The following is a 57,671-nucleotide window of genomic DNA, read 5'->3' on the forward strand; positions in this document are numbered from 1 at the left end:
CAAGTTAACAATAACTGCCTCAAGTCGGGACAACGACGGCAGTTCAATAGGCTGCGTTTCTTTTAAAATTTCAGTCTCTGTAAGTGGTGGCAATATCATGGGCTGGTATGTGCCCCATTGGCTTGCAACAAATGCTCGAGCTAGCATTTCATCTTGCCATTTGCTCTCATTAGAATCAGTACGTAGTTTTAACTGGCGTGCAAGTCCTGCAGTTACACCGCACCATTTAGCAACCTTCGCCATTTTTATTTCTGGCAGTGGTAATTGCCGCATGACTTCGTCGAATATCAAATCAGTTGAGTGCATGTAACTCACAACTGTAGTGTCAACCCGCGAGTGCCCAAGGTGCATAGAGATGGCAAACAAAATTCGTCGTGTAGAGTGCTCGATCCCCAGCCAATTCTTACGCAGAATTTTTGCGTCAGATCCAAACCATTCATTAACGCTTGGTACTTTGGTGAGGGGGATACCAACTGCAGTGGCAATCGCTGTGCTGGCAAAAGTATGGCGAGCATCGTGGATGCGAACCGTGTCATTGCCTGTAACTAATTTGAGGATTTCCAGCAATCGCTTAGTTATTTGAGCTCGATTGACCAAAATATTTGGATTATCACTCTGACAAAACAGTGGAATGCTCTGTCCCGTGAACCGATGCTGCAGACTGCTGATACGGCTGAATAATAAATGCTGCTCTTGTTCCGTCATGTTCCAACAAGGAACTTGCCGAACTCCTGAGCTTGATTTTGGACTGCCGAGTTGATTGGTATGAACATATAAAACAATATTGTCACCTACTTGGACAGCATCACAAGTCATCAAGCGCAGCACTTCGCCGACACGCAAACCAAATCGAAAGACAATCATCAGCATTAAAGCTTGAAGTTGCTGCTGCTCCTGATTTTCATGTGGGTCATTCCAGAGCAAATTCAGTGCTTTTTCGTATTCACTCTGGAGAATAATTTGTGTTTGTGTGACTTGGGCAATGCCAAGGTATGCTGGATCAAGTGAATGCAAATCAAGTTCATCATGCCCGATCGCTTGCACGCAGAAATCGTGAAAATACCGAAGCCGTTTCGCTCTTCGTGCTCGCAATTCAGGCGTCGAGTGATCGAGAGCTTCGATATAAATACTTTCCAAGGCTTCAAGATCAAGTTCGACCCAGTTCTGATCCCATACCAACTCAAGTAGAGGCTCGGCAGCGCTATGTACATAGTCAATCGCAGTAGCAATCGTAATGGGCTTACTGTTACTTCTTCTATGCAGCTGGAATTTAGTATATTCAGCGATAACAAACATTAAACTTGCGATTTCTGTTGGCGACCATCCTTTGCTTAGCTCATCAATTTGGCGTGCTATCTTGGCGCGAGACTCAGGAACCTTGCCATCGTCTTGGTTTTTAGTGCTGGCTTTTTGAGCCCTTTTTAAGATGTCTTTCAAATCAGTTAACGCATTTTTTGATGTGGCAAGTGAGCCTTTACCTCCGGCTTGAACATGGATCGGGTCAATCTCCGTTACTTGTTCATAATTCTGTTCACCCATCACTCTTTGACCAGTCATCAACCGAACCAGATTACTTCTCTCAATTGCCCAAGGTTTGTGTGTTCCCGTTGCATAGGCACTTAAAAAGCCAGGTATATGAAGCTGCAGCCAGCTCGTCAGGGCCTTGATTGCATAATCAACGGGACGATTCGTCTTTTTTCTAAAGTCTATTTCTGGGCATTGCTCATCGAACTCCAGAGTTTTCCGCAAAAGTCGATTCATTTCTTTTTGCAATGCAGCCCAGGTAGGAGGTTCTTCTGTTGGCGCTAACTGAGAAATGAAGATCGTGCTGTAAAAATCAGGCCAATACCGAACCAGTCGTGCACCGTCTTTCCATTCCAGCCAAATATGCTGCTGATAGCGTGTAACTGCATCACTGAAGTTTGAATACAGTAATTCTTGCTGCTGCTGATCTACGAGCCCGCTGTAGGTGGCAAGTGAGAGCATGATCCAAGCGTATTGGCTTACTTCAGGCAGTTGCACAAAATCGGTAGGTATTTTTGAAAGTAAAATCCCGCGCAACCACTCGCCTCGAGCAACCCAAACCAAGGTGTCCGGCTGAAATGGGCTAGACTCAGCTGTGCAATCCAACACAAAGCCAATTGCTTGTAATCCTTTTAGATTGCGCCCAGCCAGTTTTAAATATCTAACGAAATAATTCGTAGCCTCGGTTTGTTTTTCTTGTTGGTGTGCATATTGAAGCCTGATTTTTGTACGAACAGCCTCCTGTAAGTGCATGTCGATGAATAATTCCTGCCGGTCTTTACCGGCCAAAACTTCAGAAATCCATTCTCGCAACAGCTGCTTGATCACTGCACGTTTTAGCTGTGATTCAGTCGTTGCTTTCGCAGGTAAATACGTTTGATTTACGAGTGAGCAGCTTGGCACCTTGGTTTTGTTGAACGGTTTGAGCCCCTGCATCGGCTCAAGGCCCAGCTTCTTGAGCCACAGATCAGCGCAATCATCCCACTGCGCTTCAATTGAAGTTGGAGCAGACAGCATCGTATCCGACCACGCCTGCTGGCCAATTTGCACGTGACCTGCAGCGCTGCTAGCCCACTCACTAGGCAGACCCGTTTCACGTAGTCCGCTGACAAACCAGTGTCTAGATAAGTTTCGAGGTAGATCATTTGGCAAATTTAGGAGTTGCCAAATTGCGTTACTACCAAGCGGCTCAATAGGCTCCCCCAAAGAAGTGGGTAGTGTGAAAAACAGTGGTAGCTCGATATTCGGTTGAGCCAACTGAGCACATGTGCCAATTTTCGACGCCAACTGAGGGTCAAACTTATTTATGCGCTGTGCTAGGCCTTGCAAATGCATTTGATACAGTTGAAGTTGTTGCTGTGCGATTTTGCTTAATCGCACAAGCCGTGCTTGGTGCGCTTCGTCGACTACTTTGTCACTTAGAATCGCCCAGCCAGCATTCAAAGTCGCCCGATTGAAACTGAATCGCATCGCCTGTCGATGCCCTGTTGCGCACTGTAAAATCCACAATGAATAAGCCGCAAATTGGTTGTGAATTGCGCTGAGAGCAGCAAACTCAGCGTTTTGTTCTAGATTCAGCGAGTGAAACTCGGTTCTCCATTGTTGGATGTGCAGAGCATGCCGCGCCGGTTCCCAATACAGCCGAGAGCCAAAGCGAGACTCGGGAACGTCTATTTCTTTGGTGGGCAGCCCGATTTGTTCCAACGTTTTTTGATACTGGCCCACCAAAGTTTTTTTGGGGGAGGAATAATAATAAAGCGCAGCTGTGGGTGATTGTTCGTCTTGATTAATGACCACACTACTATTTAGCTCGTCTCCACCTGCGATCATCAACTGATCGAACAAAATTGGACGAAGTCGTGCTGGGCGAACCCTTACTCGTCGATCAGATGTGCGAATTTCTGAAAGGTATGCCCGCATTACTTGTTCTATTTCATCAATGCTCTTGAGGCCTAAAATCTGGGCTAATACGCCATTGTTTCCTTTACATAGCTCCGCCAGTAACTGGATGGCCAATTTGGGCAGTGGCAAAACCTGCAAGTCATCAAATGGAGCCAACAGTGGGATTTGTTCTTTGTTTGGATTAAATCGCCCAGGCAAAGCAGGAAATGGTCTCGCCCAAGCGCCATCTGCAATACAAACCTGCAGCCGCTCGCTTTTGGGGTTGAATGAATTGACGATGCGTATGTCACCCAGTTCTTGAAAATTTACTCCACAAGCAATCGACAATACGCAGAGCACCGCCGGCACTTTGGCATCATCACCGAGGTTATGTAGTGCTCCAACAATGACCTTGATTTCATATTCATTTAAATGCCCCCAAGCCCAAGGTAGGAATTGGTTGTCAAATGCACTCCGATATCGTGCACTTCTCAGGCGAGCAAATCGTCCATCACGGCTAACATAATTTGAATTTGCATCATTATCGACGGCTAACTCGATGAATGCCTCAATCTCTGGCTCTTCATCCCCCCCCTTCAGCCCAGGCGGAAGGTAAGTAATGTCGACCGTTGGTGGTCGTAGGGGCAAGTTAATGCTGCCATTTTCCCCGTCGAGATTCCCTGTTTGTGTCTGGATACGTGGTCGTGGAGGGCGGGGCCCATTGGAAGGAGGGGGGTTGACTGGTGTGATTGAGTTCGGCTGAGTCGATTGGATTCGTGGCAAACGCGTATTGCTCAATGACCCCAGCAGTATTTGAAGACCATTTACGACAGAATTCAACGTTCGATTTTTTGACTGAGAAAATGCTTGAATCAGGGTTTTTAGTGATTCAAGAGGACTGTCATTTAGCGTAGGCCAGATGAGAGTATCATCCCTTGCGGAGAGCAACTGACGTATTTTTCCGCATAGCTTTTCAAGTTCTGTGGGGACCGTCAGGTGATGTGCTGCGTCTACACGCGGATTTCGACATTGCCAAACAAAAAGACAGCCCAACAGAAAATACATGCAGTCTCGCTGCGCCGAGACTGGAAGTAGCACAGTTTCTGTCCAGCATGCGAATACCATGTGCTGCGAGATTTTGCCGTGTAATGGGTTGTTTTTATTTCGCGCAGACAGCGTTTCAATAATGAAACGGCTTCGATCACGTTCGAGCTGCCGACCAAGGCCTTGCAATGTCAATAAGGGATCGTACTGTTGATCGCTTGGAATATACCCACGGATCCATGCCTGAGAGTCGAAAACTTTATTAAGGCATTTGATGGCTTGAGCCAAGCCGTCATCTGAGCTACTTAAACCCAAAATTGAGGTGATCAGATACCTTGCCTGCTCTACCTCAACAAGGGTCGGATCAACTTTGGAAAGAACCGCCGAGTAAATTTGGTCAGCAGTGGTCGAGGAAGTCATCAAGAAGTAGATGGTGTTAAGGTCACTTCCTGATGATAGTTCAAAACGTTACAAATACACCCCATGGAATGCAAAACGAAAAACAACAGGCAGCATTTTAGTAACATCGATAAGAACAAAAATCATGTATAAATAAGGCTTAGAACAGTTCTATGCTGCTTAAGCCTGTTGATTACGTGCATCAATGACGCTTAAAATTTTTGGGCTCATAACCCGATTCCCGCAACCAAAAATGAAAAAACCTAGGTATCAAGCCTAGGTTTTTTTTCGTCCAGAATTTGCCAAAAACGTCACAAACTCGATTTGTGACGTTTTCTGTGCCAAATCTGTGACAAGCACCATGACGAAATAGGTCTTGACCTTAGCTCACCTGTTGTTACGGAGCTTTGTTTGCATAAATACTGCCTGTTTTGCGATGCAAGCACCCCATTTCCATCGCTTCGACTTTATATGGATGGGTCGCCATTCAGTTTACAATGGTGCGATCAATCGATAGAGCGCACGCATGATTTACTTCTTTACTGGCGCAGGCATGGCTGCTGATTCGGGTTTGCCAACATTTCGTGCGAGTGATGGCCTGTGGGAAAAGCACGATATCAATCTGATCTGCAATTTCGATCGCTATCGCCTCGACGCGAATGTCCGTGAGCTAACGCGTGAATTCTACAATGCTCGGAAACTTCAATACGGCGATGCACAACCGCACGCTGGTTACGTGGCTATTGCACAATTGCAGCGGAAAACACCCGTCACGGTCATCACCACCAATATTGATTTACTGCATGAAAAAGCGGGAACTCAAGACGTCATCCACCTGCATGGGCAGGTGGATCAAATGTCCTGTGCCGCCTGTTTGCATTACTGGCACATTGGCGATGAGGCATTCCAACAAGATGATTGCCCCGCCTGCGGTAGTGGCATCACTAAACCGGGCATTGTCTTTTTTGGTGAGCCAGCCCCTCAATACGAAACCCTCTATCAAATTGCTAACGATTTAGCTGAGGATGATATTTTTGTCGTCGTTGGCACTAGCCTGAATGTTGTCGACCCGATTCATCTAATCCGCTCGATGCAACGACTGCCGCACATCGTGATGATCGACCCCAATATTCCCGATTCTGCACGTCAATATGGTGCGGAGTGTATTGCTGCACCAGCGCTACAGGGTGTTTGTGATTGGATAGCCTCTTTGGATGCCAATAAAGATTGGTGGAGCCTCACAGGTTAGTGCATATACTGATCTAGGCTGATGGTCCGTTCGACCTAAGTTGCAGAGCAGGGCTGAACTCAAAAACGAAAGGCAGCAGACTGATGGTTTGCTGCCTTTCGTTTGTGTATGCGGAACTTCAGCTCCTCGGTCTTAGTGGACTGTCAAAATCTTTGCCGATGACCAAATTCAGCGCGCTACTACAGTGTGCCACAACAGCACCCCAGCAGCACATCCGCGAGCAGGTCCTTGAGCTGTTGGCCATTTAGCCGATCGAGTAATCGACCATCCATGCCCATCGCCTTGGCGCCATCCCGATCTGCATACGCCGAGTCTCCGATAAAAATGCAATCGCTAGCCGCAAGGTTCAGCTTGTCCAATACGTATTGGTAAATTTGAGCCTCAGGTTTAATGTGGCCGAGCTGATAACTCATTGCATATACGTCCGCATCGGGCAGTAAATCCATCACTTTCGCCCCATAGGCTTGAGCTAGATTTGAGCAAATCGCGATGCGACATCCACGTTGGTGAAGCGCTGCGAATGTATCTGCCACGTCGTTAAAACAGGCGATACAGTTTAAATCGGACTGCAAAGCGGCTTCACAGGTCGCCAATTGATCAGCGGACACCGTTGTGCCCAAGTGAGCGGCTAACTCGGCCTGACTCCCGTCAAACGTCAAGATGGTGCGTGAATCATCAGCTTGAGGCTGTCGCCCTTGTACGCGCAAATGGCGCATCAGCAATAGATACGGATGATGTTGCTTACCGATTTCCAGTAAGGTGCCAAAGACATCGAAAATGACAACTTTGGGCTGATTAGATATAGCAATCATTGTAGTGCATCTCGTTTTGCCGTCAGAGCAAGGCCTTTAGATGGCGTGATGATGTGCGCCAGCTCAGCTGGGGTATACCGTATTTTGGGTGGGCGTGCCGAGATATGCATAATGGCCGCTGAGAATTGAAATCTGTTGATGGCTTTATGAATTGGGTTGCTGACAGCCGATGTTGACTCCGCAATTAGGGCTTTTCTTGCCATAGTGGATGACCAATCCCAGTGCGAGCAAGGCAAAGATCAGTAACAAGCCCAATGCAGGAAATAGATCGCTGATCGCCATATTTAGCTCCTTGTTGAGTACGGTGAGAACACTCAGGATAGATGATAGGCTGATAAAAGTTTACTAGCCGTTGTATTGCAATAAGCTGCAAACACCTTAACGGGCAACGGGCCCTAATGGTTGCCCATTGGCGCCAAACCATTGCCAATTGAGTGCATTGGCGCTGATCTTGATTCGCAGATAATTGTTTTCGCTAAAAAACTGCCGCAATTGCACCTTGGTATAACCCGTTTGCGCGGGTTCGGGTGCGGATGTCAGTGCGGAAGTGGTGAGCTCGTGCACGATTTGGCTGCCGATTTGCCTGGTGAACTCGGCGCTATGATGCCGATCGCCGCTGATATATAGCAAGCGACTGGGGGGTGCTGGTGTGAGCAATTCTTGCCACGCGTATTGCTCTTGGCTTGCGTGTGGCCAGCCTTCCTCGCCGCGTGCGCCAACCCACCATTGGCTGCCACCGATTAGCAAGGTATGACCTACGTCGCGTGCTTGGGCTTGCTGCGCCATCCAGCGCAATTGCTCGGTGCCAAATATTTGGCGTTGATAGGCCGGTACATTTTGAGTGCGCCTTGCGCTGCGATTGTCGGTAAAAATCAGTCGAGTATTGCCAAGTTTGAGCGCAAAGTACGACTTCTCGCTGGGGGGATTAGCCCACATCAGCGGGAAAACCTGCTGCGCGAGTGCCGCACTCGGTGCACGGCTATCGGCGTCGTTTAAGCCAAAATCATGGTCGTCCCACAAGGCATAATGAGGCATGGCGGTCAGCAACTGCTGCAGTGTCGCATGCTGACGATGGCGTTGATAAGCGCTACATATCGCGCCCGCATTACTTAAGTCGTTTTCATTTAAATACAGATGATCGCCCAGCCAAACCATCGCGGGGTTGGGTTGCTGGCGCGCATCCGCGATGATGCTCGATAAAATCGGCTCGCGACCCAACCAGCTCAGCTTTTGCAAGCAAGAGCCAAGGTAGAGCGTGTGTTCGCTGCTGGGCGCTGTTACGGGTAGTGGCAAGGTGAGTGGTTCGCCCAGTGGCGAGTCAGCCGCCAGCAGATGGATTGCAAGTGTTTGCCCCGCTAGCGTAGCGGGCAACACAAACAGCGCACTCTGCCAGCCACTTAGATCGTGTTGGCTGATTGGTGCAAGCTGCTGTTTATCCAGTTGTAATGTTAGCTTGGGGTATACACCCTGAATGTATACGCGTAGCAGCCAGCTATTGTGTTGGCTCCTACCTAATACCCATTGTGCTTGTTGCTTGCTGCTACAAGAAAAAAGGCTGAATGCCGCAGCTGCACCTAATAGGGCACGCCGCTGGCGGCCAAGTGGATTAAGCGCTTGATTATGCTTCAGCGGGTCTGGTGACGACATATCTTTGCTATGGGGGTTGAGTGGGGCTACTGGTGATCAAACCAAACCGGTGTCCGTATTACTTCAAATCTTTCAGCTCCGCAAATTTGCTCGCCATCGTTGGGTTATTACGCGTGAGTTTTTTGATCGTCACGTCTTGGGCCTTATCATTGGCGAGGCGCAGATTACGATCGGTGCCGAGCAGGGCTTCTTTGGTTTTTTGCAGATGATCGATTGATTTATCGATTTCATCAATCGCAGTCTGAAAGCGTCTTGAGGCCAGCTCATAGTTCTTACCAAACGCCGATTTGAAGTTATCTAGCTCCAGCTCGAAATTGGTAATGTCGATGTTCTGCGCTTTGACCAGGGCCAGCTCTGATTTGTACTGCAGCGAGTTCATCGCCGCATTGCGTAGCAGCGTGATGATCGGGATAAAAAACTGCGGCCGCACCACATACATTTTGGGGTAACGATGAAACACGTCGACAATCCCGGTGTTATAGAGCTCGCTTTCTGGTTCGAGTAGCGAAACCAAAACCGCATATTCGCAGCCTTTCTCGATACGGTCTTTGTCGAGCTCTTTCAAAAAGTCTTCGTTTTTCTTTTTGGTGGCGGTGGTGTCGCTCTCGTTTTTCATCTCGAACATGATCGATACGATCTCATTCCCAGCCTCATCGCTATCGCGGAAAATATAGTCGCCTTTACTACCGCTGCGCGCGTCATTGTCTTTTTCAAAGTAGGCACGTGGGAAAGCCGTCGCGCGAATGCGGTTAAATTCAACCTCGCAGTGCTGTTCCAGTGTTTCGCCGATCATTTTGGTCGATAGCTTGGCCTTCATGTCGCGCAGACGTTCAATCGCATCGTCGCGATCTTTGATCTGAGTTTCATAGCGCTCTTTTAGCGATTGCTCGGCCAGCGTTTTTTCTAGTTCAACGTGTTGCAAGCGGTTGCGCAGCGCTTCGCGCTCTTTTTCAACGGCGCTGACAGCTTGCGTGACCGCTAATTGTTGCGATACCTGACCGGCTTGCAATTGCGCTTTCAGTGCTTGGATTTCAGCGTCTTTGGTCGCGGCGGCTTTTTGCAAAGCATTGTCGCGCTGCGCTTCAGCCAGTCTGGCTGCTGCTTCCATGTCTTGCTTGGCCTTGGCCAACTCGCTGGCCACCGCGTCACGCTGCTTTTCAACTTCTTTCAGTGCTTCGCTCACCGCCAGTTGCTGCGCCACAGCAGTGGCCTCGAGCTTGGCTTTTAATTCCTGAATTTCGGCTTCTTTAATCGCAGCATCGCGTTGCAATTCGTTGGCAATTTGCGCTTGTGCTAGCGCGACGGCGTTTTTCTTATCCTGCTCGGCCAGCGCAAGGCGTTCGTGGATTTGTTTTTCAAAATCCGCATCGCGCACCTGCTTCAAAATATCGGCATAGCCTGCTTCGTCAATGGTGAAGGCGGTATTGCAATGAGGGCAGATGATGTCGTGCATAAATTAATTGGCCTAGTTAGAGAAAGAGGCGTCTTCCCAGTTGGTTCAGTGCGAAGTGTCAATCTGTATGGTATTGAAGCTGTAGCAATGTTTGCGCTCGTGAGCATTTAAAAATGCAGAAAGCAAGCTGCATAAAAAAGGCGCCAAAGGCGCCTTTTTTGAAGGTGGTCCAGACTTATTTTTTAGCTGGCGCTTTTTGCTTGAGCAACTCGTTGATGACGTTGGTGATTGTGCCATCTTCACGGCCTACCATTGATGGGCTGGTGACCCATTTGCCATTCACCACAAACATCGGTACGCCATCGACTGCGTAAGTTTTGGTCATTTCGCTGAGTTTGTTGAGCTGATTTTTGGTTGAGAAGCCGTTGTAGTTGGCTTTGAATTTGTTAACGTCGATACCTTGTTTTTTCACCCAGTCAAACAAAACATCTTCTTTACGTAGTTCAACACGGTCTTGTTGAATTGCTTTAAACACAGCCATCTGATGTTTTTTTGTTAAACCCATGGCTTCAAGCGCCAAAAAGATTTTGGCGTGACCTTCCATGTCATTGCGACCATCCCACATCACGTGAACGCGGCGGAAGTTCACATTTTTAGGCAGTTTTGCTTCCCACGCTTCTACTGCGGGCTCAATGGCAAAGCAGTGCGGGCAGCCATACCAGAAAAACTCGATTACTTCTTGTTTACCGGCTACTGCCACGGGTTGTGGTTTGGCTAGGGCTTTGTATTCTTTACCTTCGGTAAACGCATTTGCGCCTGCGGCAGCGAGCAAACTTGCAGTGATGACAAAAGTTTTAATCCATTGTTTTAACATCTTCAGCTCCAATAAAGCGTAGGCAGTCTGCTGCCGACGGTAACAAAGAAATAAGTTGAATTAGTTGGCTTTGACAACGGTGCTGTCAATGCCATTGTTTTTTAATAAATTGCGGGTGCGATCTAGCTCTGCCTGATCGTTAAACGGGCCGACGCGTACGCGATGCCAAACACCTTTTTCGGGCAGTTCAGTCGTTTGTATACGAGACTCGATCCCTAATAGCGCCAATTTAGCCTTCAGATTATCGGCATCATTTTCATTTTGAAAGGCGCCAACCTGCAGTAAGCCAGGTTTTGGAGCTGTCGCTGTGGCTATCGTTGGGGCAGGGCTTGCACTCGCTTTGGGTTTGCTGGTCGCCGTGGCTTCTTTTGGAGCATCGCTCACTTCTGGCAGCATTTTATAAAAATCAAATCGATCTTCGCTGGCGTTGGCGGCTTCCGGTTTGCTGGCAACTGGGGGCGCCGTCATGACCGGTACAACCTCTTTACCATTGCCAGGTTGCAAGATCTCGGGCGGCGTCGTAGCCGTTTCTGGACCTGAGGCTAGCATGTCATTTGGTGTGGTTTGTTCTTTATTAAATGGATTGCCGCTGTAATTGAGGTAAACCGCAACAGCAACCGCAATGCCGATCCCGACAAAAAGGCCAACTAAGAGTCCGGTGAGCAAAGAGCTTCCGCCTGCTTTAGTTTGGTTGTTTGAATTAGATCGTCCGCTGTTACGGCTAGACTTCATGTCGCGGCTCATACGTTCTCCGGTGCCCGAACTTTAAAAACTGACTGAGTCGTGATTCTACCCCGCTCAATGGGCTTGTCTAGTTGAAGACCCCTCAGATGGCAATCATTTACATATCCATGCAATATTTTGTCATTAGCCGAGCAAATTGATGCGAAAGAATCGGTGATGTGTCACACAGTCAGATTGCTTTGACGAAAAAACCGCAAAAAGTTGCATCAAGGGGCTTGCGGAAAATATTAGCTCGTGTAGAATGCGCAGCTCTTAGCCGATGTAGCTCAGTTGGTAGAGCACCTGACTTGTAATCAGGGGGTCGCGAGTTCGATTCCTGCCGTCGGCACCAAGAATATCAAAGGGTTAGCAAGCAATTGCTAACCCTTTGTCGTTTCTACCTCCTCAATTGCTGCACTTTTGCGGTGATCATGCAAAATTCCGCCAGCCGCGCTGTTCATTTGTCTTTTCAAGTTGCAACTCTTCATTGCGAAGATTTTTCCTGAGTCTTTTGGTGTGGTTTCTACTGGCTTCGTTTGATGCTTGGCAAGCTGTGCGGGAGCGAACTGGCATACAATCGGTGCATTCTGGCGTTTTGGATGTGTATTGATGCGAACCATTACCAGCACTGCGGTCTTGTCTTTGGACGAAATCCTTGCTTTAACTTTGGATGCCGGTTTGCTCATGCATCAATCGGGCGCAGGCACGCACCGCACTTCGAGCGCGATGCAGCGCATTGCTAAATCGCTGGGGGCGGCGCGGGTGGAGACGATGATTTCGTCGACCAATATCGGCGCCACCGTCGAGCGCGCGGGCGAGGTGGGCAATGAGACGCAAACTGCGTTTCGCAAAGCGCCGCATATGGGCGCGAATTTTTCCACGCTTTCTTCCGTACGCCGCTGGCTGCATCAGCTTGAGCAAGGCGAGCTGGATTTGCATGCAGCGCGTACGCAATTGAGCGAAATCGCCAAACGCGCCATTCATTATCCACGCTGGTTTATTACGCTGATGGTGGGTATCTCTTGCGGCGCCTTTGCAGCGCTATTTGGTGGCGATATACCTGCCATACTCGGTACCACGATAGGAGCGACGGCGGGGATGGCTGTGCGGTTTTGGCTGGTGCTGCGCCATTTTAAACCGTCGATTTTCGCTACCGCAGGCAGCTTTGTCGCGCTGCTGCTCACTGGGCTATTGGCGCGTTCGCTCAGTACTACGCCCGATGCGGCGCTGGCGGCGTCGGTGCTATTTTTGATTCCGGGTGTGCCGCTGATTAATGGTGCGTCGGATTTACTGAATGGCAATTATCTGAACGGCATGGTGCGCTTTACGATGAGCGCGGTGATTATTTTTGGCATCGCAGTGGGGGTGAGTATTGCCCTGCGGATCTTAGGTTAAGAGGGGTGGCGATGAATACCTCTATTATTTCGATTTGGGCCATGGAGTTATGGGCAGCGCCGGCAGCTTTGGGTTTTGCGCTGCTATTTAATGTACCGCCGCGTACCTTGTGGATGTGTGGCGCGCTGGCCATCGCTGGCCATGCTTGTCGCAAGCTGGTGATGGTTGGCGGTGGCGATATTGTGCTGGCGACGCTGTGCGCCGGTTTGCTGATCGGCTTTTTTGCCGAATGGTGGGGCGCGCGCAAGGACGAACCCGCCGCGATTTACGCCGTGAGCGCTGCGATCCCGATGGTGCCCGGCACGTATATGTACAAAGCGGTGCAGGGCCTGCTCGGCATCGCCACCTTGCCGCATAGCGCCGACGGCACGCAATTGCTGGTCAGCGCCGGCGTCAGTGGTATTACCGCGTGCATGATTGTGATTGCACTGGCCTTTGGTGTTGCTGCGCCGATGTTGCTGTGGCCGCGCACGAGTCATCGTTAATATTGAGTTTGAGCTTATTTTTAGGGTTATTTGTTATGCCAAACAAGTGCATTTTTTTGTTGCTGATTCTGCTCTCCGGCTGTGCGACGGTGCAAACCGAATTAAAAATCCCCTCTGCCCAAGTTAAAAAAGTCACTCAGTTGCAGATCGCATTTTTACAGGATCTGAGTCAGATCAAAACACCGCAGCTTGCGCTTTGTTTGGCCCAAAATGGGGCTTATGACCCAACGAATATTTTTGTGGGCGACGGCAGTTCAGCACTGGTGCGCCAATTTAATTCGCGGCTGGAATTTGAGTTGGAAGATGTTTTTAAACCGCATGAATTTAAGACCCGCGCTTTTGTGGTGAGCGCAAATTACAAAATTGATCATTCCCTGTATCAAGACAGTCACATTCTTTTGCTGCACGCCCAACCGGTATATTGCGGATATGGAAATGTCGTATGGGAGGCTAGTGCTGCCCTATATCAAAGGGATATTTCGACGCCAGTGTTGATTGCACCCAAAATGGAAATAGCGAAAGGCGCACGCTTGAACCTAGTGCACGGGATGAAGAACAGCATGGCACAGCAGGGCTTTATTGCTAAGAAGTAGCTTTTTTGTCGACTGTGGTTCAGTCGCCATGCGCTTAGCGCAATAAAAAGGGGGTTGCATTGCAGCCCCCTTTGTTTTATCGATACTGCCGCAAATGCCGCCCCACTGCGATCAGCGCACCGATTAGGCACAACAGGGCAATCGTTGCGCACACGACGATGATCGTTAACAGATCAGGCGTTTTTAGCGCAAATTGCTGGCCGTACGATTGCGCGAGCGCGCTAATTGTTGGGTTGATGTGCGCGACTGCCCCCCAGACGATGGCGACGGCAAACAGCCCTCCGACGATGCCTTGCACCACGGCGCTGTGAATGAAGGGGCGGCGGATAAAGGCGTCGGTGGCGCCGATCAGTTTGGCGACTTCGATTTCATCTTTGCGCGTTAAAATCTGCATCCGAATCGCGTTGCCGGTAATCAGCACCAAGGCCGCGCCAAGCATCACCAACACCACTTCAAACAGGTTTTGCCCCAGCTCGGTAATACGCGCGAGGCGGTGTGCCCATTCGGAATCAAGCTGCACTTCTTCAACGCCGGTTTGGCTGGCGAGCTCAGTTTTAATCGCTTCCAGCGCTTGCGGGCTATTGTCTTTGGCTTGCAAGATAAACGCGTCAGGCAGTGGGTTATCAGTCATGCCCGCCAGTAAATCAGCCGAGCCAAACTGGCTTTGCAGCTTTTTCAACGCTTCGTCTTTGGCGACAAATTGCACCACTTTTAGGCGTGGATCGTTTTCCAGCTTGTTTTGCAGCGCGGCCACTTGCGCACTTTCGGCGCTCGGCAGCATAAACACCGACAATTGCGGCTCAACTGAGATATTTTTGCTAATCCCTGCCACGCTGCTGACGATTAGCCATAGCGCCAGCGGAAAAGCGGCGGTAATGCCGATCACTAGCAGGTTGAGCAGGCTGCCGATCGGTTGGCGAAACAAGCCGCCGACCGAGCGAGTAAAGGCGAGGGTGTGGGAGCGGAACCAGGCTTTCATCGTCATCCCTTTTTAAGCGGTAAATTGGCCGTTTTTGAGGCGCAAAATGCGACGACCATAATCGGCCATCAGCGATTCATCGTGGGCGGAAATCACCAAAGTGACGCCCACTTGGTGGAATGATTTGAATAATTCCAAAATATCGTGCGCGTAATCGCGATCCAGATTGGCTGTGGGCTCATCGGCCAGCAAAATCGATGGTCGATGCACGACGGCGCGCGCGATGCACAGGCGTTGCTGCTCACCGCCGGAGAGTGAAATCGGGTTTAGTTTTTCTTTGCCCGCCAAGCCAACTTTATCGAGCGCGGCCAATACGCGGCGGCGACCTTCTTGATAATCAAAGCCAATAATATCGAGTGGCAGGCGCACATTGTCGAACACGCTGCGGTCGTACAAGATTTTGTGATCTTGGAAAATCAGTCCCAAATGGCGGCGCACAAACGGTAGCGAGCCACGGCTCATGCGCGCCAGATTTTGCCCATTGAGCAGCACCGCGCCGCTGCTGGGCTTTTCGATGCCGGCAATCAGTTTGAGTAGCGTTGATTTACCCGCGCCCGAATGGCCGGCCAAAAACACCAGCTCGCCGGTGGGGATTTCAAAGCTTAGATTTTTAATGGCGTCAAAACCGCCGGGGTAACTTTTACTGACTTGCTGAAACTGAATCATACAAATCCTTTGTGGGTTGGGCGGTGGCCCAATCGGCGTAATTCAATTGGTATTGCAATAAATCGCAAGTTTGCCCGTCGCGCCAGATTACTAGCCGCGGGCCAACAAATTCAAAACCCAGCTTGGCGAGCACGCGGCCGCTGGCTGGGTTGCGCAGCAAATGATCGGACGTTAATCGGCGCATCTTTAACTGCTGAAAAGCAAATTGCACGACGGCGCGCGCGGCCTCGCTAGCAAAGCCTTGCCCCCAATAGGGCTGGCCGAGCCAATAGCCAAGTTCGGCGACATCGCCTTCAAAGCTTAAACCGACGCAGCCGAGTAAATGCGGCACATCGTTAGCGCAAATCGCAAAGATGAATTCGCGCTGCGCAAGCTGATTGTCGCGGCAAGCGGCGATAAATTCCGCCGCCATCGCTGCGGTATACGGGTGAGGAATTCTCCCCGTATTGCCCGCTACCGCCCATTCTCCGCCGAGTTCAGCTAGATACGGCGCATCGGTATCTTGCAATGCGCGCAGCGTTAATCGCTCGGTGTTTAAAGTGGGCAGCGTCATCAACTTGGCTGCAGCGCTTATTCAAACAAGGCGTTGATGTATTCGCGCGCGTTAAACGGGCGCAAATCGTCAATGGTTTCGCCCACGCCGATAAAGCGTAATGGCACCGGGCGATTTTTGGCAATGGCAGCAATCACGCCGCCTTTGGCTGTGCCGTCGAGCTTGGTCAATACCAAACCGGTCAGGCCTAACGCATCGTCAAACGATTTGGTTTGCGCCAAGGCGTTCTGGCCAGTGTTCGCATCGAGCACCAACAGCACTTCGTGCGGGCCAGTTGGGTCGGCTTTTTGCACCACACGTTTTACTTTTTTGATTTCTTCCATCAAATGCAATTGCGTTGGCAAACGACCTGCAGTGTCGACAATCACCACGTCGATGCCGCGCGCTTTGGCCGAATTCACTGCGTCAAACGCCACCGCCGCCGCGTCGCCCGATTCTTGCGCGATCACGTGCACGCCATTGCGCTCGCCCCACACCACCAGCTGCTCACGCGCTGCGGCGCGGAACGTGTCGCCCGCCGCCAGCAAAACGCTCTTGCCTTGGCTTTGGAAGTATTTGGCGAGTTTACCAATCGACGTCGTTTTGCCCGCACCGTTGACACCGGCGACCATCAAAATAAACGGCTTGTGACCGTCGACATTCAATGGCACTTGCAACGGCTCGATCAATTCAACCAAGCTGTCTTTCAACGCGCCTTTCAGTTCTTGCGGATCTTTCAACCCTTTCAGTGACACGCGCTCGCGCACGTCTTTGAGCAAATGTTGCGTTGCATCCACGCCCATATCGGCGGTCAGCAGCACGGTTTCGAGTTCGTCGTACAAATCTTCGTCGATTTGCCCGCCGCCAAACACGCTGGCCAAACTTTTACCCAATTTATCGCGCGTTTTCGCCAAGCCCAGTTTCAGGCGCTCGGTCCACGATAGCTTGGGTTTTTCTTGCGGCTGCGCCACAGGCTCAAGGCGAGCTGGGTCGGTCTCGATGTATTGCTCTGCAGCCTTTGCTGGTTCTGGCGTGGAGGGCAATACCTCTGGTGCTACTGCGCTTGGTGCAGCGGGTGTTTCAGTGTTTGGGCTGCTGATCGCTTCGGTTTCAGCAGCGGTGCCCGTGGCAACTTCTGGCTGCGCTGGGCTTAAATCTTGCTCCGCTACGGTTTCAACGGGCTTCTTTTTTTTGAAAAAACTAAACATGGGTTTGGCGCTCTCGCAGCAAATCGCGGAAAATAAACAATTATTGTCGATTTTACCGGAGCTGCCGTGTCAGCACAGCATAAAAATCAGGTGCGTATTATTGGCGGTCAATATAAACGCCGACTTTTGAAGTTTCCTGACTCTTTGGCCCTGCGCCCAACGCCCGATCGCGTGCGCGAAACGGTGTTCAATTGGCTAGGGCAAGACCTGACCGGGCAGGTGTGTTTGGATTTATTTTCTGGCAGCGGAGGCCTTGGCTTTGAAGCGGCCAGCCGCAATGCCAAGAAAGTGGTGATGGTGGAAATGGCCAAACCGGTGCACGCAGCGCTGAAAGCCAACGCGCAAATGTTGGGGGCGAATCATGTGGATGTGATTTTGAGCGATGCCGAGCGCTATTTGGCGCGCAATACGCTGCAATTTGATTTGGTGTTGCTCGATCCGCCGTTTGCCACGCCTTTACTGGGCAAAGTGTTACCGCAAGTCGTGCCTTTTTTAGCTGAAGATGCGCGCGTGTATATTGAATGCGCCGAGTGGCCCGATCTGAGCGGCTGGGAAATTTTGCGTGAAGGCAAAGCCGGAACCGTTAAATATGCCGTATTATGCCGCGCATCGGTCTGTGATCAAAAAATAAGCGCTGAGATTGCAGAGTAAGGTTGTCGTTACTGCGCGAAAGTGGGACAATTCCCATATCTAGTTACTCGATTGTTTTGTTAAGGATTATCTATCATGGCTCTGATGATTACGGACGAGTGCATCAACTGCGATGTATGCGAACCAGAATGTCCCAATAGCGCGATTTCTCAAGGCGAAGAAATCTATGTAATCGACCCTAATCTGTGTACCGAGTGCGTAGGCCACTACGACGAGCCACAGTGCCAGCAAGTTTGCCCAGTTGACTGTATTCCGCTTGACCCGGATCACAAAGAAAGCAAAGAAGAATTGAATCAGAAATATCTGATTATTTCAGGTCAAGCTTAACCGACTGTCGGCAATTTATTCAGATAAACGGGCTATATGCCCGTTTTTTTATTCCCTTATAATTAGCATTAAATAATATTTTAATAATACTTAGGTCTCAACCTAAGAGTATTGGCAGTACGCAGTAAGGAGAATACATATGGGGCAATTCAATCTGAGGGCGCAAATCAAGCAAACGCTAGATATTGCGAAGACCTTAGTGCATTCAAATCCATCCGAATCTATTCGCATTGCTTTGCAGGCCAAAGGGCGTGCTGAAATGCTAGGTCGTGGAGATTTGGAGACCGAGGCCGCTTTGGTTGAATTAATGGCCTATCGTGCAATGCCTCAAACACCGCCAGAGCAAATTGAAGCCGCTGCATTGGCGACGATTGCGTTAGCCCAACGTCATCAACAAGATGATATTTGGATTGAGGCGATGAATACTCATGCTGATATTTTGTATGGCACCAATCAATTTGATGCGGCAATGGATTATTGGCTGCGCTTACTGGAGGCGGGGATTGATCGTGACTGGCCTTATGCTCGTGTCGTGGCGTATATCGGTATTGGGAAATTGTTTTGGACTTTTGAAGATCCTCAATCCTGTTTGGCCTATTCAGATAAAGCCCAGCAAGAAATTAAGCTGATTAATCGAATCGAGCCCAAAGTATGCTTAATGATTAATTTGGCCGCATATGCTTATCAGCGCCGACAATATTATCTAGCGCATCAATATTTAGACCAAGCAGAAGCTTTGTTGGAAGGCATTGCATTTTGCGAATACGAGCCAGAAATTTATTACTATCGCGCCTATTTACGGCGGGCTGAGGGCAAGTTAGACGTAGCCTGTGAGCTATTCAAGCGCGCATTAACATTGAATGGGCACACCAGCAATGTATGGGCTCGTGCGGTGGCGATGATTGGTTTGGGCGAGCTTTATTTAACGATGAATATGCCCCACAAAGCACAGTACTTTATGTCGCAAGCCATGGAGATGACGTTAGCTACGCCCAATATTTACCGCTATCTGCTGATGCAGGCGTATGAAGGGTTGGCGAAATGCTACCAGGCAACAGGACAAACTGAGTTGGAGTTTCAGCACTGGGGGATGCATTTTGATTTGGCTGATGAATTGCTGCAGCACGGGATGAATCAACGCCTAGCGAGCTTTAAACGCCAATCTTTGCAGCTCCGCGTCCATGAGCTTGAGGCAGTTTGATTTGGGTTTTTAATGGGTATGTGAATGAGGGCTTATAAGTAGAAGCCCTCTGTGCTTATACCCTGTTAATTAGCTTAATACCTGCCAAACACGGGCTCCGTAACTTGGCGCCAATGGGTGGATTAAAATTTGCCATGCCGCAACGCTACAAGCCGCGGCGCTACTAAGTGAACCCCAGCTTACATGTCGTGGCATTTTGCTGATTGAGCGCTGCTTTAACACAAATCGCAATGCCTGACTCCCAAGCCAAACCAATAAGCCCAAACAGATTGCCGCTAGGGTGAGCAGCATTGGGAAAGAGAAGGTGCCATGGCTCGCTAGACCAATGGCCGCGCCGGCCAAGATGCCTGGCATCAGATAGGTGGGTGTCCATAATAAGCAGGCGAGAGTACAGGCGGGCCAGAAACGACGACTGGGCATGGATAGCATGCCCGCCACCATTGGCAGCACAGGACGGGTCGGGCCTAAAAAACGACCGACGAAAATCCCGATAGGGCCATGATGACGCAGAACGAGTCTGGCTTGGATGAGTAATCGACGGTGTGGGCGGATAATTGGTAGGCGATGCAATTGGCTGCGATAGCGAGAACCGAGCAAGTAAGAAAGACCGTCGCCCAATAAGGCGGCAATAAAGCCGACTGCGCAGGCGCTCCAAAAATCAATTTGCCCATTGCCCACCAAGGCGCCCAGACTAAACATCAATACGGTGCCGGGAATCAGTAAACCCACAATGGCCGTTGATTCGGCTAACACAATCACAAAAAGCACTAAAAGTGCAATTTCGCTGGAATGCCCCAACAAGCTTTGTAACCACTGTTCCATGACCCGACCCAAAAATAAATGCCTTGCTTTGAGGTGGCGGCGGTTGGAAGGTTCCCGATTGCGAATGAATTATCGAACAGTGGTTGGCGTCCGCTCACACACGGCATTTGGCGTGCGCGAGCGGCAGATGGCGTTAAACTTTAAATTTGGCTATTTCGCGATGCATATCGTCGGCAAGACGCCCTAATTCTTGGGCGGTTGATGCTACTCCGAACATGACTTGGGTGTTGTCGGCGATCATGTGTGACATTTGTTGCACCGCACTCGATACATGCTGACTAGAGTGCGATTGTTCCTGCAATGCTGTGCTCACCTCATCAATGCGCTCAACTACTTGTTTGGTCCGTGCACTAATCGCTTCGATCGACGCCCCCGCTGATTGCGCAATCTGCTGCCCACCCTCTACGTAAGATACAGATTCACGCATTTGCTGAGCCATGGATTTGGCGCTTTGTTGAATAGCACTGATCATTTGCGTAATTTCTAGGGCTGATTGGCTGGTTTTTTCCGCTAGTTTACGCACCTCATCGGCGACAACGGCAAAGCCTCGTCCTTGCTCGCCGGCACGTGCAGCCTCAATCGCGGCATTTAAGGCGAGCAAATTTGTTTGATCGGCCACGTCTTTGATGACCGCGGTAATGCCTGAAATACGGTCAGAGGACGCATCCAGCTCTTCTGCTGATTTGGCAGCATGCCCGATCGAAACGGCAATTTGACCGATGTCTTTGACCATATGCTGAATTTGTTTGACGCCCTCTTGTGCTGACGAGCCAGATTCGGCAGACAGTTGCTGGGCATTGAGGCTAAGGTCACTAACATGACCAACATTGCGTGTGATATCTGCCAAGCTGGCTGCGACCTCACTGGCATTTTCTGTTTGTTGCGCGGAGCCTTCACGAACCAAGGCGGAAGAGTTGGCGAGATGTTCACTCCAGGTGCGAACTTGCACTGAGCGGTTTTGAATTTGCTGCAGGGTATTGCTGAGTGCTTCGAGCATTTGGTTGATTGTTACCGCCGTAGCGCCTAGTTCGTCCCTGCCTTGATAATGAATGCGACGCGTTAAATCATGATCGCTTTCGATTAATGCGATCTCTCGTTGAATTTGCTCGATAGGGCGTAAAATTGAACGGGCTAGCCATACCGTGATCATCGCTCCCAGCACACCAGCGAAGATAACCAAACTAATAAAAGTGGTATGAATCCATGTGGCTTGCGCTTCGAGATCGGCTTTGGCCTTTAGCTCATCTTGTTGTGCTTGTTCCGCGGCTTTATCAACCGCGTCTTTTAGATCGTATAGCGGTTTTTTGAATGGAATCAATTGCTCATCCGCTTGGCTCGCACTCGTGATGCCGCCCGCGATGATTTGTTGATAAATGCCATTCACTGCTTGTTTATATATGCTGACCTGTTGAGGCATTTGAATTTGCAACGCACGCACTTCAGGGCTCAATTTGAGTTGCCCGAATTCACTGATGTGTTTTTCTAAATTGCTAGTAATTTCGTCGAGCTCTTTTTTATTCGCTTCTGGACCATCTTCGCCGGAGACCCCGATCGAGATAAACAAGCTTTTCTCTTTTTGCCGTACGCGGGTAAGTAGGTATTTGATTTCCAGAGCCGAGCGCCCTACGGCGACATCATGCTCCAAAATGGCTTGAGCATCGTGGCGAACTTCTAATTCACTCCAAAAGCCCACTGCGGCGACTAATGTGATTAAGAGCAATAGGGCTGAACAGCCGGTCATCATGCGGGTACGAATATTCATTTTGCGGCATTCCTAACTGCGAATAATTAGAAAATACTAACATTTGCCTATGGTATGATCATCAATATTTGTAATGTTTTTGCATAAAATATGTAAGCAGTAAATTGTGGCTAAGTTGGGCTACATGCTTGATGTGACTAACCCTATTGTTTATAGGCGTTTTTTTGTTTTTTGAAATGTAGTACATTGCGGATCGTCTCCAAATTTTTGCGAAACATTTCTACATGCAAATCGATCCCGTCGTTCTCTTTTTCTTGCTCGGCCTTGCGGCCGGTATCGCAAAATCTGATTTAAAGCTGCCAAGTGCCCTGTATGACACGTTATCGGTATTTCTATTGCTTGCGATCGGTATTAAGGGAGGCTTAGTTCTAGCGAAACAACCTTTGCTGGAAATTTTGCCGCAGGCCGCTTTGGTGATTGTGATGGGCTTTATTTTGCCTTTACTGGCGTATCCAATTTTGCGGGTGAAATTGGCGCAAGCTGATGCGGCCAGTGTTGCTGCGCACTACGGCTCGGTGTCGGTGGTTACTTTTGCCGTTGGGGTCGCATATTTAACGCGCTTAGGCGTTGAATATGAATCACAAAGTACTTTGTTTTTGGTGCTATTAGAAATGCCCGCCCTGATTGTCGGTGTGTTATTAGCGCGTTTAGGCGGCAAAGAGGGGCAGGGTAAAAAAGCATCGGGCCATGCTTGGGGCAAATTAATGCACGAGATTTTGCTTGGTAAAAGCATGGTGTTATTGATGGGTGGCTTGTTGATTGGCTGGTTTGCAGGACCAGAGGGAATTAAACCCGTCGATAAATTGTATCTCGATTTATTTAAACCCGTTTTGACCTTATTTTTGTTAGAAATGGGCTTGGTTGTGGCCGGTAAAATTGGCGTATTGCGTCAGCAAGGGGTGTTTATTCTGGCCATCGGTATTGCAATTCCATTAGTCTTTAGCTGGATCGGGATTGGCTTTGGTTTGATGATGGGCTTGTCTTTGGGCGGTTTGACCTTGTTGGCAACGCTAGCAGCCTCAGCAAGTTATATTGCCGCCCCTGCTGCTATGCGGATGGCGGTACCGCAGGCTAACCCGGCACTCTCGCTCGGTGCTGCATTGGGAATTACTTTCCCGTTTAATTTGTTAGTTGGTATTCCACTTTATTATCAGTTTGCCGCCGCTGTGGCCTAAGGAATTGCAATGACATTTCATGCCAAAACCATGCTGACTATTGTAACGGAAGCGTTGCTAGAAAATGATCTGGTAGAACTCTTTGAAGAGCGAAAAATACGCGGGTGGACCATTGTTGCTGCGCGCGGTAAGGGTGCGCATGGCGAGAAGCGGGGCAGTTTTGACGCGAATGAAAACATCCAGCTCGAAGTGATCGTTGATACCGCGAGTGCCGAAGCCTTGGCAGAAGAAATTATGGCGCGTTTTGGTGAGCACTATGCTTTAGTGCAATGGCTCTCTGAGGTGCGTGTTTTGCGGGCCAATAAGTTTTAATTTTTCGTGTTGATTTTTGGGTATATTGATCAAATTCAACACAGGAAAGGCTTGGGGTCTTATACCTGTTTGTGTATATTGCTTGGGTGAGTAATCTCAGTACCCGCGGGTAAAGGAAGTGCGTAATGCGCACACTTCCAATGAATTTAGCATTTTAAATGCTGGCTGCTATGCTCAAAATCTAACTATTTGGATACGAGCATATGGATCCGGCTGTCGTGACCGATCGAAAACTGCTGGCGCTGGCCCCTGAGCTCGCCTCTCCGCAACCTCTTGCGGTGCAGTTTTTCCAAAAACTGAAAATCGCCATCACCGCAGGCTATTGGTTGCCTGACGAAGCTTTGCCATCGGTTGCTCAATTTTCAGAGTTGTTTTCGATTCCGCATGATGTGGTGCAAAAAGCGTTTGATCAGCTGATTAAAGACAGTTGGCTGATGCTTAATACGCAGCAGGAATATTTAGTCACGCCAAAAATTGATCAACCTGTTTCACGCTTAAGTAATTTTTCTGACCTATTGCGGAGCAGGGGTTTTAAAGCCGGATCGGTGTGGCTGCGGCGTGAAGTAACTGAGCCAAATATGGACGAGCTATGGCGGCTCAAGTTGCAAACGGGGGCAAAGGTCAGCCGCTTACAACGGTTACGCACGGCCAATGAAGTTGTGGTTGGCTACGAATCTACCAGTCTACCTGCGAATATTGTCCCAAACCCCGACGAGATAGGCTCATCGCTATACCAGTATATGCATGATAAGCAACTCATTATCGCCAAAGCAGTTGAAGAAATTGACGCCTTTTCCTGTGATAGCGCTATGGCAGAACTGTGTGGTTTTGAGCTTGGAAAAGCGCTACTGCGTTTAACTCGCGTGAGTTTTCTACCCAATGGGCGGGCGATTGAGCTGACGTATTCTTACTTCCGTAGCGATTATTATCGATACGTGGTTGAGTTTAATGACTGAGGCCAGTATGCGCGCGATTTCTGCCTTAAGCTTCTCGACGCTGAACGAGCGGGCTTTGCTCGAGGCTTTACCGATTGCGGCTTGGCAAAAAGACCTGCATTTACACTATGTCTGGAGCAATGCAACTTTAAGCGCCTATTTTGGCGTGCCGCAAAATGAGTTACTCGGTCGCTGTGATGCAGATGTGCTGCCTGATTGGATGGGAGAGCAAATACAGCTTGAAGAGTTGGCCGTATTGGCTCACCAAGATGAGCGAAGTAGCGACCTTCAATTGCCAAAAATACATGGCGAAAGCCGAACCTTGCGCTGCTTTCGCCGTTGTGCCTACGACGAAGAGGGGCAACTGATCGGTATTTTGGGGTTTGCGATTGATGTATCAAGCGAGAAGCAACTACGCAAAGCACTGAAAACACAGGTGGATAGCCAATCGAGTTGGTTACGCGCTTTGCAGGATTACGCCTTGATCTCATTAATGGATAGGCAAGGGCGTTTTACGTATGTGAGTGATCAGTATGCACGTCTGATTGGCCAGCATAGTAAAAATATGATTGGTGAATTGCGAAGCCATTTCGGCTTGCAGGCTGAAGGGATGCAGATTAGTTACTACTTGACCCTGGCCGAGCAGGGAACCCCTGCAACACTCGAATTTTCTGGTGTCCGCGCCGATGGCAGCCCGTACTGGATGCGATCATTATTAATTGCTTTAAATTCCGCCGCGGATACGGAGCAAATCTTTTTTGAGTTGGCCACTGATTTAACTCCCGAAAAAATCACTGCTAATGCCTTAAATTCGGTTAACGATAATTTGATTGAGCTCATCAATAAAAACACCGAGTTAATTGCTCAGCTTGAAGTGGCGGCTCGTACTGATCCATTGACCGGTTTATTGAATCGGCGCGCACTTTATGAACGAGCCAAGCAAGAAGATGATCGTGCGAAACGAAAAAAAGTCCCGCTGTCGCTGATCGCGATGGATATTGATCATTTTAAAAGAATCAATGATCAATATGGTCATGAGTGTGGAGATCAGGCTTTGCTTCAGTTGGCTCGCTGGTGCGGTCAAGCACTGCGCTCAACTGATTTGATGGCACGAACAGGGGGTGAGGAATTCATTATTTTGCTTCCTGACACTGGAATCGAACATGCGCAGGAGATTGCAGAACGGATTCGTCTCTTGATTGAGCAGAGTAAAGTTGTAAACGCCAAAAATGGCGAGCGGTTTGGTTATACCATTAGCCAAGGTGTGGCGCGGGTGGGGGAGCAAGAATCGGTGCAGGATGCGATTGTGCGTGCAGATCATGCCTTATATCGCGCCAAAGATGAAGGTCGCAACCGGGTATGCCTTGCTAAGCTATGATTTATTTACCTTTATTTTGTTTTTACTCAGGTGCACAATGATTTTAGCTAACTAGCCCCACGAACAGGGGCTTAGTTTTTTTCTATGCACTAGATAGTAATAATTACCGTGCAATATGACGGCGTTCTGTGATTCAATCATTGAACTTAAAACAGGCTTAGCACTCTATGATTAGGAGTGCTAATATTTGGCTCGTACTGAATGTTTGGACAGGAGATCGATCATGAGTACTGCACTAACGCTACCAACTCTATCTGTTGGCGACAGTATTGAGCGTTATGTTCAGCGTGTGAATGCGTTTCCGATGCTCTCGCCCGAAGAAGAGCACGATTTGGCGACTCGCCATCAAGAACACAATGACTTAGAGGCGGCGCGTCAGCTGGTGTTATCGCACTTGCGCGTTGTGGTATCGATTGCGCGTGGTTACAGTGGGTATGGCCTGCCACAAGCAGATTTAATTCAAGAAGGTAATATCGGTTTGATGAAAGCGGTAAAACGCTTCGAGCCAAGCCGTGGTGTGCGCCTGTATTCCTTTGCCGTGCATTGGATTAAAGCTGAAATTCACGAGTATATTTTGCGCAACTGGCGTTTGGTCCGTATCGCGACGACCAAAGCGCAACGCAAATTATTCTTCAATTTGCGCTCGATGAAATCGAGCTTTGCCGCGCTCACACATGTGCAAGCCAAAGAAATTGCCGACGATTTGGGCGTCAAGCCTGAAGAAGTGTTGGAAATGGAAACGCGCATGACTGGGCAGGATGTGGCCTTGGTTGCCGATGACGGCGACGACGAAGGTTACGCACCGATTGACTGGTTGGCTGATTCGCACAGCGAACCGACTGCAGTGCTGGCGCGTCAACGACTCGACCAATTGCAATCGGTGGGCATTGGTGCCGCGCTGGAATCTTTGGACGAGCGTAGTCGCCGCATTATCGAGGCGCGCTGGCTAACTGATGACGGTGAATCGTCTACGCTGCACGATTTGGCGGCCGAGTTTAATGTGTCGGCTGAGCGTATTCGCCAAATCGAAGCGAAGGCGCTGCAAAAAATGAAGCAGGCCTTATTGCCTGCGATGGCTTAAATAAGCGATTGTACTGTTGTGGTCCAAAAGGGAGGCTAAGCCTCCCTTTTTTATTGTGTCGGAAATTACTTCAAGAAATCTTGCATTTGGCCGATAATGTGCTAAGTACTTGATCTTTTGTATTTAATTACATGAAACCCAGTTATATTTTTGCGCCTCGCCACTCATTTTCTGACTATGTTGTTCAGAAGTTTGCGGCTATCGGCTCTGAATTGCCTCAATCGCAACTTCCCGCAGGCGACGCATCATCTGCCGCCGTTGCTTCTACTTCGCAGTCTGCAGGAGCTGTCTGGAATGGCGTGGAGCGTCGCAGTCAAGTGGACCGTCGCCAGCAGAATCGCCGTCAAGAACGCGGTTCCGCCATGTTAGATACTCGTACACAGCCGGATCGTCGTTGCGAAGCTCGGCGTCAAACTGATCGTGCGGTGAATGCATTTGTGGCGTGTAAAGTCTAACTTAGCCTTGTGTAAATACCCCGGTGGCGTATTGATGGAATAAGATTGCTAGTAGTGCCGTTGCAATCAATACCTTTGCCGCTATTTGTACGGTGCGGTGAGCTTCTTTTCTGCGCTGAGGGCCGAGCCATTGCCAAATGAGAAGGCCTGTTAGCAACAAGAGGAAAAGAAGGTTGATTTTGCCGCTCATCGGGAAGCTCTGTCTTTTCTTGTAAGTTTTTTCACTAAAAGCCCTGTGGTTTGTGAAGGTTTTGTCAGAAAAGCCGTTGAATTTAAAGTGATACTTTAACTTTTTGTGCTTTGTGTTTGATTTTAAATAGGCTGATTTTTTGTAAGTCTAATGTGTTAAATCATTGTATCAAAACGGGAAAATGCCCGGCACTGCTTGTGTCGGGTTTTTTTTTCCTCTATAGTGGGGCGCAGTGGGAAAAAGTGGGGGAAAGTGCACTTTTCTGCCAGAATACGACCGAAGTGGTTCAAATTAAGCCATTTCAAAACCCAGCCGTTTAAACCGCGCCCAGCAGGTGGTGATTAAGTCATGTTTAGTGGTGTGTCTTCCTTAAATCTGGACAGCAAAGGGCGATTGGCGATTCCAGCCAAGCATCGCGATACTTTGCTCGCCCAGTCAGAAGGCAAGCTCATCATTACCGCTGACCCTGCAGGTTGTTTATTGGTGTATCCAGAGCCCGCGTGGATTCCGATTCGCGATCAATTGAATCAATTGACCGGTACAAAGGCGGGTATCCGCCGTTTTATCGTGGGTCAGGCTGAAGAGGTCGAGATGGATGCGTCGGGTCGGGTGTTGATCCCGCCACGTTTGCGCCAAGTGGCCAAATTGGACAAAGAAGTGGCCCTTGTGGGGATGGGCAATAAGTTCGAGCTGTGGGATGACGCGAAATGGATCGCGACTACCGAAGCCATCATGGCGATGGATGCACAAGAACTTGAAAATAATATGGAAGGAATTTTGTTGTGAGCGATACGCAAAACTTCGTGCATCGCACGGTATTGCTCGATGAGGCGGTGGACGCGCTCGCGATCCAGCCCGATGGTGTGTATGTCGATTGTACTTTCGGTCGCGGCGGTCATTCGCGGCTGATTCTGTCTAAGCTCGGCCCCAATGGCCGCTTGATTTCATTTGATAAAGACCCATATGCGATTGCTGAGGCTGCGACGATTGGCGATTCGCGCTTTACGATTGTGCACGAAGGTTTTGTCACGCTAGCTGATTCGCTGGCCAAACTTGGTGTGACACAAATTGATGGCTTGCTGATGGATTTGGGCGTTTCCTCACCACAGCTTGACGATGGTTCTCGGGGGTTTAGCTTCCGGTTTGATGCTCCGCTTGATATGCGCATGGATACCACGCGGGGTATTACTGCTGCCGAATGGTTAAATTCGGCTGATGAAAAAGAAATTGCAGAGGTGGTAAAAGATTATGGCGAAGAACGGTTTGCTCGGCAGGTTGCAGCAGCGATTGTTACGCGTAGGGCAGTCAAACCTTTTACTACAACAGGCGAACTTGCCGCGGTCGTGGCAACGGCAGTCCGCACCCGTGAGCCGGGCCAGGACCCGGCGACGCGTACCTTCCAAGCTGTACGGATTTACGTCAATCGCGAGCTTGAGGAGTTATCGCTAACGTTGCCACAGGCGCTGTCTTTATTAAAACCCGGCGGTCGCTTGTCGGTGATTGCATTTCACTCGCTGGAAGACCGTATTGTTAAGCGCTTTATGCAGGATAAATCGACGGGTGATCGCCTGCCGTCGCGCTTGCCGGTGATGGCAAGCGAAATTGCGCAAGCGCCGTTAAAAATCGTTTGCAAACCAATTCGCGCCAGCGAGCAAGAGGTGAAATCGAATCCTCGTGCACGTAGCGCGATTTTGCGCGTTGCTGAACGTACCGAGGGCCCTTTGTGACTCGGCTCAATCTCTTTTTGCTGTTGATTGTGATTGTGTGCGCAATGGGCGTGGTGACGAGCCAGCACAAAGCGCGCAAATTATTTATCGAATTGCAAAAGCAAGATGCACTAACTCGTAAACTCAATGTCGAGTGGGGTCAGTTGCAACTAGAGCAAAGTACTTGGGCGATGCATTCGCGTGTCGAGGCTGAGGCGAGCCAAAAAATGGGTATGGTGGTGGCGCCTGCTAACCGCACCCAAGTGATTCTTGAGCATGGCCAGCAGGTCAGCAAACCTGTGGTGACCGATCTGCCATGATGCGCCAAACCCGAACTCAAGCTCGAACGGTTTCCACTGGGCGCCGTCAAGATAAATACGCAGTTAAGCCTAAGCTAGAACGTTGGCGCGTTTGGTTTGTCCTGTCGTGCCTGTTGGGTTTGTTCGCCGCCTTATTGGGTCGTAGTTTGTATCTGCAAGCGTGGAACGAAGGCTTTTTGCAAGATCAAGGTGACGCACGTTATCGCCGCACGCTCAAGCTGGAACCGAATCGCGGCATGATTACCGATCGCAACGGCGAGCCTTTGGCGATTTCGACGCCTGTTCAATCCATTTGGCTAAGCCCGCGCAGTATGCAAGTACTGCCTGCTGGACAAAGCCGTCCGCGGGATTGGAAGCAGGGTGACGAAGATGAGTTAGTACCAATTTCCGTCGATGAGGTGAAGAAGGTTGCCTCATTGTTGGCGCTTACTCCTGAAGAAGTTTTGGCCAAATTAAATAACACTCGAAAAAACAAGCAAGGTCAGGAAGTAAAACCTGATTTTGTCTGGTTGAAACGTCACATCTCCCCCGCTGATGCTAAGCGGGTTTTGGCCTTGAATGTGCCCGGAATTTATTCCCAAACAGAATATCGCCGTTACTACCCAGCGGGTGAGGTAATGGCGCATGTGGTGGGCTTTACCAATCTCGATAGCAAAGGTCAGGAAGGTTTTGAGTTGACCAAAAACGCGATGCTGGCGGGTAAGCCAGGATCGCGTACCGTGATTCGCGATCGCCGTGGTTATATTGTTGAAGACGTTTCAACGATTGTGCCGCCGCAAGAAGGCCAAACACTGCAATTGTCGATAGATCGCCGGATTCAGTACTTAGCCTATCGTGAGCTCAAAAACGCGGTTGATAGCAGTCAAGCTGTCGGCGGCGCGATTGTGGTGTTGGATGCTCGCACCGGGGAAGTGTTGGCAATGGCCAATGCGCCGTCTTACAACCCCAATAGCCGTGCCAAGATTGACCCCGCACACAAGCGCAATCGCGCGCTCACTGATTTATATGAGCCCGGCTCAACAATGAAAGCGCTCACGGTCGCAATGGCACTCAATGCCGGCAAAGTGAAGCCCACCACAGTGATCCAAACGGGAGGCGGCACGATGAGCATTGGTCCAGCCACGATTCGGGATGATCACCCCGTTGGTGCCGCGACTGTTGAACACATTATGCAAAAGTCGTCTAACGTTGGCGCGGTGAAAATGGCGCTGATGATGGAGCGGGAAGAAATGTCGAATTTCTTTCATGACGTCGGCTTTGGCGAAAAGCTCAATACCGGCTTCCCTGGTGAGTCTCCGGGTCGGGTACGGCCTTGGAAAACTTGGCGTCCGATCGAGCAAGCAACCATGTCCTACGGCTACGGTGTTTCCGTGTCGGTGATGCAAATGGCGCGCGCTTATCAGATTTTTGCCGGTAACGGCGAAGTCCATCCAGTGACCTTTACCAAATTGGTTGCTCCTGCGCCGGGCAAACAAGTGATTTCTGCCGAGACTGCAGCACAAGTACGCAAAATGCTCGAAATGGTGACCCAACCCGGCGGTACCGCCACGCGCGCGCAAGTGGTTGGCTATCGGGTTGGCGGCAAAACGGGAACGGCCAAGAAATTAGTCAATGGCGTGTATTCCGATACCGCGCGGGTTGGTTCTTTTGTTGGCTTGGCGCCGATATCTAATCCACGCCTGATTGTGGCGGTGATGATTGATGAGCCATCGTTTGCGATGCGCTATGGCGGCTTAGTGGCTGCGCCGGTGTTTAGTAATGTCGTAGCGGGAAGTTTGCGTTTATTAGGTGTACCACCTGATGCGCCAACAACGAATATTTTGCTCCCCGGCAATGGGGTCGAAGACGTGAAGGAAGACGCATGAAGCCAATGAGCTGGGCCTTACCTCAGATTGATTTTGCCGTGATCAAAGCCTTGGTAGGTGATCGTCGCCTGGTGGTTGATAGTCGTAAAGTTAGCACTGGCGATGTGTTTTTGGCCTATCAAGGCGAATACGTTGATGGCCGACAGTTTATTGCTGATGCCATTCGCAATGGTGCCGCCGCCGTGATTTGGGACGCTGAAGACTTTGCATGGCATGCTGAGCATCAAGTGCCCAATATTGCCGTAGCGCAATTGCGTAACCAAGTGGGTATATTGGTGTCAGTTTTAATGGGTAATGATGTCAGAGCATTACCCGTGGTGGGTATTACGGGTACCAATGGTAAAACTTCCATTGCCAATTGGCTGGCGCAAGCATTTAATGCGCTCGGCGGCAAAGCTGGCGTATTGGGTACTTTAGGCAATGGATTTGTTGGCGAGCTCAGTAGCTCGACGCATACCACGCTCGATCCAGTTAGCTTGCAACATTGGATTGCCAAATTTAATGCCGAGGGCGCCACCCAAGTGGCGATGGAAGTTTCATCGCACGGTCTGGTTCAGGCGCGTGCGCATGGCGTGCAATTTCACACCGCCGTGTTTACCAACTTAACGCGCGATCATTTGGATTATCACGGCACGATGCAAGAATACGGCGCAGCCAAAGCCAAGTTATTTGAGTGGGAGGGGCTGCAAGCGGCGGTGATTAATGCGGATGATCCATTTGGCCGCGAATTAATCGGCTTTACCACGGCCAAAACCATCTGGTCGTATGGTTTTGAGCAAGGCGATTTGCGCTGCACGGCGCTGGAATCATCGCTGAAAGGTTTGGCCTTGACGGTTGAAACGCCACAGGGAACAACGCGCATTGAATCGGCGTTATTGGGGCGCTTTAACGCCAGTAATTTGCTGGCTTGCCTTGGCGTGTTATTGGCGCAAGGCGTGTCATTGGCCGACGCAAGCAAAGCCCTAGAGCAAATTCGCCCTGCTGCTGGTCGGATGCAGTGTTTGGGTGGTGGTGATAAGCCGATGGTGGTGATTGATTACGCCCATACGCCAGATGCCCTAGAAAAGGTGCTGATGACTTTGCGTGAAGCGATGCCGCAAGGTTCGCGTTTGTATTGCGTCTTTGGCTGCGGTGGTGATCGCGATACGGGGAAGCGCCCATTAATGGGTGAAATTGCCTGCCGTTTGGCCGACTCTGTGGTCATTACCAGCGACAACCCCCGCACTGAATCACCCAAAACCATTATTCAAGACATTGTCGCTGGCGTTTCGGGCGTGCCTGGCACGGGTAACGCCAATTATGCCATTGAGTCCGATCGTGCTCTGGCAATCATTGATGCTATCGAGATGGCTCATGTGAATGATGTGGTGCTGATCGCTGGTAAAGGTCACGAAAATTATCAAGAAATCAATGGCGAGCGTCATCACTTTGATGATGTCGAGCACGCAAGTGCGGCGCTCGCTAGAAAAGCAACAAGGAAATAGGCGTTAATGATGTTGAATTTGCGGGAAGCCGCCACGGCGCTCAAAGGCAAATTAGTTGCTAGCGATAGCCAACTGGAGTTTGCGCGTGTCACGACCGACAGCCGTGATATTCGCCCCGGTGATTTATTTGTCGCGCTCAAAGGCGAGCGTTTCGACGCGCATGATTTTGTCGCTGCGGCATTAGATCAAGGCGCGGTTGCGGCCTTGGTGCAAGAGCCGGGTGAGGGCAATCGCATTATTGTCAAAGACACCCTTGCCGCCTTGGGTGAGCTGGCTAAATACTGGCGCGCTAAGCACGCGCATATTCCATTGATTGGCGTTACGGGCAGTAATGGTAAAACCAGCGTTAAAGAAATGCTAGCTTCAATCTTCACCGTTGCAGCGGGCGGCGAGCACTTGGTGCACGCCACGAAAGGCAATTTAAACAACCACATTGGTTTGCCGCTGACAGTGTTGGGCATTCATGCCGAGCACCGTTTTGTGGTGGCTGAAATGGGGATGAACCATTTTGGCGAAATCGATTATTTAACGCATATCGCTCAACCTGATGTGGCCTTGGTCAATAACGCCGGCGCGGCGCACTTAGAAGCCTTGGGCTCGGTCGAAGGCGTTGCAAAAGCTAAAGGCGAGATTTTTGCCGGTTTGGTGGCCAATGGCACGGCGATTATCAACGCCGATGACCAATATGCGCCGCTGTGGAAGTCGTTGGCCGCCAAAAACACCATCGTGACTTTTGGTTTTAACGGCGAAGTATCGGCAAGCAACGTCGAATTGCTGCCAACAGGCAGCCAATTTGCGTTGACCACGCCACAAGGCTCGGCCGACGTGCGTTTGGCGGTGCCGGGCGAACACAATGTACGGAATGCTTTGGCCGCCGCTGCTGCTGCGCTGGCCGTTGGTGTTTCGCTGCCGCAAGTGGCGCAAGGCTTGTGCCAGTGGGGCGGGGTAAAAGGGCGTTTGCAAGCTAAAACCGCAGCCAATGGCGCGGCGATTTTGGACGACACTTACAACGCCAATCCTGATTCGATGAAAGCAGCAGTGAATGTTTTAGCCGCGATTGGTCAGCGTGGCGTACCGACCATCTTGGTGCTCGGTGATATGGGCGAAGTTGGTGATGAAGCGATTCAGTGTCACCAAGCGATTGGTGGGTATGCGCGTGAGCAAGGCATTCAGCATTTTGTAGCGGTTGGTACTCATATGCAGTATGCCGTGGATGCATTTAACGCCGCTGGCGGCCAAGCCGCAGTGCATTGCGCCGATCACGCTGCAGCGATTGCCGCGGTAACTGCGATTGCGACGCCGAATAGCCAAATTTTGGTGAAAGGCTCGCGCTTTATGCGGATGGAAAAAGTCGTTGATGGTTTAGTGAATTTATCAGAACAAGGAGCACAGCCATGCTGCTGATGTTAACGCAATGGTTGGGCGAGTCGATTCGCGCCTTCAACGTATTTAATTATCTAACACTGCGCGCGGTATTGGCGACGATTACCGCGCTGACGATTTCATGGGTGTTAGGCCCGTATGTAATCCGCAAACTGGCCGAGTTAAAAGTGGGTCAAGCGGTGCGTGACGACGGCCCGCAAACTCACTTGGTGAAAGCCGGTACGCCAACGATGGGCGGCACGCTGATTCTGCTGTCGATTGGCTTAACGACGCTGCTGTGGGGCGATTTGGGTAATAAATACGTGTGGTTGGTGCTGATCGTGACCTTGGCAACCGGTGTGATTGGCTTTGTCGATGACTACAAAAAAGTTGCGCTGAGAAACCCGAAAGGGCTCTCGGCCAAAGCCAAGATGGTATGGCAATCGGCGATTGCGATTGGTGCGGGGATGTTCTTGGTGAACTACGGCGCTGATGCGGCTAATACCGGCTTCATTATTCCGTTTTACAAAGAAATCCTGTATCCATTTGGCGCGATCGGTTTTTGCGTGTTGACCTATTTCGTCATCGTTGGCACCAGCAATGCAGTGAACCTGACCGATGGTTTGGATGGTTTGGCGATTATGCCGGTGGTGCTGGTCGCGGGCGCATTCTGCATTTTTGCCTATGTGGCAGGTAACGTGAAATTTGCCACCTACCTTGGCGTGCCACATGTGGCAGGTGCGGGTGAATTGATCGTGTTCTGCGCGGCAATGGTCGGCGCAGGCTTGGGCTTTTTGTGGTTTAACGCTTATCCAGCCGAAGTATTTATGGGCGACGTCGGTGCCTTAGCACTCGGTGCTGGTTTAGGTGCGGTGGCAGTGATTGTGCGCCAAGAAATCGTGCTGCTGATTATGGGCGGTGTGTTTGTCGTAGAAGCACTGTCGGTGATGATTCAGGTCGCTAGCTTCAAAATGACCGGCAAGCGTGTATTTAGAATGGCGCCGCTGCACCACCATTACGAACTGAAAGGTTGGAAGGAAACGCAAGTGGTCGTGCGTTTCTGGATTATTACTATGCTCTTGGTGTTGGTCGGCTTGGCCACACTGAAATTACGCTAAGTCGGGACACAATCGTGGAATTAAACGCAAAACATTGCATCGTGGTTGGCTTGGGCGACACCGGTTTGGCAACTGCGCGCTGGTTGGTGGCCAAAGGCGCGCGCGTCACCGTGGCCGATAGCCGCGCAACGCCGCCGAATTTGGCTAATTTACAGGCGGATTTGCCGCAGGTTGCTTTGCGCTTGGGCGCATTTAATGTTGACACCTTTGCCGACGCTGATTTGCTAGTAACAAGTCCTGGCGTGCCATTGGCGACGCCCGAAATTGCCACTGCGATTGCGCATGGCATGCCTGTGGTGGGGGACGTTGAATTACTTGCACAAGCCTTGGTGGGTAAGCCTGGCAAAGTGATTGCGATTACCGGCTCGAATGGTAAATCGACAGTAACGACGATGGTCGCGCAAATGTGCGAAGCGGCCGGCCTGTCGACCGTGATGGCGGGCAATATCGGCGTGCCAGTGTTGGCGGCTTTGGCTGAGTGGGAAGCCAAAGGCCAATGGCCAGATATGTGGGTGCTGGAATTATCAAGCTTCCAGCTTGAGACTACGACATCGCTGACGCCCGCTGCCGCGACGGTATTGAATGTGTCAGAAGACCATCTCGATCGTTACGCGGGTATGAATGAATACGCCGCAACCAAGGCGAGCATTTTTGCTGGTTTGGGCGTGCAAGTGCTCAACCGTGATGATGGTTATTGTCGGGGTATGGCTCGCCAAGGCCGTGATGTAGTATGGTTTGGGCAAGATACCCCACGCAATGGCAATGAGTATGGTCTAGTTGAGATCGACGGCGATTTCAGCCTGCGCTGTGGTGATTTTGAATTAATGCGCGCTAGCGAATTGCCAGTTGCAGGCTTGCACAACGCCGTGAATGCCTTGGCTGCAATTGCGCTGTGCCGCGCTGCTGGTTTGCCTACCGCACCACTCTTGGCTGCTTTAAAGGCATTCAAAGGTTTGCCACACCGCGTTGAGTTTGTGGCTGAGATTAATGGCGTGTCGTATTACGATGACTCGAAAGGCACCAATGTCGGCGCTACTGAAGCCGCGCTCAAAGGTATGACGCGCCCTGTGGTGTTGATTGCTGGCGGCGATGGTAAAGGGCAGGATTTTTCGCCGCTGGTTGAAGCGTGCGAGCGCATTTGCCGCGCAGTCTTGCTGATCGGCCGAGATGGCCCAGAGCTGGCCAATGTGCTCAATGAAGCTCGTTCAGCTTTCTTACCCGACGATGATGATAACTATCTGCCCGTAATGCAATTGCCGACGCTGGAAATGGCAGTAACGGTGGCGAGCAATTTTGCCGAACCAGGCGACGTGGTCTTGCTATCACCTGCGTGTGCGAGCTTGGATATGTTCCGCAATTACCACCACCGCGCCGAAGTGTTTATCGCTGCGGTGACTGGCTTGAAGTCGGGTCTGGAGCAGAACTAATGCGCCAAATTTTTTACCAAGCCATGCGACGCATGAAGCCTTCGATGAGTAGCTACGATCAGGCGATGTTCTGGTGCGTCACGCTGTTGCTGTCGATTGGTTTGGTAATGGTGTATTCAGCGTCGATAGCGATGGCGGAAGTCGATAAAGATACCGGTTTTCGCTCGCATTACTTCTTGCAACGCCACGCCGCGTTTCTCGTTGTGGGTATTAGTGCTGCTTTTGCGACCTTTAATATCTCAACCGAAAAATGGCGGCAATGGGCGCCATCTCTGTTTATTTTCGGTACCTTTTTGCTGATTCTGGTGTTGATTCCAGGTATTGGTCGCGAAGTGAACGGGAGTCGTCGCTGGTTAAGTTTGTTTGTGATTAATTTACAACCTTCTGAATTAATGAAATTTTTTGTTGTGCTATATGCCGCTGATTACACGGTGCGCAAAGCGCACAGCATGAATACCAATCTGGGGGAGAGCATCAGCAAGGTGCTGTTCCCCATGGCTTTGGTGATGGCGGTGGTCGGCGCTTTATTGCTGCTAGAACCCGACTTTGGTGCATTTACCGTGATTACGATGATCGCGATGGGCGCCTTATTTTTGGGTGGTTTTAACTGGCGCGTGTTTTTAGGCCTAATCGTGATTTTGGGCGTGGCTTTTGTCGGCTTGATTGCATCAAGTCCGTATCGTTTGGCGCGCGTCACTGGCTTTTTAGATCCGTGGCAAGACCCGTACGGCAAGGGTTATCAGCTTAGCCACTCCTTGATTGCCTTTGGCCGTGGTGAATGGCACGGCGTCGGCCTTGGCGCGAGTGTCGAAAAATTATCGTATTTGCCGGAAGCGCATACCGACTTTTTAATGGCGATTATTGCGGAAGAGTTTGGTTTTCTCGGAATTGCTGTCGTCATTGCATTGTTTATGTTTTTTGTGTTCCGCGCTTTTGCGATTGGCGTACAAGCGACGAAACTCGAACGTCATTGGCATGCACTGGTAGCGCAAGGTATTGGTATTTGGATTGGTTTTCAATCCTTTATCAATATGGGCGTGAATATGGGTTTGATGCCGACAAAAGGGCTGACTTTGCCGCTACTATCGTTCGGTGGTTCGGGCATTGTCGCTAATATGATTGCGATTGGTTTATTGATGCGAATTGATTATGAAAATCGCCAGATGATCAGGGGGTATCGCCCATGAGCAAGCGAACTCTCTTGGTGATGGCGGGTGGCACCGGTGGGCATATTTTCCCCGCCTTAGCGGTTGCCAATGCGATGCGTGATAAGGGTTGGGATATTGTTTGGCTAGGTGCCAAAGGCGCGATGGAAACACGCGTTGTTCCGCAGCATGGCATTGATTTGGTGACTTTAGATATTACCGGAGTGCGCGGTAAAGGCTTACTGAAAAAACTGTCCCAACCGTGGGTGCAACTCAAAGCGCTGTGCGGCGCTTTGAATTTGATTTTCCGCCGTCGCCCCGATGTGGCGATTGGTTTTGGTGGTTTTACCGGCTTTCCCGGTGGCTTGGCGATGCGTTTGTGCTGGTTGCCGCTGGTGATTCATGAGCAAAACTCAGTGGCCGGTTTAACCAATAAAGCCTTATCAAAACTGGCCAATCGCGTGTTGTTTGCATTCCCAAGTGCCTTTCCTGGTCGCAACGGCTGCGTCGGTAATCCAGTGCGGGATGAGTTGAAGAATGTCGCCGAGCCAGAACAGCGTTTTGCAGGTCGTACCGGTCCACTCAAATTATTGGTCGTTGGCGGTAGCTTGGGCGCGCAAGTGTTTAACGAGCAAGTGCCGAAAGCTTTGGCGCTGATTGCCCCAGAGGCTCGCCCACAGGTGATTCATCAAGCGGGTGAAAAGCATATTGAAGCACTGCGTGCCAATTATGCGGCTGCAGGTGTTGAAGCTGAGTGCGTGGCATTTATTGGTGATATGGCCAGCGCATACGCAGCGGCCGATTTGGTGTTGTGCCGCGCAGGCGCGCTAACGGTTGCCGAGCTGGCCTGTGTGGGTGTTGCTTCGGTCTTGGTGCCATTTCCGCATGCGGTGGATGATCACCAAACGGGTAATGCCCAATTTTTAAGTGAAGAACAAGCTGGTATTTTGCTGCCGCAAACCCGAATGAGCGCCGAAGTGTTGGCCGATTTATTGCAAAAAACCAGTCGCGATCAATGCCTGCTGATGGCGAAAAACGCCAAACGCTTGGCCAAACCGGATGCAACAGCGCAAGTTGTTGCTGTAATTGAAGAATTAGCTGGATAGGAGTATAGGGTAATTGCCCGTGGCATATATAATATGTGCTCTCTGGTTTAATACCCTTGGCAAATATGAAGCATAAAGTAAAACGCATTCATTTCGTCGGTATCGGCGGCGTTGGCATGAGCGGGATTGCTGAAGTACTGCTTAACCTTGGTTTTGAGGTGAGTGGCTCCGACTTGGGCGCGAACGCGACAACACAGCGCCTGAGTGCTGCGGGTGCAATCGTTCATCAAGGCCATGCGGCTGAATTTGTGGCCAATGCCGATGTCGTCGTGATTTCCAGTGCAGTGAAAGATGACAACCCTGAAGTTATCGAGGCGCACGCACGGCAAATTCCCGTGGTGCCACGTGCGATGATGCTGGCCGAGCTGATGCGTTTGAAACAAGGGATTGCGATTGCCGGCACACATGGCAAAACAACGACAACGAGCTTGAGCGCCAGCGTGCTCGAAGCTGCAGGTTTAGACCCCACTTTTGTGATTGGCGGCAAATTGCATGCCGCAGGCTCGAATGCGCGCTTAGGGCAGGGGGACTTTTTGGTCGCCGAGGCGGATGAAAGTGATGCATCGTTCTTGTTGTTGACCCCGGTGATTTCAGTGGTTACCAATATCGATGCCGATCATATGGATACCTATGGGCATGATTTTGAAAAATTAAAGCAAGCGTTCATCGACTTTTTACACCATCTGCCGTTTTATGGTCGCGCGATTTTATGTGTGGATGATCCGCATGTGCGCTCAATTCTGCCCAAAGTGAAAAGCCCAATCACGACCTACGGGGTGTCTGAAGATGCCATGCTGCGTGCTGAAAATATCTTCGCAGCCAATGGCCAGATGAAATTTGATGCGGTTTGGAAAAACGGTGAAACGCGTCGTTTGGCTGTGACGCTGAATATGCCTGGTATGCACAATGTGCTGAATGCCTTGGCGGCCATTGCGATTGGCTTGGAAGTTGGCGCGGATGAGGCGGCCATCGTGGCAGCCTTGGAAAGTTTCCAAGGCGTTGGCCGTCGTTTCCAACGATATGGCGAAGTGACTCTACCAGAAGGTGGTCAGATTACGGTGGTTGATGACTATGGCCATCATCCAGTTGAAATGGCGGCTACCTTGGCTGCAGCCCGCGGCGCTTTTCCAGGTCGTCGTTTAATGCTGGCCTTCCAGCCGCATCGCTATACACGTACTCGCGATTGTTTTGAAGATTTTGTCAAAGTGCTCAACACCGTTGATGGCTTATTGCTGGCAGAAGTTTACGCAGCGGGTGAAGCGCCAATTGTTGCGGCAAACGGCCGAGCTTTGGTACGTGCCGTTCGTGTTGCTGGCAAAGTGGAACCGATTTTTGTGGAAAATATTGCCGATATGCCTGCGGCAATATTTGCCGCGGCGAAAGATGGCGATGTGATTGTCACAATGGGTGCTGGCTCAATCGGCAATGTACCAAAACAACTGTGCGAGCGTGCAGCATGAAAGAATTTGGAAAAGTGGCAGTGATCATGGGCGGGTCTTCCGCTGAGCGTGAAGTATCGCTGATGAGTGGTGCCGGTGTATTGGCGGCATTGCAAAGCAAGGGCGTTGATGCTCATGCATTTGATCCGGCCGAACAATCACTGATTGCCTTGAAAGAAGAAGGTTTTGATCGTGCATTTTTGATTTTGCACGGTCGCGGTGGTGAAGACGGCACAATTCAGGGCGCGTTGGAATTTATGGGGGTGCCTTATACCGGTTGTGGTGTGATGGCATCCGCGATTGCAATGGACAAATGGCGCACCAAATTACTATGGGAAGCCGCGGGTTTGCCCGTGCCGGAATACCGGATTATCGATAGCGCGGCCGAATTGGCGCAGGCTGCTGATGAGTTGGGCTTGCCGCTGTTTGTGAAACCCGCTAGCGAAGGCTCTAGCGTTGGCGTGGTGAAATTAAAATCGCTGGCTGATATTGAAGCCGCTTGGGCTGAGGTCTCTCGCCATAATTCGGTGGTGCTGGCCGAGCGTAATATTGGTGGCGGTGAATATACATGTGCAGTATTGGATGGCAAAGCGCTGCCAAGCGTGCGGATTATTCCGCAAACCGAATTTTACGATTACGAAGCCAAATATTTCCGCGATGACACCGAATATCGCTGCCCTGCAGGTTTGAGTGATGACAAAGAAAGCTTGGCACGCTCGCTAGCCGAGAAAGCTTACCGTGTGTTAGGGGCGTCAGGTTGGGCACGCATCGATTTTCTGACGGATGATGATGGCACAATTTATTTGCTTGAAGCGAACACTGCGCCAGGCATGACCAGTCATAGCTTATTTCCAATGGCCGCTCGTGAGTCAGGCCTATCCTACGAAGATTTGGTCGTTAAAATTTTAGCCGCCACTTTGAAAGAGGCTAATTGAGACGATGTGGGATAAGCCGCAATTATTAATATGGATTGCCAATCTTTTGACTGGCCTTGCCATTCTATTGCTGTTTTATTCCCTATTGTTTTTAACCGTGCATTCACCCTTATTTCCGGTAAAACGGATCAAAGTTGATGGTGAGCTACGGCATATTACGCGCGAGCAATTGCAGTATGTAATTAAGAATGAATTGAAAGGCACTTTTTTTACGCTGGATTTAAATAAAACTCGGCAAGATTTTGAAAAATTGCCTTGGGTTCGGCGAGTTGAAGTACGTCGTCGCTGGCCAGATCGCTTGGAAGTGAATATTGAAGAGCATCGTGCCGTGGCGCGTTGGGGGTCAAGCGCACTGTTGAATCAATATGGCGAGCAATTTGATGCAGCAAGTAATGATGCATTGCCAGTATTAGAGGGCCCTGAAGGAACAGAGAGAGTCATGGTTGAAGGTTTAATGCGTTTGAGCGAAGTAACAAGCACATTAAATAAAAAGCCAACGCAGTTGTGGCTTTCGGAACGCCGGGCTTGGCGGTTTGAATTGGATAAACAGTTGATTGTTGAGGTAGGGCGGGAAGATCCAATTGGGCGGGTTGAGCGTTTCGTGAAAGCGTACCCAAACTCTTTGGCGCTGCTACAACAACCATTTGAATATATTGATTTACGGTATCCAAATGGATTTGCGGTGCGTTTGCCGGATTATGTGCCAGCGCCCCCTCCTAAATTGGATGCGGAAGGTCGACCGATTGTCGTAAAACCAAAAGCACTTAAAGCTTCGGCATGATTTATGCTTTTGGTTTAAAAGAGCAATTAAAATATTTGGTTGGCCAATTTTTTTAAAGTTAATTCTCAAGTTTAGTAAAGAGGCAGTCAGTGACTAGGGACGCAAAAAATCTCATCGTTGGGCTAGATATCGGAACGTCAAAAGTCGTTGCGGTGGTTGCTGACGTAACCGAGGACGGCTCGCTCAATGTTGTCGGCATGGGCTCGGCATCTTCAAAAGGCTTAAAGCGCGGTGTTGTTGTCGATATCGAAAAAACGGTTGGCGCAATTCAAGCCGCTTTAGGCGAAGCCGAATTAATGGCTGATTGCAAAATTAGTGAGGTTTATACCGGTATTGCTGGAAGCCATATTAAAAGCCTGAATTCGCATGGCATGGTGGCAATTAAAGATAAAGAAGTTACGCAAGCGGATATTGATCGAGTTATTGAGACGGCAAGTGCAGTTAATATTCCCGCCGATCATCAAGTGCTGCATATTTTATCGCAAGAATATGTGATTGATGGCCAAGAAGATGTGAAAGAGCCATTAGGCATGTCGGGCGTTCGGTTAGAAGTGCGCGTACATATTGTTTCTGGTGCTGTTTCTGCAGTGCAAAACATTACAAAATGTGTGCGCCGTTGTGGTTTAGAAATTGCCGAAGTGGTATTGCAGCCATTGGCCAGCGCGCACGCAGTATTAACCGATGATGAGCGTGATTTAGGCGTTTGTTTAGTGGATATTGGTGGCGGTACGACTGATATGGCGGTCTTTATTAATGGTGCAATTCGCCATACTGCGGTAATTCCAATTGCCGGTGACCAAATTACCAATGACATTGCAATGGCATTACGCACGCCAACAGGTGAGGCAGAAAATATTAAAATTCAGCATGGCGTAGCATTGCGTCATATGACCGATCCGCAAACGATGATTGAAGTGCCTGGTGTTGGCGAGCGCGGTGCACGCCAAATGTCTCGTCATACGTTGGCCGAAGTAATTGAGCCTCGCGTTGAAGAATTATATAGCTTTGTTCAAGCTGAATTACGCCGCGTTAATTTAGAAGACCGTTTATCTAGCGGTATTGTTATTACGGGCGGTGCCTCATTAATGCCAGGAATGACAGAATTGGCAGAGGAAATTTTCCATATGCCAGTTCGTCTAGGTTTGCCACGTTATGTGGGTGGATTAGCCGAGGTAGTTAAAAACCCGCGCTATTCAACTGCGGTGGGTTTGTTGATTGTCGCACGTCAGCAAATGCAAAAAATTCCAGGCCAAAGAGGAAAAGAAGGCTCAATTGGAGACATTTTTGGAAGAATGAAGTCTTGGTTTCAAAATAACTTTTGAAATTTTCGGGTAAGCGGTAAAATCGGGTAATAGGAGAGAAAACTATGGCATTAACTATCGAAGTTCCAGAGGTATCACACCACGTCAATATCAAAGTAATTGGTGTGGGTGGTGCAGGTTGCAATGCAATCAATAATATGATCGAACACCATATGCAAGGTGTTGATTTTATTTCTTCTAATACCGATGCTCAGGTATTGAAATTATCTAAAGCTGATAATGTGGTTCAGTTGGGCGCTGAATTAACTAAAGGCTTTGGTGCTGGTTGTAATCCCGATATTGGCCGTCAAGCGGCTGAAGAAGATCGCGAACATATCGCCGAATTAATTTCAGGCGCAGATTTATTATTTATCACTGCTGGTATGGGCGGTGGTACCGGTACTGGTGCAGCTCCTGTGATTGCCCAAGTGGCGCGCGAGAAAGGCATTTTGACCGTTGGTGTGGTCACTAAGCCAGGCTTGGATGAGGGTGGCCGTCAAAAAGTCGCTCAAGCGGGTATTGATGAGTTGTCACGTTACGTTGATTCATTGATTGTGGTTTCAAATCAAAAGCTTGAAGAAGTGTTGGGTGATGATGTCACCATCGACGAAGCCTTCCGGGCAGCTGATGATGTGCTGCGAAATGCGGTGGGTTCGATCGTTGAAATCATTCACTACCCAGGCTTGATCAACGTTGACTTTGCTGACGTTCGCACTGTGATGCGCGAAATGGGTATGGCAATGATGGGTTCTGCTAATGCTTCTGGCCCAGATCGTGCAATCCGCGCTACTGAAGAAGCAATTCGCTGCCCATTGCTAGACAACATTAGCTTTAAAGGTGCACGTGGTGTGTTGGTGAATTTCTCAACTGCGCCAGGCAAGCTGAAAAAATCAGAAACCCGCCAAGCTTTGGAAATCATCGAAGCGCATGTTGCCGAAGGCGCCTTGGTGAAACACGGTGTTGTGTACGATCCAGAATTGGCCGAAGACGAAATTCGCGTGACTTTGGTGGCAACCGGTTTAGGTGGCGGCAAAGACATGAATAAGCCGCAATTGTCGGTAGTAAGTAGCCAAACGCTGAAAACTGGCACTGACAATATGGGCTATGACGACGCTTTGGATACGCCTGCTATTTGGCGTAACAACCGCCGCGGTGCTGCGCCTGAAGCAGCAACGACTCGCCCAGCGATGTCGAATATTGATATGGACATTCCAGCCTTTTTGCGCCGCCAAGCAGATTAATCGCTGCTAAATAAACGGCGCCTATTGGCTCGATTGCTATGATTCATCCAGCGTACGACCCAACGCTGGTAGAATTATTGTAATTTAGCTGTGATAAGGCAGGAATGGCATGTTTTTACAACGCACCTTGAAAAGCACAATCCGTGCGACTGGTGTTGGTTTGCACTCGGGCGAAAAAGTGACCCTCACTTTACGCCCTGCCGCAGCCGACCATGGGATTGTGTTTCAACGCTCTGATTTACCCGAGTCAAAGCCATTCAAGGTCGGGCCTGATTTGGTGAACGACACGCGCCTCTCCTCAACGCTCGTCCAAGACGGCGTGCGTGTCGGCACCATTGAGCATCTGATGTCGGCGTTTGCTGGCCTTGGCATCGACAATGTATTGGTCGATGTTGATGCGCCAGAAATGCCGATTATGGATGGTTCTGCTGCGCCGTTTATCTACCTGCTACAAAGTGCAGGCATCCGTGAACTCAATAGACCCAAGCAATTTGTCCGTGTACTGAAACCGATTGAGGTGCACGATGGCGACAAGTGGGTGAAATTTGAGCCTCACGATGGTTACAAAGTCGCGCTGACGATAGATTTTCAGCATCCTGCGTTTAAAAAATCAGCCCAAAAAATCGAAATCGATTTCGCCAATACCAACTACGTTAGCGAGATCGCGCGTGCGCGTACCTTTGGTTTTATCCACGAAGTGGAATACCTGCGTGCCAACGGCTTAGCACGCGGTGGCAATATGGATAATGCCGTGGTAATTGATGAGTTCCGTGTCTTGAACGAAGGCGGCTTGCGCTTTGAGGACGAGTTCGTACGGCATAAAATCCTCGATGCGATCGGTGATCTGTATATTTTGGGTTACCCGCTGATTGCCTCGTTCTCTGGCTATAAATCGGGCCACGCGATGAATAATAAGCTGCTGCGCGCCATGCTGGCCGACCGCGATAGCTACGAAATCGTCAGCTTTAGCGATGACGATCATGTTCCTTCATCGTTTCACGATCTACCGCCGCTGAGTATCTAGCATGTTAAAGCAAGCGCTCTCCCGCCTCGTTGTCTCGCCTTGGTGTACTACTTGTACTATCTGCGGCTTCGACGTCTCACGTGATCGCGTTTGGCCGAGGGTTTAGGCATGTTTGCCCTGCTGCGTATTCTGGTATTGGTGGCCATCGTCATCATTGTCTACGCCGGGTTTCGCTATGTGCGCGAACGTGAGCCGCGCTGGCTGCGCTTGATTCGCACCGTATTGCTGTTTGTCCTCTCTATCGGCGTCATTTTTGGCGTTGGGCTCTTTATTGAGCGTTTGACCTTAGGCTAATGAATATGGCTTTACCGCGTTTTTATGTTGATCAGGCTTTGGGCCTTGGTCTTGAGTTCGATTTGCCTGAAGGCGTGGCGCGCCATGTGCAAGTGGTGCGTATGCAGCCCGATGAAACGATTACGCTGTTTAATGGCCAAGGTGGCGAGTATCAAGCGGTAATTAGCGCCATGGGCAAAAAAACGGTCAGCGTGCGTGTTGAGTCGTTTGCCGATATCAATCGTGAATCGCCACTGCATTTAACCTTGGTGCAAGCGGTGTCGGCGTCCGATCGCATGGATTACACGGTGCAAAAAGCTGCCGAGTTGGGCGTTACGGTATTTCAGCCGGTCATCTCGCAATATTGCCAGCAACGCTATAGCGGCGAGCGTGCCGAAAAACGTATTGCGCATTGGCAAGGTATTGCCGCCAGCGCCGCCGAGCAATGCGGGCGCACTCGTTTGATGGAAATTCGCCCCATCATCACTTATGCGCAATTTCTAGCGCAAAGCAATGACAGCGAATTAAAACTGTTAATGTGCCCAACAGGCGCCATTCACCACTCCGCTTTGCCAGTAGCCGTAAAATCAGCGACGGTACTGGTTGGCCCAGAAGGGGGGTATTCGCCTGAGGAAGACAATCAGGCTATTTCCTGTGGCTATACGTCATTGATTCTTGGCCCGCGTATTTTCCGTACCGAAACGGTTGCACCAGTCATTGCAGGTCTTTTGCAGCAACGCTACGGCGATTTTTAATCTCCAATTTGGTGATTCGCGTGGCATGGTAATGTTGCGCCGCGATCTTCCTCATGAAAACGGTATAATCGCGCCATGACTACTGCTGCCAATACCCCGCACTCGATGAATACCAAAGCGCTTTATCGCCGCCTGCTTGGGCATTTTCGCCCGTATCTATGGGTGATTATCGCGACGATTATCTGTATGGCCTTGGCCTCTGCGTCCGAGGCGTTGCTCACTTTACTGCTCAAGCCCTTAATCGACCAAAATTTGGCTGGTGCGTCGGCCTTGGCGAAAAATGCCGCGTGGATTGTGCCGGCGCAATTGTTTGGTTTGGCGGTGATGCGCTTTGTCGGCAATTTTGGCAATGACTACGGCAATGCGTGGCTGGCGCAGCGCGTAATGCGCGATTTTCGTGAAAAAATCTACGCCAAATTGATGCGCCTGCCGACGCCTTATTACGACAAAACCTCAACCGGCGTTTTGCTGTCGCGCGTCACCTACGATGTAACGCAGGTGATGGAGGCGGGCACGTCAACGCTAACCGGTTTGGTGCGCGATGGCGTCGCGGTGATTGGTTTTCTGGCGGTGATGTTTTATTCGAGCTGGCAATTAACCTTATTCTGCTTGGTTTTGCTGCCGATTGTTGCGGTTAGCATTCGCGTCGTCGCGAAACGCCAGCGCCGTCTGGCGCGCGAAACTCAGGACAAAATGGGCGAGATGAATTCGCGCCTCGATGAATCCTTGTCGGGCCAGCGCATCGTGAAAGTATTTGGCGGCCAAGACGTTGAAGTGCGCCGCTTTGGCGAAGTGAATAATCGCGTGATGCGTCTCGGCATCAAGCAAGGCCTGATGGTCGCGATTAACTCGGGCACGATTGTGTTATTGATCGGCATGACGATCTCGGTGGTGCTGTATTTCGCCAGTTTGCAAGCGCAAGCCGGCCAGCTTAGCGCCGGCTCGTTTATGTCGTTTATCGCGGCGATGGTCGCAATTCAGGGCCCAGTGCGTAATCTCACCAAAATTAACGAGCGTCTGCACCGCGGTTTAGCTGCCGCCGAGTCGATTTTTGCTCTGCTCGATGAAATTGAAGAGCCCGATCACGGCCAGCATCGCGTGGCGCGTGCGCAAGGCGCGCTGCAAATTCAGGCGCTGCGCTTTAGTTATCAGCCTGATCATAAACCGGCGCTCGATGGCATTGATCTCAACATCCAGCCGGGGCAAACGGTGGCGCTGGTGGGGCAATCGGGCAGTGGTAAAACCACGCTGGCCAATTTGGTGCCGCGTTTTTATGACGCTAACGACGGGAAAATTCTACTCGATGACGTGCCGCTAGCTGATTATCAACTGACTAATCTGCGTGAGCAAATCGCATTAGTTGCGCAAGATATGGTGCTGTTCAACGACACCGTCACCGCGAATATCGCCTATGGCACGAAAGGCGAGGTTGATATGGCGCGCGTGCGTGCCGCGGCCCAAGCCGCGCATGCGCTGGAATTTATCGAAAAAATGCCGAATGGCTTTGACGAGCTTTTGGGCGAAAACGGTGGTCGTCTTTCCGGCGGGCAACGCCAGCGCCTTGCGATTGCACGCGCGATTTATAAAGACGCGCCCGTGCTGATTTTGGACGAAGCCACCAGCGCGCTGGATACCGAATCCGAGCGTAAAGTGCAAGACGCGCTCGATCAATTGATGCAAGGTCGAACGACTTTGGTGATTGCGCACCGCCTGTCGACGATCGAAAAAGCGGACCGCATTGTGGTGATGCAAGCAGGCCGAATCGTCGAAAGCGGCACGCATGCCGAGTTGTTGGCGAAGCACGGCGTATACGCGCAAATGCACGCCGTGCAATTTGGTGAAGTCTAATTCGGCATAGGGTATTGCGCTGAGGGCTAGAATTAATCTTGCTTTTGACTAGATACCCTATGCAGATGATCGAGCTTGATAAAGCGATAAAAAGTCGTTTCGGCATTCATCAGCGAAATTAAGAATCCCGCACGGCCATCTAAAAAGCCGCGCTTGAGGATATAGGTGCGCAAAAAAGCCCACAAGCCGCGCAAGATGGCGGTGCTTAAACTAGCGCGCTTTCCTTTGGCAAAACGTTGCGCCGCGCCGGCGCTGGAATAGGCGTTAATCTTGGCGAGCACGGTTTCAAAATCGTCATACGAGTAATGCAGTAATTCACCCGCTAGCTCGGCCGCGGGCTGCGCGTGCAGCAATTTTTCATGCACCAAATCGTCGGAATACTGCGCTGAGCCACGTTTAAATAAACGCGCAACCCAATCCTTATTCCAGCCGCTGTGCTCAATCCATCGCCCACAAAAAGCAGAGCGGCGTTGGATTTGGTACACATCTGTCGTGGGGTTCGCGATCGCCTGTTTGATCGCGTCAGCCAATTGTTCGCTGACGATTTCATCGGCGTCCAATGCCAAAATCCAATCCGTTTCCATCGCGGCCAGAGCGCGATTTTTTTGCGGCCCAAAGCCAGGCCAATCCGCTGTTTGGATGATCTGTGCGTTCAATTTGGTCGCAATATCGAGCGTGCCATCACTACTGCCCGAATCGACGACGACGATCTGATCCGCCCATGCTACCGCCATTAAACATTGCTCAAGATGGGCTTGAGCATTTTTGGTAATAATGGCGATACCGAGTGTGGGCATGGAAATCTCTGTGCTTGCAAATGAGGCTGTTATAATCAGGGTTTACTAAATTTGATGCAAGCGATCTGGGGCTGTAATGAAGGTTAGCGGTTTTACTTTTTTGCGTAATGGCACGATGCTTGGTTACCCCTACGTCGAAAGTTTAAAGAGTTTATTACTGGTTTGTGATGAAGTGATTGTGGCCGTTGGCGCCAGCGAAGACGACACGCTGGAGCAAGTCAAAGCGATTAATGACCCACGTATTCGCATCATCGAAACGGTGTGGAACGAAGGGATGGAGCAGCGCGGTTATGTGTATGCGCAGCAAAAGATGATTGCGCAATTTAACTGTACTGGCGACTGGGCTTTTTATTTAGAAGGCGATGAAGTGATCCATGAAGATGATGCCCCAAAAATACGGGCAGCAATGGAACAGCACTTACATAATCCACTTGTTGAAGCCATCGCATTTGACTATCACCATTTTTATGGCTGCCCAGACTTGGTTGCCAAAAGCCCCGCATGGTATCGCCAAGCGCCGCGTATTATTCGCAATACTATCCGATCTTGGGCTCCCGATGGCTTATTTTGGGTGGTGATGGATAAAAACAAAAAAGGCCGTTATCCACGTGCAGCCTTAGCAGGTTGCCCAATTTATCATTACGGACACGTGCGTTCCGCAGCCAAAATGCAGGAAAAAAATCGCCAAGTTGCAAAATATTGGAGCCATGCCCCCAAGGAGCATGATTATTCGCGGATTGATGCGTCAATCTTGCAGCCATTTACTGGGACACATCCGCAACTTGTAACGCAGTGGTTGCAAGATTATGCTGAAACAAGTTTTATACCCAATGTTCAATATCAATTGAGCCCTCGAGAGAGAAAGCATCGTTTGCTGATGAAAATTGAGCGTTTGTTAAAGAGAGATTTAACAAAAAAACATTTCTCATTAGCATGATCGTGGTGAAAGCATAATGTCTTCTTTTAAGCAGCGTTTTCGTGAATCTTCCTGGGTGTATCTAATCGCTGGGGTGTTGTTTTTATTTCCAGCGCTGATTTTGTTAAGGGCGGGTAGTTATAATTACACTGCTGGTGTGTTGTTAATTATTTCGATTTCGTATTGCATTGTTTTTCGACATAAGATTGGATTCAATAAAGAAGACGGTCTTTTTTTTACTTTTATTTTTAGCTATCCATTGATCTTATTAATTGCGGTACTTGTGAGTAATGGCCGCTGGAGTGCGCTGGATTATCCATGGAGGGCGATGGCATTAATTCCTATTGTTCTGATGCTAACACAGCTGAAGTATGACGGCCGTTTTCAAAGATTTTGGATCGGTGGTTGGATTTTTGGCTGCGTTGCAGCGGGTTCCATGGCAGCATATCTAGTATTTTGGCAAGGCTGGCTTCGGGTTGGTAGCCAAATTACAAATGAAATTCCGTATGGGCAAATCGCTGCCATTATGGCGTTGGGCAGTTTGCTATTTATTTCTAATTCGAAAAAGATCTTATTGCGATTCATCTGCTTTTTAGCTGCGGGCTTTGCTATTTTTTCTCTTGCCGTTTCAGGCACTCGAGGGGCATGGTTAGGATTTGTGGCAGGTTTATTGCTGTGTGGTATGTTGGCTATTCGTTGGAATTGGCGCCGATTTCTATTGCTTGCGCTGATAGTTGGTTTGGCAGTCTTCTATTTAAATAGTTTGACAATCGTTCAAGTTAGATTGGAAGGGTTTAAGAACGAGATAACTGCTTATCAAGCGGGAAATACAGCTACATCGTTAGGGGTAAGAGCAGATCTGTGGCATTTGAGTTTTGAATTGGCAAAACAGCAGCCATTCTTTGGCGTTGGACCTGGAAATTTTAAAACTGCCATAGCCCCAAAAATTGTAGATAAACCATACCTTACAGAGTTTTCTCACGCGCATAGTCAATATTTTGATACTTTGGTAAATTCTGGTTTTGTCGGTTTGGCCGTCTTATTGTTGTCTTTTCTAGGGCCACTATATCTGTTTGTAGCTAGGTTTAAACGGAGTGTTGGCTGGAATAAAGTTTTTGCATTGCAAGGCTGTGGGCTTATCGTCTGCACGATGGTGTCTGCATTAACCCAACCGTTATATGCGCATAATATTAGTGTTATTTTTTATCTTATTTGTTTAGCGGTCTTCTGGAGTTTTTCAGGTCTCAAGCAGCCGAATGAAGCGGTTGCCTGAAAATAAAACTGGCCTGATTTAAAGTTCAATTTGATTGTTTGTGTTTAAGAAGTGCTTTTGCCGCTAAAGGGCCGCATTTTATGTCTAATGGCAGTGTTGGGATTGTTGTCCCACAAAGAATTATTTTTGACGAACCGATTCATTTATCATCTGGCGCTGTTTTACCTCTCTATGAATTGATGGTTGAAACTTATGGCGAGCTTAACGCTGATAAATCAAATGCAATTTTGATTTGTCACGCGCTTTCAGGCCACCATCATATTGCTGGTAAACATGCCGAAACCGATAAGGCCGCGGGCTGGTGGGACAATATGGTGGGGCCGGGTAAGCCGATTGATACGAATAAATTTTTCGTCATTGGTCTCAATAACCTTGGCGGTTGCCATGGCTCGACGGGTCCATCGAGCATCAATCTGGAAACTGGCGCACCGTATGGCTCGAGTTTTCCGGTGGTGCTGGTACGCGATTGGGTGGAAACTCAGGCGCGTTTGGCTGATCGCTTGGGGATTCAGCAATTTGCCGCGATTATTGGCGGTAGCTTGGGCGGTATGCAGGCGCTGCGCTGGTCAATTACCTACCCAGAGCGCGTGCGCCATGCCTTGGTGATTGCATCGGCACCGAAACTGACTGCGCAGAATATTGCGTTTAACGATGTGGCGCGCCAAGCGATTATTACCGACCCCGAATTTCACGGTGGCGACTTTTACCAGCATGGCGTCGTACCGCGCCGTGGCCTGCGTTTAGCGCGGATGTTGGGGCATATTACGTATTTGTCTGATGATGGCATGGGCGAGAAGTTTGGCCGTATGTTGCGCAGCGGCGAATACAAATATGGCTTTGACGTTGAATTCGAGATCGAATCCTACTTGCGCTATCAAGGCGATAAATTCTCGACGATGTTCGACGCCAATACCTATTTGCTGATGACCAAGGCGCTCGATTATTTCGACCCTGCGCGTCATTACGGCGGTTCGCTCGCCGAGGCGATGCGTCAGGCGCAGGCGAAATTCCTCGTCGTGTCGTTCACTTCCGATTGGCGTTTTGCGCCATCGCGTTCACGCGAGATTGTGAAGGCGCTGCTCGACGCTGATCGCTGCGTATCGTACGCCGAAATCGAGTCGCAGCACGGCCACGATGCTTTCCTGATGGAGGATGCGCCCTATATGGCGGTGATGCGCGCTTATTTGAATAATGTGGCGAAGGAGATCGCGTAATGGCTAATCACAACACCCTCCGCCCCGATTTAAAACACATTGCGGATCAAATTAAACCCAGCTCACGCGTGCTTGACTTGGGCTGCGCCGACGGCGAATTGCTCGCCTGGCTGCAAGCTAATAAACAGGTGCGTGGTATTGGCGTTGATATGGACGTGATGTCGATTGTCGCCAGCGTGGAAAAAGGTTTGAATGTGATTCAGGCCGATATGGAAAGCGGCCTGCAAAATTTTGAAGACGGCAGTTTTGATTATGTGGTGCTGTCGCTGACGATTCAGGCGATGCACAATATCGAGCTCATCCTGCAGGAAATGCTGCGCGTTGGCAAAGTCGGCATCGTCACATTCCCGAACTTTGGCTTCTGGGAAAACCGCTGGCAAATCCTGATTGGCCGTATGCCGGTGTCGGAGACGATTCCGTACGAATGGTATAACACGCCGAATATTCACTTCTGCACGGTCAATGATTTCGACAAATTGCTGACTAAAATGGGCATGAAAGTCGATAAACAAGTCGTGCTGCATCAAGGTGAGACGGTCGACTTTTTGCCGAATCTGTTTGGCAGTTTGGCGCTGGTGCAATTTAGCGCCTGCGCAAAGTAAGCTAAATACCTAGTTGATGTATTGCCGTGTGGCCCATAATCTATAAGGCCTACATGGCAATACAGTATTGAGGTGAAAATGCGTCCAATCCGTTTTGGCATTATTGGTACCGGCAGTATTGCGCAACGCTTCTTTGCTGGCCTCATGCATGTGCCAAACGCAACCGTTTCTGCCGTGTATAGCCGTGGCGGCGCCAAAGCGCGGCAATTTGCTGCGGTTCACCATATTCCCTCCGTGTTTGACGAGCTCGACGATCTGCTTGCTAGCCACATCGACGCCGTCTATATCGCCACCCCACATCCTAGCCACGCCGCACTCAGCATTGCCGCTTTGAAAGCGGGTAAAGCTGTGTTGTGCGAAAAACCGGCCGCAACTTCTTTGGCCGATCTCGATGAAGTCATTGCCACCGCGCAGGCCGCTGGCCAGCTGTATATGGAAGCGATGAAGCCACCGTTTTTCCCGATCTACCAGTTAATTCGCGAGCGCATTGCTGCGGGCGCGATTGGTGAGGTGCACTTTGTACGGGCAGGCTTCTCCAATCCCAACGTACCCGCAGGTCACGCCGTGCTCGACCCGGCGCAAGCGGGCGGTGGCTTGCTCGATATCGGCATTTACAGCGCGTTTCTGGCCGTTGATTGGCTCGGTGCTGCGAGTGAAGTTCATACCTTGGGGCGAATTGGCGTGAGCGGCGTTGATACCTTTGCCAGCCTCAATGTTCAGCACGAACACGGCATCAGCCAGCTGTATTGCGGGCTTGATATTGCCGGGAGCGGTGAGGCGCTGATTGGCGGTAGCGCGGGTTATGTGCTCATCCACGATAAATGGTGGAATCCGGCTAAAGCCACCTTGGTGACGGCTGTGGGCGAGCGCGAAGAATTGGCGATTGCACCGATTGGCTCTGGCCTGAATTACGAAACCGCACATTTTTGCGACTTGCTGCGCTCCGGTGAGCTAGAAAGCCCGATGATGAGCCACGCTAAAACGCGCGCTGCGCTGGCCATGGCTTTGCGTGCACGAGAGACATTGCTGGGTATTGCTCAGTAAACTAATATTGATCTAATTAATCGGGATATACCCCATGAAAGAATTTTTGCTCGACGAGCGCATTATCAAAAAAGTCGCCACAGGCCACGGCAGCTGTATCGCCAGCGATGAAATCACGATTGAAGGCTATCCAGTCGGCCTGATGTACCGCGAAAAACCACAAAAAGACGGCGATAGCGGCTGGCGTTTTTTCTCGGGCACCGAAGATCAGAAATACTTAAACAACCCAAAAAACCACAGCGAATTCGATGTGAATGTGATCGCCAATTACGACAGCCACATCATTCCGTTGCTAGATTCGCCGGTAGGCAGTGTGTTCGAGCGTTTTGTTAAAAGTGAAGATGATGATGAGTTTAAGCCGGTGACTGATTGGTCGCCACTGGATTGAAAATTGCCGAAGAGATCGCCGAGAGATCCTCACTAATATGAGCCGCTATCAATCTGCACGTAGCAAATTGCGAAAACAATCCATTACTGTCGCTCTAATGGTGAAGGCGATGCGTAGTTATTTTTCAAAATTGAATGACTTCAATTCAAATAGTGCAGATTATGAAGAGCTGCTGATTGAGCTCAATCGATGGGGTATTCGTAGCTACGGCTCTTTTATTGCATTGATACAAAAGCATAAAAAGGCTTTGCTTGAAAGTGATAGTGCGAGAATGTCGGAGCGTGAAATTGCATTTCACTGCAGTGATTTATCCGTAGATGAGCAAATTCAGTTTCGGCGTCACGTTAGGCAAAGAGTATATTTTGCATACCAAGGATTGATTCGCAGCGCTCTGGAGCTTGAGTTTGGTGACGAAGCCAATCCAGTCATTGAGATGAATGAATAGGCATAACTTTTTCAGGCTACTAGCGTATTAAATATTTCAAAGGTTGAATTAATGATTCGTATTACCTCGAATTTCGATTCCGGCTCAATCGACGTCGTTGACGCGACCGACGCCGCCAATATCCGTCTGAAACTGCGCCCCGATAATGCGTCCGACTTTGCGCAGTGGTTTCACTTTCGTTTGAGCGGCGCACGCGATGTCGATTGCACGCTGAAGATCGAAAATGCGGGGCAGAGTGCTTATCCCGATGGCTGGCCGGATTATCAGGCGGTGGCCTCGTATGACCGCGAGAACTGGTTTCGCGTCGAGACCGAATACGATGGCCAGACGCTCACGATCAAGCACACACCGCATACCGATGTGATGTGGTTTGCCTATTTCGAGCCGTATAGCTGGGAGCGCCATCAGACGCTGATCGGTAATGCGGTGACTGCTGCGCCGTGGGTGAAGCTAGAGCAATTGGGCGTGACGCCTGATGGGCATGATTTCGATTTGCTGCGAATCGGTGTCCAAAAAGGCTATTACGGCATCAATAAAAAGAAAGTGTGGATCACTGCGCGCCAGCATCCGGGCGAGAGCATGGCTGAGTGGTTTGTCGAAGGTTTGCTCGAAACCTTGCTCGACCCACAAAACCCAATCGCGCGTGCCTTGCTGGAAAAATGCGTATTTTACGTCGTGCCGAATATGAACCCCGATGGTAGCGTACGCGGCAATTTGCGTACCAACGCCAAGGGTGCCAACCTCAATCGCGAATGGCAAACGCCAAGTCTAGAGCGCAGCCCCGAAGTGTATTGGGTGCGCGAGAAAATGAAGCAGGTTGGCGTCGATGCCTTTTTTGATATTCATGGCGATGAGAGTATTCCGCACAATTTCGTGGCCGGTTGCGAGAGCAATGAATCGTTCTCGTGCCGCCAGCACGATTTGCAGGAGGCGTTCAAAAAAGCGTGGTTGGTGGCGAGCCCCGATTTCCAAGTTGAGCACGGCTACGAAGTCGGTAAATTTGGCCCAGAGACGTTGACTTTGGGTACCAACTGGGTCGGCAATGAATTCGATTGCTTGGCGTATACGGTGGAAATGCCGTTTAAAGACACCGCAAATCGTCCGCTGCCCGAGGTGGGCTGGAATGGTGAGCGTTCGACTCAATTGGGTAGTTCGCTGCTAACTGCGTTGTACGCCATCATTGAGCAAATCTAAATGATCCAGTAAAAAAGGCGCCTGAGGCGCCTTTTTTACTGCTCGGACAACGAAATTAATCGTTCTTTTCGAGTTTGAAGTAGAAAAACTCGCTCGTGCCATTGTCGTTATCGCTGGCGATGGCGCCTTTGATTTCATCTTCTTCGCTGCTGATGATTGCCAATGATTCAGCTTTGGTAATGACGACACGGCCAGCTTGATCAAGCAATGGTACTGAAGTTGGAGTCAGATCCAAAACCACGCCTTCTCTGAGTTGGTCAAGTTTAATCACACCCACGAAGCTGCCCAAAATTTGGCCGTCGTTGTATGAGTCGCCAGTGGCTTCAACTGATGCGGTGTAAACCAAGCTGTTGTTTTTCGCCCAGAAGTCGCCGCCAGACAAGCCAGCTTCAAAGTTAGCTACTACTGGCAGTTTTACTTTGAAGGTTTCAACTTTGCTAAAGCGATCCAAACGACCGAACATGTAGTCGATCATTTCTTGACGCTTCACCGCGAAAATCAAGTTGCCGCCACCGTTGCCGCGGTTCATGATGTACGCTTTGCTATGTGTCAGCGCCAAGCCTTCGATGTTCAGTTCGCTAATGCCAGCCGCTGTTTTCAATTGGCTGTACAGGCTAACCAAGCTACGCTCGTGCTTAGTGATACGATCAGCCGAGAGCAAGAAGCCCACTTCGCGAACATTGGCCTTGCTGCCTGAGCCCAGTACCATGCTCCACGTTTGCTTACCAAGACGGAATTGATCCATTGCTTCAAAGTCAGGTTTCACTGATTTTGCAATGCGGCCCGTTGCTGGATCAATTGTGTATTCTTTGATCAATTGTTTGTCAGTAATGTAGAAGTTCTGATCCAGCTCGAACAACCATTGTGCATCGTCACCCACCGCATGGAAGAAACCATTGCGGTAAGTCAGGCCAGATGCCGATGGCAGGCCGGTGTTCAAGTTAGCTTGACCCAACTCTAATGAGTAGGTTTCAG

At 50.0% G+C, this 57,671-nt stretch carries 57 protein-coding genes and 1 tRNA gene (2 of these 58 cut by a window edge); 41 read left to right on the forward strand and 17 right to left on the reverse strand.

Annotated elements, in window-relative coordinates; genetic code table 11:
- Window positions 1-4,869, reverse strand: partial view of a site-specific integrase gene (locus NT239_10985; GenBank protein ID XGA70300.1) — the 5' portion only. Its footprint begins 591 nt before the window's first position; 4,869 of the gene's 5,460 nt are visible here — the first part of the coding sequence; the start codon lies at window positions 4,867-4,869; its stop codon lies off the left edge, out of view.
- 505 nt (window positions 4,870-5,374) lie between these two features.
- On the opposite strand from NT239_10985, the gene NT239_10990 reads away from it, so the two are divergent.
- Window positions 5,375-6,097, forward strand: a complete 723-nt coding sequence (locus tag NT239_10990; GenBank protein XGA70301.1) for a hypothetical protein — start codon at window positions 5,375-5,377, stop codon at window positions 6,095-6,097.
- A 179-nt stretch (window positions 6,098-6,276) separates the two neighbouring features.
- Here NT239_10990 and NT239_10995 read toward each other — a convergent pair whose 3' ends face one another.
- From NT239_10995 to NT239_11020, 6 genes are all read right to left on the reverse strand, one after another.
- Window positions 6,277-6,909, reverse strand: coding sequence for an HAD family hydrolase (locus NT239_10995; GenBank protein XGA70302.1), 633 nt, complete (start codon window positions 6,907-6,909; stop codon window positions 6,277-6,279).
- Between the two features lie 144 nt (window positions 6,910-7,053).
- A complete protein-coding gene (locus NT239_11000) occupies window positions 7,054-7,191 on the reverse strand; it encodes a hypothetical protein (GenBank protein XGA70303.1) in 138 nt (45 codons plus the stop codon).
- 96 nt (window positions 7,192-7,287) lie between these two features.
- Window positions 7,288-8,556 carry a hypothetical protein gene (locus NT239_11005; GenBank protein XGA70304.1) on the reverse strand — a complete coding sequence of 423 codons (1,269 nt, stop codon included), beginning with the start codon at window positions 8,554-8,556 and terminating at the stop codon, window positions 7,288-7,290.
- Window positions 8,557-8,614: 58 nt separating this feature from the next.
- Window positions 8,615-10,009 carry a DUF2130 domain-containing protein gene (locus NT239_11010; protein XGA70305.1) on the reverse strand — a complete coding sequence of 465 codons (1,395 nt, stop codon included), beginning with the start codon at window positions 10,007-10,009 and terminating at the stop codon, window positions 8,615-8,617.
- Window positions 10,010-10,184: 175 nt separating this feature from the next.
- Complete coding sequence (locus tag NT239_11015) at window positions 10,185-10,823, reverse strand: thiol:disulfide interchange protein DsbA/DsbL (protein ID XGA70306.1); 639 nt, start codon at window positions 10,821-10,823, stop codon at window positions 10,185-10,187.
- Window positions 10,824-10,883: 60 nt separating this feature from the next.
- Window positions 10,884-11,555: an SPOR domain-containing protein gene (locus NT239_11020; GenBank protein ID XGA70307.1), complete on the reverse strand. Its 672-nt coding sequence runs from the start codon at window positions 11,553-11,555 to the stop codon at window positions 10,884-10,886.
- A 267-nt stretch (window positions 11,556-11,822) separates the two neighbouring features.
- Here NT239_11020 and NT239_11025 point away from each other — a divergent pair.
- Window positions 11,823-11,898 (forward strand) — tRNA-Thr (locus NT239_11025).
- A gap of 28 nt (window positions 11,899-11,926) precedes the next feature.
- Here the strand turns inward: NT239_11025 and NT239_11030 are convergent.
- Window positions 11,927-12,166 carry a hypothetical protein gene (locus tag NT239_11030; GenBank protein XGA70308.1) on the reverse strand — a complete coding sequence of 80 codons (240 nt, stop codon included), beginning with the start codon at window positions 12,164-12,166 and terminating at the stop codon, window positions 11,927-11,929.
- Here NT239_11030 and NT239_11035 point away from each other — a divergent pair.
- The 3 genes from NT239_11035 to NT239_11045 are packed head-to-tail and all read left to right on the forward strand — an operon-like array spanning window position 12,156 to window position 14,019.
- Complete coding sequence (locus NT239_11035) at window positions 12,156-12,941, forward strand: threonine/serine exporter family protein (GenBank protein ID XGA70309.1); 786 nt, start codon at window positions 12,156-12,158, stop codon at window positions 12,939-12,941. The genes NT239_11030 and NT239_11035 overlap by 11 nt on opposite strands.
- Before the next feature lie 11 nt (window positions 12,942-12,952).
- Entirely contained in the window at window positions 12,953-13,426 is a 474-nt protein-coding gene (locus NT239_11040; protein ID XGA70310.1) for a threonine/serine exporter family protein, read from the forward strand.
- A gap of 56 nt (window positions 13,427-13,482) precedes the next feature.
- Window positions 13,483-14,019, forward strand: a complete 537-nt coding sequence (locus NT239_11045; protein ID XGA70311.1) for a hypothetical protein — start codon at window positions 13,483-13,485, stop codon at window positions 14,017-14,019.
- A 76-nt stretch (window positions 14,020-14,095) separates the two neighbouring features.
- Here NT239_11045 and ftsX read toward each other — a convergent pair whose 3' ends face one another.
- The 4 genes from ftsX to ftsY are packed head-to-tail and all read right to left on the reverse strand — an operon-like array spanning window position 14,096 to window position 17,404.
- The gene (ftsX, locus tag NT239_11050; GenBank protein XGA70312.1) at window positions 14,096-14,998 is read right to left on the reverse strand and encodes a permease-like cell division protein FtsX; all 903 of its coding nucleotides are present in this window, start codon (window positions 14,996-14,998) and stop codon (window positions 14,096-14,098) included.
- Window positions 14,999-15,010: 12 nt separating this feature from the next.
- Entirely contained in the window at window positions 15,011-15,664 is a 654-nt protein-coding gene (ftsE, locus tag NT239_11055; GenBank protein XGA70313.1) for a cell division ATP-binding protein FtsE, read from the reverse strand.
- A complete protein-coding gene (locus NT239_11060; GenBank protein ID XGA70314.1) occupies window positions 15,639-16,217 on the reverse strand; it encodes a GNAT family N-acetyltransferase in 579 nt (192 codons plus the stop codon). The genes ftsE and NT239_11060 overlap by 26 nt, the downstream gene beginning before the upstream one ends.
- Before the next feature lie 17 nt (window positions 16,218-16,234).
- Complete coding sequence (gene ftsY / locus NT239_11065; protein XGA70315.1) at window positions 16,235-17,404, reverse strand: signal recognition particle-docking protein FtsY; 1,170 nt, start codon at window positions 17,402-17,404, stop codon at window positions 16,235-16,237.
- A gap of 66 nt (window positions 17,405-17,470) precedes the next feature.
- Between ftsY and rsmD the strand changes: the two genes are divergently transcribed.
- The 3 genes from rsmD to NT239_11080 all read left to right on the forward strand — a co-directional run bounded on the left by rsmD (window position 17,471) and on the right by NT239_11080 (window position 19,583).
- Window positions 17,471-18,055 carry a 16S rRNA (guanine(966)-N(2))-methyltransferase RsmD gene (rsmD, locus tag NT239_11070; protein ID XGA70316.1) on the forward strand — a complete coding sequence of 195 codons (585 nt, stop codon included), beginning with the start codon at window positions 17,471-17,473 and terminating at the stop codon, window positions 18,053-18,055.
- A gap of 75 nt (window positions 18,056-18,130) precedes the next feature.
- On the forward strand, window positions 18,131-18,382 hold the full coding sequence (locus NT239_11075) for a YfhL family 4Fe-4S dicluster ferredoxin (GenBank protein ID XGA70317.1): 252 nt from the start codon (window positions 18,131-18,133) through the stop codon (window positions 18,380-18,382).
- A gap of 139 nt (window positions 18,383-18,521) precedes the next feature.
- Window positions 18,522-19,583, forward strand: coding sequence for a tetratricopeptide repeat protein (locus NT239_11080; GenBank protein XGA70318.1), 1,062 nt, complete (start codon window positions 18,522-18,524; stop codon window positions 19,581-19,583).
- 69 nt (window positions 19,584-19,652) lie between these two features.
- Here NT239_11080 and NT239_11085 read toward each other — a convergent pair whose 3' ends face one another.
- Window positions 19,653-20,405 (reverse strand): DedA family protein, encoded by a 753-nt coding sequence (locus NT239_11085; GenBank protein XGA70319.1) that lies wholly within the window; start codon window positions 20,403-20,405, stop codon window positions 19,653-19,655.
- A 133-nt stretch (window positions 20,406-20,538) separates the two neighbouring features.
- Window positions 20,539-22,167, reverse strand: a complete 1,629-nt coding sequence (locus NT239_11090) for a methyl-accepting chemotaxis protein (GenBank protein XGA70320.1) — start codon at window positions 22,165-22,167, stop codon at window positions 20,539-20,541.
- 224 nt (window positions 22,168-22,391) lie between these two features.
- Between NT239_11090 and NT239_11095 the strand changes: the two genes are divergently transcribed.
- From NT239_11095 to NT239_11120, 6 genes are all read left to right on the forward strand, one after another.
- Complete coding sequence (locus NT239_11095; GenBank protein ID XGA70321.1) at window positions 22,392-23,342, forward strand: sodium-dependent bicarbonate transport family permease; 951 nt, start codon at window positions 22,392-22,394, stop codon at window positions 23,340-23,342.
- Between the two features lie 9 nt (window positions 23,343-23,351).
- Window positions 23,352-23,654, forward strand: a complete 303-nt coding sequence (locus NT239_11100; protein XGA70322.1) for a transcriptional regulator — start codon at window positions 23,352-23,354, stop codon at window positions 23,652-23,654.
- Window positions 23,655-23,857: 203 nt separating this feature from the next.
- Window positions 23,858-24,610: a GntR family transcriptional regulator gene (locus NT239_11105; protein XGA70323.1), complete on the forward strand. Its 753-nt coding sequence runs from the start codon at window positions 23,858-23,860 to the stop codon at window positions 24,608-24,610.
- Window positions 24,603-25,967 (forward strand): diguanylate cyclase, encoded by a 1,365-nt coding sequence (locus tag NT239_11110; protein ID XGA70324.1) that lies wholly within the window; start codon window positions 24,603-24,605, stop codon window positions 25,965-25,967. Before NT239_11105 ends, NT239_11110 begins: the two co-directional genes overlap by 8 nt.
- Window positions 25,968-26,190: 223 nt before the next feature.
- A complete protein-coding gene (gene rpoH / locus NT239_11115; protein XGA70325.1) occupies window positions 26,191-27,048 on the forward strand; it encodes an RNA polymerase sigma factor RpoH in 858 nt (285 codons plus the stop codon).
- A 212-nt stretch (window positions 27,049-27,260) separates the two neighbouring features.
- Window positions 27,261-27,503, forward strand: a complete 243-nt coding sequence (locus tag NT239_11120; protein XGA70326.1) for a hypothetical protein — start codon at window positions 27,261-27,263, stop codon at window positions 27,501-27,503.
- Between the two features lies 1 nt (window position 27,504).
- Here NT239_11120 and NT239_11125 read toward each other — a convergent pair whose 3' ends face one another.
- Window positions 27,505-27,693, reverse strand: coding sequence for a hypothetical protein (locus NT239_11125; GenBank protein ID XGA70327.1), 189 nt, complete (start codon window positions 27,691-27,693; stop codon window positions 27,505-27,507).
- 348 nt (window positions 27,694-28,041) lie between these two features.
- Between NT239_11125 and mraZ the strand changes: the two genes are divergently transcribed.
- The 19 genes from mraZ (at window position 28,042) to msbA (ending at window position 48,823) form a co-directional block, all read left to right on the forward strand.
- Window positions 28,042-28,479 (forward strand): division/cell wall cluster transcriptional repressor MraZ, encoded by a 438-nt coding sequence (gene mraZ / locus NT239_11130; GenBank protein XGA70328.1) that lies wholly within the window; start codon window positions 28,042-28,044, stop codon window positions 28,477-28,479.
- Window positions 28,476-29,420, forward strand: coding sequence for a 16S rRNA (cytosine(1402)-N(4))-methyltransferase RsmH (gene rsmH / locus NT239_11135; GenBank protein XGA70329.1), 945 nt, complete (start codon window positions 28,476-28,478; stop codon window positions 29,418-29,420). Before mraZ ends, rsmH begins: the two co-directional genes overlap by 4 nt.
- Entirely contained in the window at window positions 29,417-29,719 is a 303-nt protein-coding gene (gene ftsL, locus NT239_11140; protein ID XGA70330.1) for a cell division protein FtsL, read from the forward strand. Before rsmH ends, ftsL begins: the two co-directional genes overlap by 4 nt.
- A complete protein-coding gene (locus tag NT239_11145; GenBank protein ID XGA70331.1) occupies window positions 29,716-31,584 on the forward strand; it encodes a penicillin-binding protein 2 in 1,869 nt (622 codons plus the stop codon). Before ftsL ends, NT239_11145 begins: the two co-directional genes overlap by 4 nt.
- A complete protein-coding gene (locus tag NT239_11150; GenBank protein ID XGA70332.1) occupies window positions 31,581-33,068 on the forward strand; it encodes a UDP-N-acetylmuramoyl-L-alanyl-D-glutamate--2,6-diaminopimelate ligase in 1,488 nt (495 codons plus the stop codon). The genes NT239_11145 and NT239_11150 overlap by 4 nt, the downstream gene beginning before the upstream one ends.
- Window positions 33,069-33,074: 6 nt before the next feature.
- Entirely contained in the window at window positions 33,075-34,472 is a 1,398-nt protein-coding gene (locus tag NT239_11155; GenBank protein ID XGA70333.1) for a UDP-N-acetylmuramoyl-tripeptide--D-alanyl-D-alanine ligase, read from the forward strand.
- Window positions 34,463-35,548, forward strand: a complete 1,086-nt coding sequence (mraY, locus tag NT239_11160; protein ID XGA70334.1) for a phospho-N-acetylmuramoyl-pentapeptide-transferase — start codon at window positions 34,463-34,465, stop codon at window positions 35,546-35,548. Before NT239_11155 ends, mraY begins: the two co-directional genes overlap by 10 nt.
- A gap of 14 nt (window positions 35,549-35,562) precedes the next feature.
- Window positions 35,563-36,975, forward strand: coding sequence for a UDP-N-acetylmuramoyl-L-alanine--D-glutamate ligase (gene murD, locus NT239_11165; protein XGA70335.1), 1,413 nt, complete (start codon window positions 35,563-35,565; stop codon window positions 36,973-36,975).
- On the forward strand, window positions 36,975-38,162 hold the full coding sequence (gene ftsW / locus NT239_11170) for a putative lipid II flippase FtsW (protein ID XGA70336.1): 1,188 nt from the start codon (window positions 36,975-36,977) through the stop codon (window positions 38,160-38,162). The genes murD and ftsW overlap by 1 nt, the downstream gene beginning before the upstream one ends.
- Entirely contained in the window at window positions 38,159-39,226 is a 1,068-nt protein-coding gene (gene murG, locus NT239_11175) for an undecaprenyldiphospho-muramoylpentapeptide beta-N-acetylglucosaminyltransferase (GenBank protein XGA70337.1), read from the forward strand. Before ftsW ends, murG begins: the two co-directional genes overlap by 4 nt.
- A 65-nt stretch (window positions 39,227-39,291) precedes the next feature.
- A complete protein-coding gene (gene murC / locus NT239_11180) occupies window positions 39,292-40,686 on the forward strand; it encodes a UDP-N-acetylmuramate--L-alanine ligase (protein ID XGA70338.1) in 1,395 nt (464 codons plus the stop codon).
- A complete protein-coding gene (locus NT239_11185) occupies window positions 40,683-41,600 on the forward strand; it encodes a D-alanine--D-alanine ligase (GenBank protein XGA70339.1) in 918 nt (305 codons plus the stop codon). Before murC ends, NT239_11185 begins: the two co-directional genes overlap by 4 nt.
- 4 nt (window positions 41,601-41,604) lie before the next feature.
- On the forward strand, window positions 41,605-42,381 hold the full coding sequence (locus NT239_11190; GenBank protein ID XGA70340.1) for an FtsQ-type POTRA domain-containing protein: 777 nt from the start codon (window positions 41,605-41,607) through the stop codon (window positions 42,379-42,381).
- Window positions 42,382-42,470: 89 nt separating this feature from the next.
- Window positions 42,471-43,703 (forward strand): cell division protein FtsA, encoded by a 1,233-nt coding sequence (ftsA, locus tag NT239_11195; GenBank protein ID XGA70341.1) that lies wholly within the window; start codon window positions 42,471-42,473, stop codon window positions 43,701-43,703.
- 44 nt (window positions 43,704-43,747) lie between these two features.
- Entirely contained in the window at window positions 43,748-44,923 is a 1,176-nt protein-coding gene (gene ftsZ / locus NT239_11200) for a cell division protein FtsZ (GenBank protein ID XGA70342.1), read from the forward strand.
- 109 nt (window positions 44,924-45,032) lie between these two features.
- Window positions 45,033-45,947 carry a UDP-3-O-acyl-N-acetylglucosamine deacetylase gene (gene lpxC, locus NT239_11205; GenBank protein ID XGA70343.1) on the forward strand — a complete coding sequence of 305 codons (915 nt, stop codon included), beginning with the start codon at window positions 45,033-45,035 and terminating at the stop codon, window positions 45,945-45,947.
- A 108-nt stretch (window positions 45,948-46,055) separates the two neighbouring features.
- On the forward strand, window positions 46,056-46,241 hold the full coding sequence (locus NT239_11210; protein XGA70344.1) for a hypothetical protein: 186 nt from the start codon (window positions 46,056-46,058) through the stop codon (window positions 46,239-46,241).
- Between the two features lie 5 nt (window positions 46,242-46,246).
- Complete coding sequence (locus NT239_11215) at window positions 46,247-46,975, forward strand: 16S rRNA (uracil(1498)-N(3))-methyltransferase (GenBank protein XGA70345.1); 729 nt, start codon at window positions 46,247-46,249, stop codon at window positions 46,973-46,975.
- A gap of 75 nt (window positions 46,976-47,050) precedes the next feature.
- Complete coding sequence (msbA, locus tag NT239_11220) at window positions 47,051-48,823, forward strand: lipid A export permease/ATP-binding protein MsbA (GenBank protein ID XGA70346.1); 1,773 nt, start codon at window positions 47,051-47,053, stop codon at window positions 48,821-48,823.
- Window positions 48,824-48,855: 32 nt separating this feature from the next.
- Here msbA and NT239_11225 read toward each other — a convergent pair whose 3' ends face one another.
- Window positions 48,856-49,620, reverse strand: coding sequence for a glycosyltransferase family 2 protein (locus tag NT239_11225; protein ID XGA70347.1), 765 nt, complete (start codon window positions 49,618-49,620; stop codon window positions 48,856-48,858).
- 76 nt (window positions 49,621-49,696) lie between these two features.
- Here NT239_11225 and NT239_11230 point away from each other — a divergent pair, with 76 nt between their 5' ends.
- From NT239_11230 to NT239_11265, 8 genes are all read left to right on the forward strand, one after another.
- Window positions 49,697-50,557, forward strand: coding sequence for a glycosyltransferase (locus NT239_11230; GenBank protein XGA70348.1), 861 nt, complete (start codon window positions 49,697-49,699; stop codon window positions 50,555-50,557).
- A gap of 16 nt (window positions 50,558-50,573) precedes the next feature.
- Complete coding sequence (locus NT239_11235) at window positions 50,574-51,809, forward strand: O-antigen ligase family protein (protein ID XGA70349.1); 1,236 nt, start codon at window positions 50,574-50,576, stop codon at window positions 51,807-51,809.
- A gap of 80 nt (window positions 51,810-51,889) precedes the next feature.
- Window positions 51,890-53,023: a homoserine O-acetyltransferase gene (locus NT239_11240; GenBank protein XGA70350.1), complete on the forward strand. Its 1,134-nt coding sequence runs from the start codon at window positions 51,890-51,892 to the stop codon at window positions 53,021-53,023.
- Window positions 53,023-53,625 carry a methionine biosynthesis protein MetW gene (metW, locus tag NT239_11245; protein ID XGA70351.1) on the forward strand — a complete coding sequence of 201 codons (603 nt, stop codon included), beginning with the start codon at window positions 53,023-53,025 and terminating at the stop codon, window positions 53,623-53,625. The genes NT239_11240 and metW overlap by 1 nt, the downstream gene beginning before the upstream one ends.
- Before the next feature lie 78 nt (window positions 53,626-53,703).
- Window positions 53,704-54,669 (forward strand): Gfo/Idh/MocA family oxidoreductase, encoded by a 966-nt coding sequence (locus tag NT239_11250; protein ID XGA70352.1) that lies wholly within the window; start codon window positions 53,704-53,706, stop codon window positions 54,667-54,669.
- 34 nt (window positions 54,670-54,703) lie between these two features.
- Window positions 54,704-55,057, forward strand: coding sequence for a DUF2185 domain-containing protein (locus NT239_11255; GenBank protein XGA70353.1), 354 nt, complete (start codon window positions 54,704-54,706; stop codon window positions 55,055-55,057).
- Window positions 55,058-55,094: 37 nt separating this feature from the next.
- The gene (locus NT239_11260; protein ID XGA70354.1) at window positions 55,095-55,502 is read left to right on the forward strand and encodes a hypothetical protein; all 408 of its coding nucleotides are present in this window, start codon (window positions 55,095-55,097) and stop codon (window positions 55,500-55,502) included.
- Window positions 55,503-55,553: 51 nt separating this feature from the next.
- Window positions 55,554-56,696 (forward strand): M14-type cytosolic carboxypeptidase, encoded by a 1,143-nt coding sequence (locus tag NT239_11265; GenBank protein ID XGA70355.1) that lies wholly within the window; start codon window positions 55,554-55,556, stop codon window positions 56,694-56,696.
- Between the two features lie 55 nt (window positions 56,697-56,751).
- Here the strand turns inward: NT239_11265 and NT239_11270 are convergent, their stop codons facing one another.
- Window positions 56,752-57,671, reverse strand: the 3' portion of a protein-coding gene (locus tag NT239_11270) for a hypothetical protein (protein XGA70356.1). It continues 58 nt past the right edge of the window; 920 of the gene's 978 nt are visible here — the last part of the coding sequence; its start codon lies beyond the right edge, outside the window; its stop codon occupies window positions 56,752-56,754.

The sequence above is a fragment of the Chitinibacter sp. SCUT-21 genome (assembly GCA_041874755.1).
In the GTDB taxonomy this organism is placed as follows: Bacteria; Pseudomonadota; Gammaproteobacteria; order Burkholderiales; family Chitinibacteraceae; genus Chitinibacter.

Coding starts and splice junctions, on each gene's coding strand:
- NT239_10990 (XGA70301.1), top strand. CDS start 5,375: ATGATTTACTTCTTTACTGGCGCAGGCATGGCTGCTGATTCGGGTTTG.
- NT239_10995 (XGA70302.1), bottom strand. CDS start 6,909: ATGATTGCTATATCTAATCAGCCCAAAGTTGTCATTTTCGATGTCTTT.
- NT239_11000 (XGA70303.1), bottom strand. CDS start 7,191: ATGGCGATCAGCGATCTATTTCCTGCATTGGGCTTGTTACTGATCTTT.
- NT239_11005 (XGA70304.1), bottom strand. CDS start 8,556: ATGTCGTCACCAGACCCGCTGAAGCATAATCAAGCGCTTAATCCACTT.
- NT239_11010 (XGA70305.1), bottom strand. CDS start 10,009: ATGCACGACATCATCTGCCCTCATTGCAATACCGCCTTCACCATTGAC.
- NT239_11015 (XGA70306.1), bottom strand. CDS start 10,823: ATGTTAAAACAATGGATTAAAACTTTTGTCATCACTGCAAGTTTGCTC.
- NT239_11020 (XGA70307.1), bottom strand. CDS start 11,555: ATGAAGTCTAGCCGTAACAGCGGACGATCTAATTCAAACAACCAAACT.
- NT239_11035 (XGA70309.1), top strand. CDS start 12,156: ATGCGAACCATTACCAGCACTGCGGTCTTGTCTTTGGACGAAATCCTT.
- NT239_11030 (XGA70308.1), bottom strand. CDS start 12,166: ATGGTTCGCATCAATACACATCCAAAACGCCAGAATGCACCGATTGTA.
- NT239_11040 (XGA70310.1), top strand. CDS start 12,953: ATGAATACCTCTATTATTTCGATTTGGGCCATGGAGTTATGGGCAGCG.
- ftsX (XGA70312.1), bottom strand. CDS start 14,998: ATGAAAGCCTGGTTCCGCTCCCACACCCTCGCCTTTACTCGCTCGGTC.
- ftsE (XGA70313.1), bottom strand. CDS start 15,664: ATGATTCAGTTTCAGCAAGTCAGTAAAAGTTACCCCGGCGGTTTTGAC.
- NT239_11060 (XGA70314.1), bottom strand. CDS start 16,217: ATGACGCTGCCCACTTTAAACACCGAGCGATTAACGCTGCGCGCATTG.
- ftsY (XGA70315.1), bottom strand. CDS start 17,404: ATGTTTAGTTTTTTCAAAAAAAAGAAGCCCGTTGAAACCGTAGCGGAG.
- NT239_11075 (XGA70317.1), top strand. CDS start 18,131: ATGGCTCTGATGATTACGGACGAGTGCATCAACTGCGATGTATGCGAA.
- NT239_11080 (XGA70318.1), top strand. CDS start 18,522: ATGGGGCAATTCAATCTGAGGGCGCAAATCAAGCAAACGCTAGATATT.
- NT239_11085 (XGA70319.1), bottom strand. CDS start 20,405: ATGGAACAGTGGTTACAAAGCTTGTTGGGGCATTCCAGCGAAATTGCA.
- NT239_11090 (XGA70320.1), bottom strand. CDS start 22,167: ATGAATATTCGTACCCGCATGATGACCGGCTGTTCAGCCCTATTGCTC.
- NT239_11095 (XGA70321.1), top strand. CDS start 22,392: ATGCAAATCGATCCCGTCGTTCTCTTTTTCTTGCTCGGCCTTGCGGCC.
- NT239_11100 (XGA70322.1), top strand. CDS start 23,352: ATGACATTTCATGCCAAAACCATGCTGACTATTGTAACGGAAGCGTTG.
- NT239_11105 (XGA70323.1), top strand. CDS start 23,858: ATGGATCCGGCTGTCGTGACCGATCGAAAACTGCTGGCGCTGGCCCCT.
- NT239_11110 (XGA70324.1), top strand. CDS start 24,603: ATGACTGAGGCCAGTATGCGCGCGATTTCTGCCTTAAGCTTCTCGACG.
- rpoH (XGA70325.1), top strand. CDS start 26,191: ATGAGTACTGCACTAACGCTACCAACTCTATCTGTTGGCGACAGTATT.
- NT239_11125 (XGA70327.1), bottom strand. CDS start 27,693: ATGAGCGGCAAAATCAACCTTCTTTTCCTCTTGTTGCTAACAGGCCTT.
- mraZ (XGA70328.1), top strand. CDS start 28,042: ATGTTTAGTGGTGTGTCTTCCTTAAATCTGGACAGCAAAGGGCGATTG.
- NT239_11145 (XGA70331.1), top strand. CDS start 29,716: ATGATGCGCCAAACCCGAACTCAAGCTCGAACGGTTTCCACTGGGCGC.
- NT239_11150 (XGA70332.1), top strand. CDS start 31,581: ATGAAGCCAATGAGCTGGGCCTTACCTCAGATTGATTTTGCCGTGATC.
- NT239_11155 (XGA70333.1), top strand. CDS start 33,075: ATGATGTTGAATTTGCGGGAAGCCGCCACGGCGCTCAAAGGCAAATTA.
- mraY (XGA70334.1), top strand. CDS start 34,463: ATGCTGCTGATGTTAACGCAATGGTTGGGCGAGTCGATTCGCGCCTTC.
- ftsW (XGA70336.1), top strand. CDS start 36,975: ATGCGCCAAATTTTTTACCAAGCCATGCGACGCATGAAGCCTTCGATG.
- murG (XGA70337.1), top strand. CDS start 38,159: ATGAGCAAGCGAACTCTCTTGGTGATGGCGGGTGGCACCGGTGGGCAT.
- murC (XGA70338.1), top strand. CDS start 39,292: ATGAAGCATAAAGTAAAACGCATTCATTTCGTCGGTATCGGCGGCGTT.
- NT239_11185 (XGA70339.1), top strand. CDS start 40,683: ATGAAAGAATTTGGAAAAGTGGCAGTGATCATGGGCGGGTCTTCCGCT.
- NT239_11190 (XGA70340.1), top strand. CDS start 41,605: ATGTGGGATAAGCCGCAATTATTAATATGGATTGCCAATCTTTTGACT.
- ftsZ (XGA70342.1), top strand. CDS start 43,748: ATGGCATTAACTATCGAAGTTCCAGAGGTATCACACCACGTCAATATC.
- lpxC (XGA70343.1), top strand. CDS start 45,033: ATGTTTTTACAACGCACCTTGAAAAGCACAATCCGTGCGACTGGTGTT.
- NT239_11210 (XGA70344.1), top strand. CDS start 46,056: ATGTTTGCCCTGCTGCGTATTCTGGTATTGGTGGCCATCGTCATCATT.
- NT239_11215 (XGA70345.1), top strand. CDS start 46,247: ATGGCTTTACCGCGTTTTTATGTTGATCAGGCTTTGGGCCTTGGTCTT.
- msbA (XGA70346.1), top strand. CDS start 47,051: ATGACTACTGCTGCCAATACCCCGCACTCGATGAATACCAAAGCGCTT.
- NT239_11225 (XGA70347.1), bottom strand. CDS start 49,620: ATGCCCACACTCGGTATCGCCATTATTACCAAAAATGCTCAAGCCCAT.
- NT239_11230 (XGA70348.1), top strand. CDS start 49,697: ATGAAGGTTAGCGGTTTTACTTTTTTGCGTAATGGCACGATGCTTGGT.
- NT239_11235 (XGA70349.1), top strand. CDS start 50,574: ATGTCTTCTTTTAAGCAGCGTTTTCGTGAATCTTCCTGGGTGTATCTA.
- NT239_11240 (XGA70350.1), top strand. CDS start 51,890: ATGTCTAATGGCAGTGTTGGGATTGTTGTCCCACAAAGAATTATTTTT.
- metW (XGA70351.1), top strand. CDS start 53,023: ATGGCTAATCACAACACCCTCCGCCCCGATTTAAAACACATTGCGGAT.
- NT239_11250 (XGA70352.1), top strand. CDS start 53,704: ATGCGTCCAATCCGTTTTGGCATTATTGGTACCGGCAGTATTGCGCAA.
- NT239_11255 (XGA70353.1), top strand. CDS start 54,704: ATGAAAGAATTTTTGCTCGACGAGCGCATTATCAAAAAAGTCGCCACA.
- NT239_11260 (XGA70354.1), top strand. CDS start 55,095: ATGAGCCGCTATCAATCTGCACGTAGCAAATTGCGAAAACAATCCATT.
- NT239_11265 (XGA70355.1), top strand. CDS start 55,554: ATGATTCGTATTACCTCGAATTTCGATTCCGGCTCAATCGACGTCGTT.